The organism is Bacillus sp. JUb11 (assembly GCF_024807925.1).
Lineage (GTDB): Bacteria > Bacillota > Bacilli > Bacillales > Bacillaceae > Bacillus > Bacillus altitudinis.
Window position 1 is genome coordinate 230,687 of the sequence record NZ_JANUEZ010000005.1, and the last position, 57,671, is coordinate 288,357.

At 41.1% G+C, this 57,671-nt stretch carries 52 protein-coding genes (1 of these 52 cut by a window edge); 49 read left to right on the plus strand and 3 right to left on the minus strand.

What is annotated here, in order from left to right; genetic code table 11:
• The 19 genes from M2369_RS11395 to M2369_RS11485 all read left to right on the plus strand — a co-directional run.
• On the plus strand, positions 1 to 532 hold the 3' end of the coding sequence (locus M2369_RS11395; RefSeq protein WP_041507297.1) for a proline--tRNA ligase. Its footprint begins 1,166 nt before the window's first position; only the last 532 of its 1,698 coding nucleotides appear in the window; its start codon lies off the left edge, out of view; its stop codon occupies positions 530 to 532.
• A gap of 75 nt (positions 533 to 607) precedes the next feature.
• Positions 608 to 4,921, plus strand: coding sequence for a PolC-type DNA polymerase III (locus M2369_RS11400; RefSeq protein ID WP_159145681.1), 4,314 nt, complete (start codon positions 608 to 610; stop codon positions 4,919 to 4,921).
• Between the two features lie 421 nt (positions 4,922 to 5,342).
• Entirely contained in the window at positions 5,343 to 7,193 is a 1,851-nt protein-coding gene (locus M2369_RS11405) for a glycoside hydrolase family 9 protein (RefSeq protein ID WP_061419105.1), read from the plus strand.
• Between the two features lie 17 nt (positions 7,194 to 7,210).
• Positions 7,211 to 9,319 carry a glycoside hydrolase family 48 protein gene (locus M2369_RS11410; protein ID WP_163116165.1) on the plus strand — a complete coding sequence of 703 codons (2,109 nt, stop codon included), beginning with the start codon at positions 7,211 to 7,213 and terminating at the stop codon, positions 9,317 to 9,319.
• A 79-nt stretch (positions 9,320 to 9,398) separates the two neighbouring features.
• Entirely contained in the window at positions 9,399 to 10,625 is a 1,227-nt protein-coding gene (locus tag M2369_RS11415; RefSeq protein ID WP_041507294.1) for an endo-1,4-beta-xylanase, read from the plus strand.
• A gap of 20 nt (positions 10,626 to 10,645) precedes the next feature.
• On the plus strand, positions 10,646 to 11,776 hold the full coding sequence (locus tag M2369_RS11420) for a glycoside hydrolase 5 family protein (protein ID WP_138278524.1): 1,131 nt from the start codon (positions 10,646 to 10,648) through the stop codon (positions 11,774 to 11,776).
• 241 nt (positions 11,777 to 12,017) lie between these two features.
• Positions 12,018 to 12,491, plus strand: a complete 474-nt coding sequence (gene rimP / locus M2369_RS11425) for a ribosome maturation factor RimP (RefSeq protein ID WP_008344744.1) — start codon at positions 12,018 to 12,020, stop codon at positions 12,489 to 12,491.
• 32 nt (positions 12,492 to 12,523) lie between these two features.
• Complete coding sequence (gene nusA / locus M2369_RS11430) at positions 12,524 to 13,639, plus strand: transcription termination factor NusA (RefSeq protein ID WP_007499530.1); 1,116 nt, start codon at positions 12,524 to 12,526, stop codon at positions 13,637 to 13,639.
• A 15-nt stretch (positions 13,640 to 13,654) separates the two neighbouring features.
• Complete coding sequence (gene rnpM / locus M2369_RS11435) at positions 13,655 to 13,939, plus strand: RNase P modulator RnpM (RefSeq protein WP_008344742.1); 285 nt, start codon at positions 13,655 to 13,657, stop codon at positions 13,937 to 13,939.
• Complete coding sequence (locus tag M2369_RS11440) at positions 13,932 to 14,234, plus strand: YlxQ family RNA-binding protein (RefSeq protein WP_007499528.1); 303 nt, start codon at positions 13,932 to 13,934, stop codon at positions 14,232 to 14,234. The genes rnpM and M2369_RS11440 overlap by 8 nt, the downstream gene beginning before the upstream one ends.
• Before the next feature lie 19 nt (positions 14,235 to 14,253).
• Positions 14,254 to 16,374: a translation initiation factor IF-2 gene (gene infB, locus M2369_RS11445; RefSeq protein WP_007499526.1), complete on the plus strand. Its 2,121-nt coding sequence runs from the start codon at positions 14,254 to 14,256 to the stop codon at positions 16,372 to 16,374.
• Positions 16,371 to 16,649 (plus strand): DUF503 domain-containing protein, encoded by a 279-nt coding sequence (locus M2369_RS11450; protein WP_017359071.1) that lies wholly within the window; start codon positions 16,371 to 16,373, stop codon positions 16,647 to 16,649. The genes infB and M2369_RS11450 overlap by 4 nt, the downstream gene beginning before the upstream one ends.
• Positions 16,650 to 16,666: 17 nt before the next feature.
• Entirely contained in the window at positions 16,667 to 17,017 is a 351-nt protein-coding gene (gene rbfA / locus M2369_RS11455) for a 30S ribosome-binding factor RbfA (RefSeq protein WP_007499525.1), read from the plus strand.
• A 68-nt stretch (positions 17,018 to 17,085) separates the two neighbouring features.
• Complete coding sequence (truB, locus tag M2369_RS11460; RefSeq protein ID WP_024720372.1) at positions 17,086 to 18,015, plus strand: tRNA pseudouridine(55) synthase TruB; 930 nt, start codon at positions 17,086 to 17,088, stop codon at positions 18,013 to 18,015.
• Between the two features lie 18 nt (positions 18,016 to 18,033).
• Positions 18,034 to 18,984 carry a bifunctional riboflavin kinase/FAD synthetase gene (gene ribF / locus M2369_RS11465; protein WP_039166641.1) on the plus strand — a complete coding sequence of 317 codons (951 nt, stop codon included), beginning with the start codon at positions 18,034 to 18,036 and terminating at the stop codon, positions 18,982 to 18,984.
• 155 nt (positions 18,985 to 19,139) lie between these two features.
• Positions 19,140 to 19,409, plus strand: coding sequence for a 30S ribosomal protein S15 (rpsO, locus tag M2369_RS11470; protein WP_008354438.1), 270 nt, complete (start codon positions 19,140 to 19,142; stop codon positions 19,407 to 19,409).
• Positions 19,410 to 19,592: 183 nt separating this feature from the next.
• A complete protein-coding gene (gene pnp / locus M2369_RS11475) occupies positions 19,593 to 21,710 on the plus strand; it encodes a polyribonucleotide nucleotidyltransferase (RefSeq protein WP_007499522.1) in 2,118 nt (705 codons plus the stop codon).
• Between the two features lie 125 nt (positions 21,711 to 21,835).
• Positions 21,836 to 22,789 carry a polysaccharide deacetylase family protein gene (locus M2369_RS11480; RefSeq protein ID WP_096881404.1) on the plus strand — a complete coding sequence of 318 codons (954 nt, stop codon included), beginning with the start codon at positions 21,836 to 21,838 and terminating at the stop codon, positions 22,787 to 22,789.
• Positions 22,790 to 22,822: 33 nt separating this feature from the next.
• On the plus strand, positions 22,823 to 24,055 hold the full coding sequence (locus tag M2369_RS11485; RefSeq protein ID WP_041090488.1) for a M16 family metallopeptidase: 1,233 nt from the start codon (positions 22,823 to 22,825) through the stop codon (positions 24,053 to 24,055).
• 52 nt (positions 24,056 to 24,107) lie between these two features.
• On the opposite strand, the gene M2369_RS11490 is transcribed toward M2369_RS11485, so the two are convergent.
• Positions 24,108 to 24,371: an acyl carrier protein gene (locus tag M2369_RS11490; RefSeq protein ID WP_052463354.1), complete on the minus strand. Its 264-nt coding sequence runs from the start codon at positions 24,369 to 24,371 to the stop codon at positions 24,108 to 24,110.
• A gap of 170 nt (positions 24,372 to 24,541) precedes the next feature.
• Here M2369_RS11490 and M2369_RS11495 point away from each other — a divergent pair, with 170 nt between their 5' ends.
• From M2369_RS11495 to M2369_RS11505, 3 genes are all read left to right on the plus strand, one after another.
• Entirely contained in the window at positions 24,542 to 25,462 is a 921-nt protein-coding gene (locus M2369_RS11495) for an aminoglycoside phosphotransferase family protein (RefSeq protein ID WP_249116254.1), read from the plus strand.
• A 173-nt stretch (positions 25,463 to 25,635) separates the two neighbouring features.
• Positions 25,636 to 27,405, plus strand: a complete 1,770-nt coding sequence (locus tag M2369_RS11500; protein WP_259254246.1) for an ABC transporter ATP-binding protein — start codon at positions 25,636 to 25,638, stop codon at positions 27,403 to 27,405.
• Positions 27,402 to 29,117 (plus strand): ABC transporter ATP-binding protein, encoded by a 1,716-nt coding sequence (locus tag M2369_RS11505; RefSeq protein WP_058337337.1) that lies wholly within the window; start codon positions 27,402 to 27,404, stop codon positions 29,115 to 29,117. Before M2369_RS11500 ends, M2369_RS11505 begins: the two co-directional genes overlap by 4 nt.
• Here the strand turns inward: M2369_RS11505 and M2369_RS11510 are convergent.
• Positions 29,104 to 29,364 (minus strand): acyl carrier protein, encoded by a 261-nt coding sequence (locus M2369_RS11510; protein WP_041507289.1) that lies wholly within the window; start codon positions 29,362 to 29,364, stop codon positions 29,104 to 29,106. The genes M2369_RS11505 and M2369_RS11510 overlap by 14 nt on opposite strands.
• Before the next feature lie 101 nt (positions 29,365 to 29,465).
• Here M2369_RS11510 and M2369_RS11515 point away from each other — a divergent pair, with 101 nt between their 5' ends.
• Genes M2369_RS11515 through M2369_RS11530 form a run of 4 tightly spaced genes read left to right on the plus strand, consistent with a single transcriptional unit; the run spans position 29,466 to position 33,421 of the window.
• Entirely contained in the window at positions 29,466 to 30,479 is a 1,014-nt protein-coding gene (locus tag M2369_RS11515) for a hypothetical protein (protein ID WP_082627052.1), read from the plus strand.
• Positions 30,480 to 30,498: 19 nt separating this feature from the next.
• Positions 30,499 to 31,077: a CYTH domain-containing protein gene (locus tag M2369_RS11520; RefSeq protein WP_058337334.1), complete on the plus strand. Its 579-nt coding sequence runs from the start codon at positions 30,499 to 30,501 to the stop codon at positions 31,075 to 31,077.
• A gap of 5 nt (positions 31,078 to 31,082) precedes the next feature.
• Positions 31,083 to 32,228 carry a nucleotidyltransferase domain-containing protein gene (locus M2369_RS11525; RefSeq protein WP_259254251.1) on the plus strand — a complete coding sequence of 382 codons (1,146 nt, stop codon included), beginning with the start codon at positions 31,083 to 31,085 and terminating at the stop codon, positions 32,226 to 32,228.
• 23 nt (positions 32,229 to 32,251) lie between these two features.
• Positions 32,252 to 33,421 carry a phosphoenolpyruvate carboxykinase (ATP) gene (locus M2369_RS11530; RefSeq protein WP_259254252.1) on the plus strand — a complete coding sequence of 390 codons (1,170 nt, stop codon included), beginning with the start codon at positions 32,252 to 32,254 and terminating at the stop codon, positions 33,419 to 33,421.
• On the opposite strand, the gene M2369_RS11535 is transcribed toward M2369_RS11530, so the two are convergent.
• Positions 33,418 to 34,500 carry a serine hydrolase domain-containing protein gene (locus M2369_RS11535; RefSeq protein WP_161565246.1) on the minus strand — a complete coding sequence of 361 codons (1,083 nt, stop codon included), beginning with the start codon at positions 34,498 to 34,500 and terminating at the stop codon, positions 33,418 to 33,420. The two genes, M2369_RS11530 and M2369_RS11535, sit on opposite strands and share 4 nt — an antisense overlap.
• 109 nt (positions 34,501 to 34,609) lie before the next feature.
• Between M2369_RS11535 and M2369_RS11540 the strand changes: the two genes are divergently transcribed.
• The 23 genes from M2369_RS11540 (at position 34,610) to dapA (ending at position 57,545) form a co-directional block, all read left to right on the plus strand.
• Positions 34,610 to 35,839, plus strand: coding sequence for a methionine adenosyltransferase (locus M2369_RS11540; RefSeq protein ID WP_058337555.1), 1,230 nt, complete (start codon positions 34,610 to 34,612; stop codon positions 35,837 to 35,839).
• Positions 35,840 to 35,844: 5 nt separating this feature from the next.
• Complete coding sequence (locus M2369_RS11545) at positions 35,845 to 36,879, plus strand: hypothetical protein (RefSeq protein WP_058337330.1); 1,035 nt, start codon at positions 35,845 to 35,847, stop codon at positions 36,877 to 36,879.
• A gap of 14 nt (positions 36,880 to 36,893) precedes the next feature.
• Positions 36,894 to 37,445, plus strand: coding sequence for a P-loop NTPase family protein (locus tag M2369_RS11550; RefSeq protein ID WP_052463351.1), 552 nt, complete (start codon positions 36,894 to 36,896; stop codon positions 37,443 to 37,445).
• 4 nt (positions 37,446 to 37,449) lie between these two features.
• Positions 37,450 to 38,439 carry a phosphotransferase enzyme family protein gene (locus M2369_RS11555; RefSeq protein WP_058337329.1) on the plus strand — a complete coding sequence of 330 codons (990 nt, stop codon included), beginning with the start codon at positions 37,450 to 37,452 and terminating at the stop codon, positions 38,437 to 38,439.
• Positions 38,436 to 39,164, plus strand: a complete 729-nt coding sequence (locus M2369_RS11560; RefSeq protein WP_041507281.1) for an SDR family NAD(P)-dependent oxidoreductase — start codon at positions 38,436 to 38,438, stop codon at positions 39,162 to 39,164. The genes M2369_RS11555 and M2369_RS11560 overlap by 4 nt, the downstream gene beginning before the upstream one ends.
• Positions 39,165 to 39,178: 14 nt before the next feature.
• Positions 39,179 to 39,952: an SDR family NAD(P)-dependent oxidoreductase gene (locus M2369_RS11565; protein ID WP_058337328.1), complete on the plus strand. Its 774-nt coding sequence runs from the start codon at positions 39,179 to 39,181 to the stop codon at positions 39,950 to 39,952.
• Between the two features lie 16 nt (positions 39,953 to 39,968).
• Positions 39,969 to 40,775, plus strand: a complete 807-nt coding sequence (locus M2369_RS11570; protein ID WP_096881418.1) for a histidinol-phosphatase — start codon at positions 39,969 to 39,971, stop codon at positions 40,773 to 40,775.
• Positions 40,776 to 40,799: 24 nt separating this feature from the next.
• Positions 40,800 to 41,882: an inositol-3-phosphate synthase gene (locus M2369_RS11575; RefSeq protein ID WP_232723570.1), complete on the plus strand. Its 1,083-nt coding sequence runs from the start codon at positions 40,800 to 40,802 to the stop codon at positions 41,880 to 41,882.
• 3 nt (positions 41,883 to 41,885) lie between these two features.
• Entirely contained in the window at positions 41,886 to 42,737 is an 852-nt protein-coding gene (locus M2369_RS11580) for an HAD hydrolase family protein (protein WP_100325003.1), read from the plus strand.
• Positions 42,738 to 43,874, plus strand: a complete 1,137-nt coding sequence (locus M2369_RS11585) for an aminoacyl--tRNA ligase-related protein (protein ID WP_259254258.1) — start codon at positions 42,738 to 42,740, stop codon at positions 43,872 to 43,874. It begins immediately after the preceding gene.
• Complete coding sequence (locus M2369_RS11590; protein ID WP_259254261.1) at positions 43,861 to 44,991, plus strand: nucleotidyltransferase family protein; 1,131 nt, start codon at positions 43,861 to 43,863, stop codon at positions 44,989 to 44,991. The genes M2369_RS11585 and M2369_RS11590 overlap by 14 nt, the downstream gene beginning before the upstream one ends.
• A 4-nt stretch (positions 44,992 to 44,995) precedes the next feature.
• On the plus strand, positions 44,996 to 46,252 hold the full coding sequence (locus tag M2369_RS11595; protein ID WP_144678807.1) for an ATP-grasp domain-containing protein: 1,257 nt from the start codon (positions 44,996 to 44,998) through the stop codon (positions 46,250 to 46,252).
• Positions 46,239 to 47,549 (plus strand): type III PLP-dependent enzyme domain-containing protein, encoded by a 1,311-nt coding sequence (locus M2369_RS11600; RefSeq protein WP_259254262.1) that lies wholly within the window; start codon positions 46,239 to 46,241, stop codon positions 47,547 to 47,549. Before M2369_RS11595 ends, M2369_RS11600 begins: the two co-directional genes overlap by 14 nt.
• Complete coding sequence (locus M2369_RS11605; RefSeq protein ID WP_161565248.1) at positions 47,515 to 48,708, plus strand: acyl-CoA dehydrogenase family protein; 1,194 nt, start codon at positions 47,515 to 47,517, stop codon at positions 48,706 to 48,708. The genes M2369_RS11600 and M2369_RS11605 overlap by 35 nt, the downstream gene beginning before the upstream one ends.
• A gap of 25 nt (positions 48,709 to 48,733) precedes the next feature.
• Positions 48,734 to 49,729: a hypothetical protein gene (locus tag M2369_RS11610; protein ID WP_058337322.1), complete on the plus strand. Its 996-nt coding sequence runs from the start codon at positions 48,734 to 48,736 to the stop codon at positions 49,727 to 49,729.
• Positions 49,698 to 50,252 carry a hypothetical protein gene (locus M2369_RS11615; RefSeq protein WP_058337321.1) on the plus strand — a complete coding sequence of 185 codons (555 nt, stop codon included), beginning with the start codon at positions 49,698 to 49,700 and terminating at the stop codon, positions 50,250 to 50,252. Before M2369_RS11610 ends, M2369_RS11615 begins: the two co-directional genes overlap by 32 nt.
• A gap of 12 nt (positions 50,253 to 50,264) precedes the next feature.
• The gene (asnB, locus tag M2369_RS11620; protein ID WP_144678806.1) at positions 50,265 to 52,232 is read left to right on the plus strand and encodes an asparagine synthase (glutamine-hydrolyzing); all 1,968 of its coding nucleotides are present in this window, start codon (positions 50,265 to 50,267) and stop codon (positions 52,230 to 52,232) included.
• A gap of 61 nt (positions 52,233 to 52,293) precedes the next feature.
• Positions 52,294 to 52,566, plus strand: a complete 273-nt coding sequence (locus M2369_RS11625; protein WP_008344726.1) for a YlmC/YmxH family sporulation protein — start codon at positions 52,294 to 52,296, stop codon at positions 52,564 to 52,566.
• A 123-nt stretch (positions 52,567 to 52,689) separates the two neighbouring features.
• Complete coding sequence (dpaA, locus tag M2369_RS11630) at positions 52,690 to 53,592, plus strand: dipicolinic acid synthetase subunit A (RefSeq protein ID WP_017359065.1); 903 nt, start codon at positions 52,690 to 52,692, stop codon at positions 53,590 to 53,592.
• Positions 53,589 to 54,182 carry a dipicolinate synthase subunit B gene (gene dpaB / locus M2369_RS11635; protein ID WP_017367267.1) on the plus strand — a complete coding sequence of 198 codons (594 nt, stop codon included), beginning with the start codon at positions 53,589 to 53,591 and terminating at the stop codon, positions 54,180 to 54,182. Before dpaA ends, dpaB begins: the two co-directional genes overlap by 4 nt.
• A gap of 139 nt (positions 54,183 to 54,321) precedes the next feature.
• The gene (asd, locus tag M2369_RS11640; RefSeq protein ID WP_017359063.1) at positions 54,322 to 55,341 is read left to right on the plus strand and encodes an aspartate-semialdehyde dehydrogenase; all 1,020 of its coding nucleotides are present in this window, start codon (positions 54,322 to 54,324) and stop codon (positions 55,339 to 55,341) included.
• A 92-nt stretch (positions 55,342 to 55,433) separates the two neighbouring features.
• Positions 55,434 to 56,648 (plus strand): aspartate kinase, encoded by a 1,215-nt coding sequence (gene dapG / locus M2369_RS11645; RefSeq protein WP_019744173.1) that lies wholly within the window; start codon positions 55,434 to 55,436, stop codon positions 56,646 to 56,648.
• Positions 56,649 to 56,678: 30 nt separating this feature from the next.
• Positions 56,679 to 57,545: a 4-hydroxy-tetrahydrodipicolinate synthase gene (gene dapA / locus M2369_RS11650; RefSeq protein ID WP_008344717.1), complete on the plus strand. Its 867-nt coding sequence runs from the start codon at positions 56,679 to 56,681 to the stop codon at positions 57,543 to 57,545.
• Positions 57,546 to 57,671: the final 126 nt, after the last annotated feature.

A 57,671-nucleotide genomic window follows, 5' to 3' on the forward strand; every position in this document is an offset into this window, starting at 1 on the left:
AGAAGGAGACGTTTCTCCAGATGGTGAAGGCATAATCCAGTTCGCAAAAGGAATTGAAGTAGGACAAGTCTTTAAGCTAGGTACACGTTATTCAGAGGCAATGGATGCAACATACCTCGATGAAAATGGACGTGCGCAGCCAATGATCATGGGCTGCTATGGCATCGGAATTTCTAGAACCCTTTCTGCGATTGTTGAACAACATCATGATGACAAGGGGATTATTTGGCCAAAAACAGTTGCGCCATATGATCTTCATCTACTTGCCTTAAATATGAAAAACGATGCACAAAAGGAACTGGCTGAAACGCTGTATGAGCGTTTACAGGAAGAGGGCTATGAAGTCCTTTTCGATGACCGCCAAGAGCGTGCAGGCGTCAAATTTGCCGACAGTGACTTAATTGGATTGCCATTTCGCATTAGCTGCGGGAAACGTTCAGAAGAAGGAATTGTCGAAGTGAAATTCAGAAAATCAGGTGAATCACACGAAGTATCTGTTGATGAACTGATTTCATTTATACGCCAAGCATAAAAAACGAACAAAAAAATGAAGGTACCTCCTGCAAAAAAGAGGTACCTTTCTGATTTGCAAAAGGAGGGTCCTGTCTTGGATGAACAATTACCGATTACCCGGCGGCAATTTCATATATTACTCAATCAGATTCAAATGACAGATGATGACCTCAGCCGTTACTTTGAAGAAGGCGAGATCGTCAAATTGACGGTGCATAAGGCGGCAAAAACGTGGCATTTCCATTTTAAATTTAAGGCGCTTTTGCCTTACAAAGTATATGCAATGTTTTTAAGCAGGCTGACAAATGCATTTTCTCATATCGCACAAGTCACTTGTACGATTGAAGTCAATGATCCGCACATATCTGAAGAGCTCGTTCAATCGTATTGGTCACATTGTGTGGAAGAGCTTCAAGGAATTTCTCCCCCAATCATCAGCTTGCTTCAACAGCAAAAACCAGCGCTGTCTGGACATAAGATCATCATCAAAACAAAAAGCGAAACTGAGGCTCTGGCCATCAAAAAGAAATATAGCCCAATGCTTCAGGCTGCATTTAAACAAGTCGGTTTTCCAGAACTTCAATTTGATACAGAAATTTTTGTATCAGATCAAGAGATTCAGAAGTTCAGAGAACAAAAACTTGCTGAAGATCAAGAAAGAGCCATGCAAGCCCTTGTTGAGATGGAGAAGAAGGAAAGTGAGGATCAAGAAGAAGCCCCTTCTGGCCCTCTGATGATTGGCTATCAAATCAAAGACAATGAAGAAATACGTACGCTTGATAGTATTATGGACGAAGAAAGACGAATCACCGTCCAAGGATACGTGTTTGATGCAGAAACGCGCGAACTAAAAAGCGGCAGAACCCTTTGTATCTTTAAAATTACCGATTATACGAATAGTATTTTGATCAAAATGTTTGCGAGAGAAAAAGAAGATGCTCAGCTCATGAAATCCTTGAAAAAAGGGATGTGGGTCAAAGCAAGAGGAAGTATTCAAAACGATACGTTTGTGAGAGATCTTGTCATGATCGCAAATGACGTCAATGAAATGAAACCTCAGCTGAAAGAAGATACTGCACCTGAGGGAGAAAAGCGTGTTGAGCTCCATTTGCATTCGCCAATGAGCCAGATGGATGCTGTCACTGGCATCGGTAGACTTGTTGAACAAGCAAAAAAATGGGGGCATGAGGCCATTGCCCTGACAGATCACGCCGTTGTACAATCCTTTCCAGATGCGTATGCAGCAAGTAAAAAGCATGGCATCAAAATGATGTACGGGGTGGAAATCAATTTAGTCGACGACGGGGTACCGATTGCGTATAATCCAGATCACCGCTTATTAGAAGATGCGACGTTTGTCGTATTTGATGTTGAGACAACAGGACTCTCTGCTGTGTATGATACGATCATTGAGCTTGCAGCTGTGAAAATCAAAGGCGGGGAAATCATTGACCGCTTTGAGGCATTTGCAAACCCTCATCATCCGTTATCAGCAACAACCATTGAACTAACCGGTATCACGGATGACATGGTGAGAGATGCACCAGATGTGGTCGATGTTGTTCGAGATTTCAAAGAGTGGATTGGACAAGATATCCTTGTTGCTCACAATGCGAGCTTTGATATGGGCTTTTTAAATGCAGCATATAAGCGACTGTTAAAAACAGATAAAGCGTCAAACCCTGTCATTGATACACTAGAACTCGGCCGATTCCTTTATCCAGAATTTAAAAATCACCGGCTGAACACGCTGTGTAAAAAGTTCGATATTGAACTCACGCAGCATCACCGGGCGATTTATGATGCAGAAGCAACTGGTTACCTCATGCTGAAGATGCTAAAAGATGCGGCTGAAAAAGAGATTGCCTATCACGATCAATTGAACGAAAACATGGGGCAGTCCAATGCGTACCAGCGCTCACGTCCTTACCATGCAACCGTGATTGCACAAAATGAGACGGGTCTAAAGAATTTATTTAAGCTTGTTTCACTTTCTCATATTCATTATTTCTACCGCGTGCCGCGTATCCCTCGCTCACAGCTTGAGAAATATCGAGAAGGTTTAATTGTTGGGTCTGCTTGTGATAAGGGTGAAGTGTTTGAAGGGATGATGCAGAAATCACCTGATGAGGTAGAAGACATTGCCGCATTTTACGACTATTTAGAAATTCATCCGCCAGAAGTGTATCAGCATTTACTCCAGCTGGAGCTTGTTCGGGATGAACGTGCACTTAAAGAGATCATCACAAATATTGTGAAACTTGGTGAAAAACTGAATAAACCAGTCGTGGCGACTGGAAATGTGCACTACCTGCATCCAGAAGACAAAATTTATCGGAAAATCTTAATTTCATCACAAGGCGGGGCGAATCCGCTTAACCGTCATGAACTGCCAAAAGTTCATTTTAGAACAACTGATGAAATGCTAGAAGCCTTCTCTTTCCTTGGAGACGAGAAGGCGAAAGAGATTGTCGTGACGAATACGCAAAAAGTATCTGAGATGGTCGAAAGTATTAAACCAATCAAAGACGATCTTTATACACCAAAAATCGAAGGTGCAGATGAAGAAATTCGGGAAATGAGCTATAACATGGCTCGTAGCATCTACGGTGACGATTTACCGAAAATTGTAGAAGACCGGATTGAGAAAGAATTAAAGAGTATTATTGGTCACGGTTTCGCTGTTATTTATTTAATTTCTCATAAGCTTGTTAAGAAATCACTTGATGATGGATATCTAGTTGGTTCAAGGGGATCAGTTGGTTCATCTCTCGTTGCGACATTAACAGAGATTACAGAAGTAAACCCGCTTGCACCGCACTATGTATGTCCAAGTTGCAAGCACTCTGAGTTCTTTAATGACGGATCGGTTGGCTCAGGATTTGACCTTCCTGATAAAGACTGTCCTGAATGCGGGACGCCGTATAAAAAAGACGGACACGATATTCCGTTTGAAACGTTCTTAGGTTTTAAAGGAGATAAAGTGCCTGATATCGACTTGAACTTCTCAGGAGAATATCAGCCGATTGCCCATAACTATACAAAAGAGCTGTTTGGTGAAGAGTATGTATACCGTGCAGGTACAATCGGTACCGTTGCAGAAAAAACGGCATATGGTTATGTGAAAGGCTACGCAGGAGATCATAACCTTCATATGAGAGGTGCTGAAATTGACCGGCTCGTACAGGGCTGTACGGGCGTCAAACGGACAACAGGCCAACATCCAGGCGGTATTATCGTAGTGCCGGATTATATGGACATTTACGATTTCTCACCAATACAATATCCAGCAGATGCGACAGGTTCTGATTGGAAAACGACGCATTTTGATTTCCATTCAATCCATGATAACTTACTGAAACTAGATATTCTTGGACACGATGATCCAACGGTCATTCGGATGCTTCAGGACTTGAGCGGAATTGATCCAAAAACGATTCCGACAGATGATCCTGAGGTCATGAAAATCTTCCAAGGAACGGAACCTCTCGGTGTCACAGAAGAACAAATTGGATGTAAAACGGGAACACTTGGGATCCCAGAGTTTGGCACAAGGTTTGTTCGTCAGATGCTTGAGGATACAAAACCGACCACCTTCTCGGAGCTTGTTCAGATCTCTGGTCTATCTCACGGTACAGATGTATGGCTCGGCAACGCCCAAGAGCTGATTCATAATAAAACGTGTGAACTAAGCGAAGTGATTGGCTGTCGTGATGATATTATGGTCTATCTGATTTATCAAGGTTTAGAGCCGTCACTTGCCTTTAAAATCATGGAATCTGTTCGTAAAGGGAAGGGACTTCCTCCTGAATGGGAAGAAGAAATGAAGAATAATAACGTACCGAACTGGTACATTGATTCTTGTAAAAAGATTAAATACATGTTCCCTAAAGCCCACGCGGCTGCTTATGTATTAATGGCTGTTCGGATTGCTTATTTCAAGGTGCACCATGCACTTCTGTACTATGCGGCTTATTTTACCGTTCGTGCTGATGATTTTGATATCGAAACGATGACAAAAGGATCGAATGCGATTCGAGCAGTCATGGACGATATTAACTCAAAAGGTCTTGATGCATCACCGAAAGAGAAGAACCTATTAACTGTACTAGAGCTTGCACTTGAAATGTGTGAAAGAGGCTATCACTTTAAAAAAGTAGACCTATACCGATCAAGTGCCACTGAGTTTATTATTGATGGAGACGGGTTAATCCCGCCATTCAACTCCATCCCTGGACTCGGAACAAACGTTGCGTTAAATATTGTACGCGCACGCCAAGATGGTGAATTCCTTTCAAAAGAAGATTTACAAAAACGAGGAAAAGTGTCTAAGACCATCCTTGAGTATTTGGATCGTCAAGGCTGCTTAGAAGCACTTCCTGATCAAAACCAGCTTTCTTTGTTCTAATGTGAAAAATGAAGAGCGCCCTTAAAGGGCGTTCTTTTTTGTATATACAATAATATTATTATGTTAACTAAATATTTTAACTGGAATTATTTTCTTGTTGGTTCATATATCTTGATTTAACGTCGTGTTTTGAGAGAAGAGATTGTATGTCATTCTTTCTACCCAAATAGAGCAAAAAAGAGAATTTAGCCGTCTGAAATGTTCTCATACGACATATGATCATTTTGGGTACAGTCACATGAAGAATCAAGGAGAAAACCCTCGGTGAGCGTCAAGCTGATGGCTGTTTACTATGCACATTTTTGAAACACGCTTGATTCTTTTCAACACTGTACAAAACACGAACGGAATAACAAGGAGGTGGTCATTTCTTGTTCAATGTTTCACGTTTAAGAAAAAAGAAGGGGTGAGAAGTAGGTACATGTCAGATTACAACTATGTAGAGGTGCTTCAAAAATCCATTTTGTTTTACGAAGCCCAGCGTTCCGGAAAGCTTCCGGAAAGCAATCGTCTTAACTGGCGAGGGGATTCTGGACTAGAGGATGGGAAAGATGTTGGTCATGATTTAACAGGCGGCTGGTACGATGCTGGTGATCATGTGAAGTTCGGACTTCCGATGGCTTACTCGGCAGCCGTGCTTGCATGGACAGTCTATGAGTACCGAGAAGCTTACGAAGAGGCAGAGCTGCTTGATGATATGTTAGATCAAATCAAGTGGGCAACCGATTATTTTTTGAAAGCCCATACAGGTCCAAATGAATTTTGGGCACAAGTAGGCGATGGGAACGCGGATCATGGCTGGTGGGGTCCAGCAGAAGTGATGCCGATGAACCGGCCGGCATTTAAAATTGATGAACATTGTCCAGGAACAGAAGTAGCCGCCCAAACCGCAGCCGCTTTAGCAGCAGGTTCAATTATTTTTAAAGAAACTGATGCGCCTTATGCAGCAAAGCTTCTCACCCATGCAAAGCAGCTTTATGCATTTGCTGACCAATATCGCGGTGAGTATACAGATTGTGTCACCAATGCGCAGCCATTTTATAACTCTTGGAGCGGCTATATTGATGAGCTCATTTGGGGTGGAATATGGCTGTACTTGGCGACAAATGACCAGACCTATTTAAACAAAGCACTAAAAGCAGTAGAAGAATGGCCGAAGGATTGGGACTATACGTTTACGATGTCGTGGGACAATACCTTTTTTGCTTCGCAAATTTTACTTGCGAGAATCACAAAGGAGAAAAGGTTCATCGAATCGACGGAGCGTAATCTCGATTACTGGTCGACGGGTTTTGTTCAAAATGGAAAAGTAGAAAGAATCACTTATACGCCTGGCGGACTAGCGTGGTTAGATCAATGGGGTTCACTTCGTTATACAGCAAATGCTGCATTTTTAGCGTTTGTGTACGCAGATTGGGTCTCTGATCAAGAAAAAAAGAATCGATACCAAACGTTTGCGATTAGGCAAACACACTATATGTTAGGGGATAATCCGCAAAATAGAAGCTATGTCGTTGGGTTTGGCAAAAATCCGCCGATGCATCCACACCATCGAACTGCGCATGGCTCATGGTCTAATCAGCTGACAACTCCTTCTTCTCATCGGCACACGCTTTATGGAGCACTTGTTGGGGGGCCTAATGCACAGGATCAGTATACCGATGACATCTCTGACTATGTATCAAACGAGGTAGCAACAGACTATAATGCCGCCTTTACTGGAAATGTAGCCAAAATGGTGCAGCTGTTTGGTCAGGGGCAGTCAAAACTGCCGAATTTTCCGCCTAAAGAAAAAGTGGAAGATGAGTTTTTTGTAGAGGCAGCTGTCATGAGTAACGATACAACATCTACTCAGATCAAAGCCATTCTATACAATCGATCAGGCTGGCCGGCAAGAAGTAGTCAATCACTTTCTTTTAGATATTATGTCAATCTAAGCGAGATATTTGCGAAGGGATTCACTGATAAAGATATTCAAGTGACAGCTGTCTACAATGAAGGCGCTTCCTTATCTCCATTAACGGTGTATGACGCATCATCCCATATCTATTTTACAGAAATCGATTTTACTGGCGTAGCTATTTTTCCAGGAGGCGAATCGCTTCATAAGAAGGAAATACAGTTCCGGTTATCTGCGCCAAATGGTGCGAATATATGGGATGCCTCAAATGATTATTCCTTTCAAGGATTAACATCCAATATGCAAAAAACAGCGAGAATTCCTGTTTTTGATCAAGGTGTTTTAGTATTTGGTACGCTTCCGAATAAATAAATATAAAGGGTGAGGACATGACAAATAAAGAACGGTTTTTAACACTTTATCATCAAATGAAAAACGATGCGAATGGATATTTTTCAAAAGAAGGCATTCCGTATCATTCCGTTGAGACACTCATTTGTGAGGCACCTGATTACGGGCATATGACAACTTCAGAAGCTTACAGCTATTGGTTATGGCTTGAAGCATTGTATGGTCACTACACAGGCGATTGGAGCAAACTAGAAGCAGCTTGGGATAATATGGAGAAGTTTATCATTCCAGTAAACGAAGATGGACATGACGAACAGCCGCATATGAGCTCTTACAATCCATCTAGCCCAGCCACATACGCTTCAGAAAAACCATATCCAGATCAATATCCGAGTCAGTTGACGGGTGCTCGCCCTGCTGGTCAAGATCCAATTGATCATGAACTGAGGTCAACTTACGGAACGAATGAAACGTATTTAATGCACTGGCTTCTTGATGTAGACAACTGGTATGAATATGGGAATTTGCTCAACCCATCACATACAGCTGCATATGTAAACACATTTCAGCGGGGTCCGCAAGAATCCGTATGGGAGGCCATCCCTCATCCATCACAAGATGATAAAACGGCCGGAAAGCCCAATGAAGGTTTCATGAGCTTGTTCACAAAAGAAAATCAAGCGCCCGCCGCCCAGTGGCGCTATACAAATGCGACGGATGCTGATGCGCGTGCAATACAGGCGATGTATTGGGCAAAGGAACTTGGCTATAATGGGTCAGTCTATCTTGATAAAGCGAAAAAGATGGGTGATTTCCTTCGTTACGGAATGTACGATAAATATTTTCAAACAATTGGAAGCGGCAAGCAAGGTAATCCGTATCCTGGAAATGGAAAAAGTGCATGTCATCACTTAATGGCATGGTATACCTCTTGGGGTGGGGGACTTGGAGAATATGCGAATTGGTCATGGCGTATCGGTGCGAGCCATTGTCATCAAGGGTATCAAAACCCAGTTGCTGCCTACGCTTTATCCTCAGATAAGGGAGGCTTAAAGCCATCGTCACCAACTGGTGCAAGTGATTGGGAAAAGACGTTAAAGAGACAGCTTGAATTTTACGTCTGGCTTCAATCAAAAGAGGGAGCGATTGCAGGAGGTGCTACCAACAGCTGGAATGGAGACTATAGCGCTTATCCAGCAGGAAGAAGCACATTTTATGATATGGCTTATGAAGATGCGCCTGTTTACCATGATCCTCCGTCCAATAACTGGTTTGGAATGCAAGCATGGCCGATTGAGCGTGTAGCAGAGCTTTATTATATCTTTGCAAAAGATGGCGACAAAACATCTGAAAATTTCCAAATGGCCAAATCTGTCATCACAAAATGGGTCAACTATTCACTAGATTATATTTTTATTGGCACGCGTCCTGTGTCGGATCAAGATGGGTATTTTTTAGATGGTCAGGGTCAAAGGATTCTAGGGGGGACAAATGTTGCTGTTGCTACGACGAGTGCACCTGGAGAGTTTTGGATTCCTGGGAATATAGAATGGAGCGGTCAGCCTGACACTTGGAGCGGGTTCCAATCTGCAACAGGTAATCCAAATTTAACGGCAGTTACAAAAGATCCTACTCAAGATACTGGTGTACTGGGCAGTCTAATCAAAGCACTCACATTCTTTGCTGCTGCAACACAGAAAGAGACAGGAAACTACACAGCACTTGGCATAAGAGCAAAAGAGACAGCGGCACAACTCCTTGAGGTTGCTTGGAATTACAATGATGGTGTAGGGATTGTGACAGAGGAAGACAGAGAAGACTACCACCGTTTCTTTAAAAAAGAAGTGTACTTCCCAAATGGCTGGAACGGAACATTTGGTCAAGGAAATCAGATCCCTGGTTCCAGCACCATTCCTTCTGACCCGCAGCGAGGAGGTAACGGAGTGTATACGAGCTTTGCAGATCTTCGTCCGAAAATCAAGCAAGACCCAGCTTGGTCAGCCCTGGAGAGTAAATATCAATCATCTTTTAATGAAGCAACAGGCAAATGGGAAAACGGAGCGCCAAGTTTCACCTATCACCGTTTCTGGTCGCAAGTTGATATGGCTACGGCTTATGCAGAATACCATCGTCTCATAAACGAATAGAACGTAGGACAGCTGCCGGCTTTTTTAGTCGGCGGTCTCCTCATGAGATAAATGAAGTGAAAGCAAAGGTGATGTCATCATGGTTAATAAGAAAGAATTTATGAATCATTCATCGAATGGCGGATCACAGGAACAAGAAAATCAAAGCTGGAGAAAAGAAGCAAATAATCGAATCTTACAACATAGACAAAGAGAGCTTGTCATAAACGTCATCAATAAGGAACAAAAGCCAGTTGCCGGAATAGAGGTAGAAATAAAACAAATCAGACATGAATTTGCATTTGGTTCAGCAATGAATGACCAAGTACTATTCAATCAAACGTATGCTGATTTTTTTGTTCAACATTTTAATTGGGCTGTGTTTGAAAATGAGGCAAAATGGTATGCAAATGAGCCTGAAAGAGGGAAAATAACCTACGAAAAAGCAGATGCCATGCTGAATTTTGCCAATAGACACCAAATTCCAGTGAGGGGGCACGCCTTATTTTGGGAGGTAGAGGATGCCAATCCAAACTGGCTGAAATCATTACCGAATCATGAAGTATATGAAGCCATGAAAAGGCGGCTTGAGCATGCGGGCAATCATTTCAAAGGGAAATTCCGTCATTGGGATGTAAACAACGAAATGATGCATGGTTCATTTTTTAAAGACCGGTTTGGGAAACAGATTTGGAAATGGATGTATGAAGAAACGAAAAAAATTGATCCTCAAGCCTTGCTGTTTGTCAATGATTATAATGTAATCTCATACGGCGAACATCACGCATATAAAGCACATATCAATGAACTTCGTCAGTTGGGGGCACCAGTTGAGGCTATTGGAGTTCAAGGTCACTTTGAAGATCGAGTGGATCCAGTCGTTGTAAAACAAAGACTAGATGTGCTTGCTGAGCTTGGTCTACCGATATGGGTGACAGAGTATGACTCTGTTCACCCGGATGCCAATAGACGAGCGGATAACTTAGAAGCTTTATATCGGGTTGCCTTTAGTCATCCAGCCGTAAAAGGTGTGCTGATGTGGGGATTTTGGGCGGGTGCTCATTGGAGAGGTGAGCACGCAGCCATCGTGAATCATGATTGGTCGTTAAATGAAGCAGGCAGGCGTTATGAAAAGCTTCTACAGGAGTGGACGACACAAAGAGTGGAAAAAACAGATGCGAATGGCCAAGTGACATGTCCAGCGTTTCACGGGACGTATGAGGTTCGAATTGGTGAAGAAAGTAAAATGTTGCAACAGCAGACGATTGAACTTGATTCAACTAAACAAACACCGCTTCAACTAGATATCATCGTACCAGTAGAATAAGAGATTGTGAGGAGAATGGAATGAAAAAATGGGTTCAACGGGTGGCTTGTTTTATGCTGCTGATCACTTTATGGGCGGGTTGGTTCACTCTGACTGTAAAGGCCTCCTCCTATGTGCAAACATCTGGTACACATTTTGTATTGAACAACCACCCATTTTACTTTGCTGGCACAAATAATTATTATTTCCATTACAAATCAAAAAAGATGGTAGATGCTGTTTTTGACGATATGAAGGCAATGGATTTAAAAGTTATTCGTATTTGGGGATTTCACGATGGTACCCCTCAAGAAAACTCAGTCTTACAATCTCGTCCAGGTGTTTATGAAGAATCCGGTTTTCAAAAACTAGACTATGCGATTTATAAAGCAGGGCAGGAAGGAATCAAGCTGGTCATACCGCTCGTGAACAATTGGGATGACTTTGGCGGGATGAATCAATATGTGAAGTGGTTTCAGGCAGGATCACATGATCACTTTTATACAGATTCTCGGATTAAAACAGCTTACAAAAACTATGTGCGCTATGTATTAGAGAGAACCAATACGTACTCAGGTGTTCAATATAAAGATGATCCTGCTATTATGACATGGGAGCTCGCCAATGAGCCGCGCGCTCAGTCAGACCCTTCGGGAGATATACTAGTAAACTGGGCAGATGAAATGAGTGCATGGATCAAATCAATTGACTCGAATCACCTTGTTGCAGTAGGAGACGAAGGGTTCTTTCGCATGACAGGTCATGACGATTGGTTTTACAGTGGGGGAGAAGGTGTTGATTGGGATCGTTTGACTACTCTCCCTCATATTGATTATGGAACCTATCATTTATACCCGGATCACTGGAATCAGTCTGCTGCATGGGGAGTGAAATGGATAAAAGATCATATCACCCGAGGAAACGCAATTGGCAAACCTGTTGTATTAGAAGAGTTTGGCTATCAAAATCAAGCAGCCCGTCCTGATGTATATGATAGCTGGCTGAAGACAATTGAACAGCTCGGAGGCGCAGGTAGCCAATTTTGGATTTTAACAAGCATTCAAGACGATGATTCCCTCTACCCGGATTATGACGGTTTTCGAGTTTTAAAGGAGAGCCGGGAGGCAGGAATCATTCGTGAACACGCCAAAAGAATGAATGGAAAGAACTGATGAAGAATGCCTGTTTATAAGGAACTTCATTTGCATAAAAAAATTGGATATGGTATAGTTTTTATGGAAATGCTAACGATTACCGAGACAAGAGTGGGGAAACCCGCTCTTTTGTATTGAACAGGCAATTTTTGTCTCGACATTATTCATCCGTTTTCTGCTCCCCCTGCTCACAATAAAGCAGGGTTTTTATGCAGAATGATTGATAAGAGCGTTTATCGAAAGCACAAGGAGGAAGAGAATGAGCAAAAAAGTAGTGGATATCGTAAGCGACATGGTGCAGCCAATTTTAGATGGCTTACAGCTTGAACTCGTTGATGTTGAATTTGTCAAAGAGGGTCAAAACTGGTTCCTTCGCGTATTTATTGACTCTGACAAAGGCGTCGATATCGAGGAGTGTGCCAAAGTGAGCGAAGCCTTGAGCGAAAAGCTTGATGAGGCAGATCCAATTAGCCAAAACTACTTTCTTGAAGTGTCCTCTCCTGGAGCGGAGCGCCCATTAAAGAAAAAAGCTGATTTTGAAAAAGCACTTGGAAAAAATGTTTTTATGAAAACATACGAACCAATTGATGGTGAAAAGGCATTTGAAGGTGAGCTTACAAGCTTTGATGGTGAGATTGCAACAGTGACAGTGAAGATCAAGACAAGAAAGAAAGAGATCAATATTCCATACGAAAAAATTGCTAACGCAAGATTAGCAGTTTCGTTCAATTAACCTTTTCATTGATATAAGGGGGAACCATAAAAATGAGTAGTGAGTTGTTAGATGCCCTGACTGTTCTTGAGAAAGAGAAGGGCATTAGTAAAGAAATAATTATTGAAGCGATAGAAGCTGCACTCATTTCTGCATACAAGCGTAATTTTAATCAAGCACAAAATGTGCGTGTTGATTTGAACCGTGAAACGGGAACGATTCGCGTATTCGCAAGAAAAGATGTTGTAGATGAAGTGTATGATTCTCGTCTTGAAATCTCTGTAGATGATGCAGCAAATATCAACCCGAATTACATGGTTGGTGACGTGGTTGAAATTGAAGTCACACCAAAAGATTTCGGACGCATTGCAGCTCAGACAGCGAAACAAGTCGTGACGCAGCGAGTGAGAGAAGCAGAGCGAGGTGTGATTTACACTGAGTTTATCGATCGTGAGGAAGACATCATGACGGGAATCGTTCAGCGAATTGACAGTAAATTCATTTACGTGTCACTTGGCAAAATCGAAGCCCTTCTTCCGGTCAACGAACAAATGCCAAATGAGGACTACAAACCACATGACCGCATTAAAGTGTTCATTACGAAAGTAGAAAAAACAACAAAAGGACCACAAATTTATGTATCAAGAACACACCCAGGTCTTTTAAAGCGTTTATTTGAAATCGAAGTGCCAGAAATTTATGATGGTACTGTAGAGCTTAAATCTGTCGCTAGAGAAGCAGGGGACCGTTCTAAAATATCTGTTCGTACAGATGATCCTGATGTTGATCCAGTTGGCTCTTGTGTTGGACCTAAAGGTCAGCGTGTACAAGCAATTGTCAATGAGCTGAAAGGCGAAAAAATTGACATTGTTCATTGGTCTAATGACCCGGTTGAATTTGTTGCCAATGCGTTAAGTCCATCAAAAGTTCTTGATGTCATTGTAAATGAAGAAGATAAGGCGACAACTGTCATTGTCCCTGATTATCAGCTGTCATTAGCCATTGGCAAAAGAGGTCAAAATGCGCGTCTTGCAGCGAAACTAACGAGCTGGAAGATTGACATTAAAAGCGAAACAGATGCAAGAGAACTCGGTATTTTCCCAAGAACTGAAGACTCTGAATCTCTTTTCTTAGAGGCTGAACCAGTAGCTGAGGAATCTGACGAATAAGAGGTGATATAAAAGGTGAAAAGCCGAAAAAAAATCCCGCTTAGAAAATGCGTCGTGACGGGAGAAATGAAACCAAAGAAAGAACTGATTCGCGTTGTTCGTTCAAAAGAAGGTGAAGTGTCTGTTGACGCAACCGGAAAAATGAACGGGCGCGGCGCTTACCTTTCTCTCGATAAAGAAACCATTCTTGCGGCGAAGAACAAACGTAGTTTACAGCAGCAATTTCAGACACAGATTGACGAACACATTTTTGAAGAATTACTAGAACTAGCTGAAAAGGTGAAAAAACCTAATGACTGAATCTGAATGGTATCCTTTGCTTGGTCTAGCAAATCGAGCTCGTAAAGTCGTGTCAGGAGAAGATCTGGTGATCAAAGAAATTAGACATGCGCGTGCTAAGCTGGTTCTTCTTGCAGCAGATGCCTCATCCAACACAGAGAAAAAGGTATCTGACAAATGCAAATTTTACAATGTTCCGGTTAGAAAAGTTGAAGACCGTTCCGTTCTCGGACGTTCTATTGGGAAGGAAGCTCGCGTAGTTGTCGCTGTCACTGACCAAGGCTTCGCTAAGAAGCTCATAAGCTTGCTCGATTAATTTATTTGGGGGTGAACGAATGGCTAAAGTGAGAGTATATGAATACGCAAAAGCCATAGATGTTTCAAGTAAAGATATTATAGCAGCGCTTAAGGATATGAACGTGGAAGTGAACAACCACATGGCGACGCTTGAAGACGATACTGTGAAAAAGCTAGACGCTATCTATAAAAAAGCCAAAGCAAAAGAGACAGCTAACGAGAAACCCGCAGAACAAAAAAAACAATCATCTAACAAAAACAATGATAGAAAGAAGAATGACGTGCAGAATAATCAATTTAATAAAAACAAAAAAAACAACAACCAAAACAAAAACAAAAATAAACGTGGCGGCAACAACAAGGCGCAGCATCAGCAAGCAAGACCTGTGAAGCCGAAAAAAGAGCTTCCTGAAAAAATTGAATTTACAAATTCAATGACAGTCGGCCAGCTTGCTGACGAGCTTGGCAAAGAAACTGCTGAAATCATCAAAAAACTGATGATGCTTGGTGTGATGGCTACGATCAACCAAGAGCTCGACAAAGATACAGTTGAATTAATTGCTTCTGAATATGGTGTTCCAGTAGAAGAAGTGATCATTTTAGAAGAAACTGAACTTGAAAAGTATGAAGTTGAAGATAAAGAAGAAGATATGCAAGTACGCCCTCCAGTAGTAACGATCATGGGACACGTTGACCACGGAAAAACAACGCTTCTTGACAGCATTCGTAAAACGAAAGTTGTTGAAGGCGAAGCGGGTGGAATTACGCAGCATATTGGTGCATACCAAATTGAAGAAAACGGCAAGAAAATCACGTTCCTTGATACACCAGGACACGCAGCTTTCACTACGATGCGAGCACGTGGTGCTGAAGTAACAGATACGACGATCTTGGTCGTTGCAGCAGATGACGGTGTCATGCCGCAAACGATTGAAGCAATCAACCACGCAAAAGCGGCAGAGGTGCCAATCATTGTGGCTGTCAATAAAATTGACAAACCAACAGCGAACCCTGACCGCGTGATGCAGGAATTAACTGAGCATGGTCTTGTACCTGAGGCTTGGGGCGGCGAAACCATTTTCGTTCCTTTATCTGCAAAAACAGGTGAAGGCATTGACGAATTGATCGAAATGATCCTTCTTGTCAGCGAAGTTGCAGAACTAAAAGCCAACCCAAATCGTGCGGCAAAAGGGACTGTCATCGAGGCTGAGCTTGATAAAGGAAGAGGTTCTGTTGCAACCCTTCTCGTTCAAACTGGTACACTTCAAGTAGGTGACCCAATCGTTGTCGGAAATACATTTGGCCGTGTACGTGCAATGGTCAATGACATCGGACGCCGCGTGAAAACTGCAGGACCATCTACACCTGTTGAAATCACTGGTTTAAATGATGTACCGCATGCAGGGGATCAGTTCCTCGTATTCAAAGATGAAAAAACAGCTCGTCAAGTTGGTGAGGCGCGTGCATCTAAACAACTTGATGAACAGCGTTCAGACAAAGCGAAATTATCTCTCGATGACCTATTTGAGCAAATCAAACAAGGTGATGTGAAAGATATCAACTTAATCGTAAAAGCAGACGTACAAGGTTCTGCTGAAGCACTGACGGCAGCTCTTCAAAAAATTGAAGTAGAAGGCGTCAAAGTGAAAATCATCCATACGGGTGTTGGAGCGATTACAGAATCTGATATCATTTTAGCAAGTGCTTCTAATGCGATTGTGATCGGATTTAACGTACGTCCTGATGGCAATGCGAAGAGCACAGCTGAAACAGAAAACGTAGATATCCGCTTACACCGCATCATCTACAAAGTCATCGATGAAATTGAAGCTGCGATGAAAGGGATGCTTGACCCTGAATATGAAGAAAAAGTCATCGGTCAAGTTGAAGTTCGTCAAACGTTCAAAGTATCTAAAATCGGTACAATTGCTGGTGGCTATGTCACTGAAGGTACCATTACTAGAGACAGTGGTATCCGCTTAATTCGTGATGGCGTCGTCATCTTTGAAGGTGAAGTCGACGTATTAAAACGATTCAAAGACGATGTGAAAGAAGTTTCACAAGGCTATGAATGTGGTATTACCATTAAGAAATACAATGATATCCGTGAAGGTGATGTCATGGAATCATTCGTTATGCAAGAAATCGAAAGAAAATGATCGGTTATACCGAGTGTGAGTGTATGATCTATGATGCATCCTCACTGAAGGAAAAACGTGCGGTTCTGCAGCGTATCATGACAAGAACGCGCCATAAATTCAATGTGACCATTGCTGAAATGGACTATCAGGATACATGGCAGCGTACTTCGATCGGAATCGCCGTTATTTCCTCCTCCCGGGTTCAAGTGGAAAAGGAACTTCAGCGTGTGTTAAGCTTTATTGATTCTTTTCCGGAAATTGAACGAACGATCACGAAAACTGAGTGGTTTTAACTAGAGGTGATAAGATCATGAGTATGAGAGCAACCCGTGTGGGTGAGCAAATGAAAAAAGAATTAGGCGACATCCTTGGCAGAAAGCTAAAAGATCCAAGAATCGGCTTTTTGACTGTAACGGATGTTGAAGTATCCGGTGATTTGCAAATTGCCAAAGTCTACATTTCTGTTCTTGGCGACGAGAAGAAAAGAGAGGAAACCTTAAAAGGCCTTGCAAAGGCGAAAGGGTATATCCGCTCTGAAATTGGCAATCGAATCAGACTTCGCAAAACACCAGAGCTTCACTTTGAATTCGATGAGTCTGTAGATTACGGTAACCGAATTGAAAGCCTGATTGCTGAACTAAACACAAAAGATCACGAATAAGACGTTGAAATAAGGATAGGCGATGATCGTCTGTCCTTTTTCATCGTTTATGAAAGGAGAGAACGCAGGTGCAAAACGGTGTTCTTTTATTACATAAAGAAAGAGGCATGACCTCTCACGACTGTGTGTTTAAAGTGAGAAAGATTTTACACACAAAAAAAGTGGGACATACAGGGACACTCGATCCAGAGGTTTCAGGTGTTCTGCCTATTTGTATTGGACGAGCGACAAAAATTGTGGAGTACTTAACAGATAAATCGAAAACGTATGATGCGGAAATCACCATTGGATTTTCTACAACGACAGAAGACCAAACAGGTGAAGTAGTAGAAGAAAAAAAGGTGCCGGTACCGATGTCAGAAGATGACATTGATGCTGCGTTGAAACAATTTGAAGGAACCATTGAACAGATCCCCCCCATGTTTTCTGCTGTGAAAATTGGCGGAAAAAAGCTCTATGAATATGCAAGGCAAGGCATTGAAATTGAACGTCCAAGCCGTGAAATTACCATTCATCGTATCGAGCGGACAACACCTGTCACATTTGAAAATGGAAAGGTATCCTTTAGATTCACCGTCCTGTGTTCAAAAGGCACATATGTGAGAACGTTAGCCGTCGATATCGGAAAAAAACTTGGGTTTCCAGCCCACATGTCTCACCTCATTCGCATAGGATCTGGTGACTTTACGTTAGATGAATGTATCACTCTTGATGAGTTGCGGGAGATCAGCGAGGAAGGAACGGTTGAGGAACATCTTGTGCCGATCGAGCGTGCGCTCAATCATTTGCCGAAATGGGAGATAAATGATACATTAGCAAGTAAAGTGGAAAACGGTGCAGTCCTACCTATGCCTGATGAATTTGCTCATTTTGCAGAGGAAGATCGTGTCGCTGTCTTTGCTCCTTCAGGCCGTTGTATGGCGATTTATATGAAGCACCCGACCAAACAGAACCTGATGAAGCCGGCGAAGATTTTATCACAGGACAAGCAATCTTAAAGAAAAGGTGACCATCTCGTGAAGACTATACATATTTCACACCCACATACATTGAATCAAAAGGATCAAGTCCCGTCTGTGATGGCTTTAGGGTATTTTGACGGTGTTCACCTCGGACACCAAAAAGTGATTGATGTAGCGAAAAACATTGCGGAAAAAGAGGGTTTAGCTCTAGCTGTCATGACTTTTCATCCGCATCCATCACATGTTCTGCAAAAAGCACGTGAACCAAAAGACTTAATTACACCGCTTGAGGATAAGATTGATTTTATCGAACAATTAGGTGCTGACTACTTATACATTGTGCAATTCAGCGAGAACTTTGCAGCACTGTCTCCTCAAGAGTTTGTCGATCAATATTTGGACGAACTGAATGTGAAGCATGCAGTCGCTGGTTTCGATTTTACCTTCGGCCGGTTTGGTGCAGGCACAATGGAAACGTTTGACGAATACGGGAAAGGGCGGATTGCTGCGACCATTGTACCTAAGCTTTCCAACCAAGACCGGAAAGTCAGCTCGACCCTTATACGTTCCGCATTGAAAAATGGAGACGTTGAATATGTGAGTGAGCTTTTAGGCAAACCGTATCAGCTGCGCGGCATTGTCATTCATGGAGATAAACGAGGACGCACGATTGGCTTTCCAACCGCCAATGTTGGTTTATCTGCTGAATACATCATCCCGCCAACAGGCGTATATGCAGTGAGAGCGGAAGTGAAAGGCAAGGTGTATGACGGTGTTTGTAACGTTGGCTACAAACCAACATTTTATGAAAAACGTCCTGATCAGCCTGCGATTGAAGTGAACCTTTTTGATTTTAACGAAGAAATTTATGGTGAACCGATTAAATTACAGTGGTACAAACGGATTCGCAGTGAACAAAAATTTAACGGTATCCAAGAATTAACGGCTCAAATTAGTCAAGATAAAGAAGAAGCGATTCAGTTTTTTCAAGATCATCTTCATTAAACAAAAAAATCGCAGAAAAACCGCTCTATCATTTGCAAAATCGGCATATTTTTAGTATGATAATTCCTGTAGCTTTAAAACCACTTACTTGGCAGGCCGACTTCACCGACGGTTGCGAGGTAGATGGGGCTAACATGATTTGGAGGTGAAACAGGATGGCTATTACTCAAGAGCGTAAAACTCAATTAATTAATGAGTTCAAAACACACGAATCTGATACTGGATCTCCAGAAGTTCAGATCGCTGTCCTAACAGAATCAATTAACAACTTGAACGAGCATTTACGTACTCATAAGAAAGATCACCACTCACGTCGCGGTCTTTTGAAAATGGTAGGTAGACGTCGTAATCTTCTTACGTATCTACGTAATAAAGACGTAACTCGTTACCGTGAGTTAATTAACAAACTAGGCTTACGTCGATAATCGTAAAAAGCGGGAGGATTCCCGCTTTTTTATCGTATAATCACTAATATTTTATGGTTAAAATGTTGAAAGAATGGCAAAAACCCTTCTACATACAGCTTTCACATTGATATGTGAAAATCATTTTGTTCATAATAAGAAATAACCTAAAAACTTTACGACAAGAGAGGAGTTTATCTCAGAATGGGACAAGAGAAACAAGTCTTCACCATAGACTGGGCTGGACGTCAACTGACAGTTGAAACTGGCCAGCTTGCAAAGCAAGCAAACGGAGCGGTTCTCGTACGCTACGGAGATACGGCTGTGCTTAGCTCAGCAACAGCTTCTAAAGAACCAAAACCACTTGATTTTTTCCCGCTCACTGTAAACTACGAAGAAAGATTATATGCAGTTGGTAAAATTCCTGGTGGTTTCATTAAAAGAGAAGGCCGCCCAAGTGAAAAAGCAATCCTTGCGAGCCGCTTAATTGACAGACCGATCCGCCCACTATTTGCAGACGGATTTAGAAATGAAGTACAAGTCATTAGTATTGTCATGAGTGTGGATCAAGATTGTTCATCTGAAATGGCTGCAATGTTTGGCTCATCTTTAGCTTTATGTGTGTCTGACATTCCATTTGAGGGACCAATCGCTGGCGTGACAGTAGGACGAGTAGATGGAAAACTCATCATCAACCCGAATGTTGAGCAGCTTGAACAAAGCGATATCAACCTTGTTGTAGCTGGAACAAAAGATGCAATCAACATGGTAGAAGCTGGTGCTGATGAAGTACCAGAAGAAACGATGCTTGAAGCCATCATGTACGGCCATCAAGAGATCAAACGCTTAATCGAATTCCAAGAAGAAATTGTGAAAGCTGTCGGTAAAGAAAAAATCGATATTCCTTTATATGAAGTCGATCAAGCATTAGCAGAGGAAGTAAAACAACTTGCTGAAGCGGATCTACTGAAAGCGATTCAAGTACATGAGAAGCATGCTCGTGAAGATGCCATCAGTGCTGTGAAAAAAGCTGTCGTTCAAAAATTTGAAGAAGAAGAGCGTGACGAAGCAACGATTAAACAAGCGAAGGATGTCTTAAATAAGCTTGTGAAAAACGAAGTTCGCCGCCTTATTACTGAAGAGAAGGTACGTCCAGATGGACGCGGCGTCGATCAAATCCGTCCACTTTCTTCAGAAGTAGGACTTCTTCCAAGAACGCACGGTTCAGGATTGTTTACAAGAGGCCAAACACAGGCACTCAGTATTTGTACATTAGGTGCACTTGGTGATGTACAGATTCTTGATGGTCTTGGTGTTGAAGAGTCTAAGCGATTCATGCACCATTATAACTTCCCGCAATTCAGTGTTGGTGAGACCGGCCCAATGCGTGGTCCAGGCCGTCGTGAGATTGGACATGGTGCGCTAGGCGAACGTGCATTAGAGCCAGTCATTCCATCTGAAAAAGATTTCCCTTATACGGTTCGCCTTGTGTCTGAGGTGTTAGAATCAAACGGTTCTACTTCACAAGCAAGTATTTGTGCGAGCACACTTGCGATGATGGATGCAGGTGTTCCAATTAAAGCACCAGTTGCAGGGATTGCAATGGGACTTGTTAAATCTGGTGAATACTACACAGTGCTGACAGACATTCAAGGAATGGAAGATGCACTTGGAGATATGGACTTTAAAGTAGCAGGTACATCTAAAGGTGTAACAGCGCTTCAAATGGACATTAAAATCGATGGTCTATCAAAAGACATTTTAGAAGAAGCACTTCAACAAGCGAAAAAAGGAAGAATGGAAATTTTAGATAGCATGCTGTCAACGATTCCAGCTTCTAGAGGAGAATTGTCACGTTATGCACCAAAAATCTTAACGATGACAATCAATCCAGATAAAATTCGCGATGTCATTGGACCAAGCGGTAAACAAATCAATAAAATCATTGAAGATACCGGTGTGAAAATTGATATTGAACAAGACGGTACAATCTTTATCTCTTCTACTGAAGAAGACATGAATCAAAAAGCGAAGAAAATCATTGAAGATCTTGTCAGAGAAGTTGAAGTTGGCCAACTTTACTTAGGTAAAGTAAAACGAATTGAAAAATTCGGTGCCTTCCTTGAAATCTTCAGCGGCAAAGATGGACTTGTTCATATTTCTGAGCTTGCACTTGAACGTGTTGGCAAAGTAGAAGATGTCGTGAAGATTGGTGACGAGCTACTCGTCAAAGTCACTGAGATCGATAAACAAGGCCGTGTGAACCTTTCTCGTAAAGCTGTTTTACGTGAAGAAAAGGAAAAAGAAGAAAAGCAGTCTTAATGAGAACAAATAAAATGTGTTAGAAGCCAGGTATCCGTGCCAGGCTTCTTTCTTTTCTTGTGCGTAACAATAGTTCTAGCTTGTTTCTCCCTATCATAATTTGTGGTAAAGGGGAGGGACAACCATTGAAAAAAACGATACCATTCTTTGTGTTTGTATTTTTACTGCTTGTGTCATATCAAACGATGAAGCAGCCGGCTGCTGTTACATATATGAATTCAATGAAAGAGCACGCCGAGGTAGCATCTGTTTCAAAAGATATTCTGTATCAAGAGATAGAATCGAAGTCTTCTGACTATGAAGAGAAGCCGCAAAATGCTAAGATTGATAAAGTGTGGAAAAAGATGCCTGGTTTAAATGGACAGACAGTCGATATCGATGCTTCTTACGAAAAAATGAAAAAACAGGGCTCTTTCGATGAAAAGCTGCTTGTTTTTAAAGAAACAAAACCATCTGTCCATTTACATGAACTTGGTGCTGAACCTATCTATAAGGGACATCCGGACAAAAAGATGAATGCATTCCTGATCAATGTAGCTTGGGGCGACGAGCATTTAACAAAGATGTTGAATACACTAGAAGAGCATCAAGTGAAGGCAACCTTTTTCTTAGAAGGCAAATGGGTGAAAAACAGTCCAGACCTTGCTAAAAAAATCGTGGCAGATGGTCATGAAATTGGAAATCATTCATACAATCACCCGGATATGCGCACACTGACAAGAGAACGAGCATTAGAGCAGATGATTAAAACAAATCGCCAAATTGAAGAATCCCTTGGGAAAAAACCGATATGGTTTGCGCCTCCAAGCGGCAGCTTTAAAGAAGAAACAGTAAAGCTTGCGAAACAAGAAGGAATGGAAACCATTATGTGGACAGTAGACACGATCGACTGGCAAAAACCATCACCAGCTATATTACAAAAACGAGTGCTTGGGAAAATTCACAATGGGGCGATGATATTAATGCATCCAACAGACGCAACAGCGAGAAGTCTTGACGCACTTATCACTCAAATCAAAGAAAGAGGATATGAATTAGGAACGGTTTCTGACCTCCTAAGTGAAAAAAGACACCCGTGATGCGATCTGTTTGTTGAATAGGAGGAGCAAAACTTGGTCAAAACGTATACATGCCAAAACGGAGTAAGAATTGTACTTGAAAACAATCCCACTGTAAGGTCTGTCGCAATTGGCGTCTGGATTGGAACAGGTTCTAGACATGAGACACCAGAAGTAAATGGGATCTCACACTTTTTAGAGCATATGTTCTTTAAAGGAACAAAGACGAGATCTGCACGTGATATCGCAGAATCCTTTGACCGCATTGGTGGTCAAGTGAATGCCTTTACGTCAAAAGAATATACTTGCTATTATGCAAAGGTACTTGATTCACATGCTGGGTATGCCCTCGATGTGTTGAGTGACATGTTTTTCAACTCTGCTTTTGACGAAGAAGAGCTGAAGAAAGAAAAAAATGTGGTCTATGAAGAAATTAAAATGTATGAAGATACTCCTGATGACATCGTTCATGATTTGTTAAGCAAAGCCATTTACGGTGATCATTCATTAGGTTATCCGATTTTAGGGACAGAGGAAACACTCTCTACTTTTAACGGTGATTCCCTTAGAAAATATATGGACGAATTCTATACGCCGGATCGCGTCGTCATCTCTGTTGCAGGGAACGTCGATGACACCTTCATTCGTGAGGTCGAAACATTATTTGGCTCGTATGAAGGAAAGGGGAAAAAGCAGCCTGTCGAAGCCCCGCAATTCCACTATGACAAACTGACACGCAAAAAGGAAACAGAACAGGCGCACCTTTGCATGGGCTTTAACGGACTTCCTGCTGGAGATCAGGGCATCTATGACTTAATCGTCTTAAATAATGTTCTAGGCGGTAGCATGAGCAGCCGGTTGTTCCAAGACGTAAGAGAAGATAAAGGACTTGCGTATTCTGTATTCAGCTATCATAGTTCATTTGCAGATAATGGAATGCTGACGATCTATGGTGGAACTGGAGCGAAGCAGCTGAATCTGCTATCTGAAACCATCTTACAAACATTAGACGTCTTAAAACGTGAGGGAATTACGCAGAAAGAACTTGAAAACTCTAAGGAGCAAATGAAAGGCAACCTCATGCTCAGTCTTGAAAGCACAAACAGCAAGATGAGCCGAAATGGTAAAAATGAATTACTCCTTGGCAAACATCGTACGCTTGATGAAATTATTGATGAAATCAATCGCGTCTCATTAGACGGCGTGAACAATTTATCGAAAAGAATCTTTACAGAAGATTATGCTCTCTCGCTTATTAGTCCAACGGGTGATGTACCTTCTGCTTAATCAAAAAAAGGCATGTCTTTTAAAAGAGATGCCTTTTTTTCATGTCTAAAGATTAATCAGCTAACTTGTTTTGCAGCTGATGAACAATTTTATTGATTGTCGAAAAGTGCTCGGTCAATAGTTCCTCATCTGCAAATTGAATATCAAAAACCTCTTCTAATTCCAAAATGAGTGAAACTGCTTTAATTGAATCGAGACCGTGATTTGTTAACTCTTCATCTGCACCAATAGAAATCTTGCTATCATCGTCCAAAGAACGCAGGACCAAATCCTTTACTTGACTTGATAGTGAAAGGGCATCCGTCGTTTCATTCATCTGCAACGCTCCTCTTTACAAATTTTCTATTCTTTACATAAATTAACTATATTAGAATGGAAAAACATTGTAAAGCAGTTTCGATATAAATAGGAATTGTTGATCATTCTCTTCAAATGAAAAATTTGGTAGAGTGAGAAGAAAAGAGACTGGGAAGGATGGATCAATTTATGAATAAAACAGACCTTGTGCAGCACATTCCCTTATTAAAAAAAGCGATCTCCATAGACCAGATTGATAAAGGCTATTCTCGAGATGAAAAATGGGTCGTGACGATGTCATCAGGTGAAAAGTATGTCCTTCGATTCACAGATCAAGACCAATATGACAAAATAAAGACGCAATTTGAGCTCCTTTCCCAATTAAGACGTCACGGTGTTCAGTGTGCTGATCCAGTGAAAATGGGTGTTCTAGATGAAACACAGCAAGTGTACTATATTTTATCGTTTGTAGAAGGTCAAGAAGCAAAAGAAATCATGAGTCAGTTAACAGAAGAACAGCAGTATGCGATCGGGGTAAGTGCAGGACGGGATTTACGAAACATGCATACATATCCAGCGCCATCACATATCGAACCTTGGGAAGAGCGTGTTGTGAAAAAGCATCATCGATATTTAACTGCTTATCGGGAAAGCGGTATCTCCATAGAAGGGGATGAAAAAGTTGCGCAGTTTATCGCACAGCACATAGATAAGGTGAAGGGAAGGCCTAACCAATTTCAGCACGATGACTTTCATTTAGGGAATATTATTATAAAGAATGATAAATATGCAGGCGTTATTGATTTTAATAATTTTGATTGGGGAGACCCCATTCATGATTTTTATAAAGTAGCTCTTTTCAGTAGAGAAACAAGTGAAGCTTTTGCGGCTGGTCAAATAAATGGGTATTTTGATGGTGAAATACCAGCTGATTTTTGGCAGCTTTACTCTGTATATGTCGCAATGAGCATCTTTTCATCGATTATGTGGGTCATTAAATTTGATCCAGGTCAAATGGATGAGATGATTGAAAGACTAGAAAATGTATTAAAAGATCATGATTATTTTCGTCAAATAGAACCTCATTGGTATACGCGTATCACTAGATAACAGTGAAATATAGGACGATTAGGCAGTGATGGAAGTCACTGCCTTTTTTGTTATAATGATACAAATTACACATTGTCATGAGTAGAAACATTTTATATAATCCAAACAAGGATCGAAAAAGTTGTAAAAAAATTCCGTTTTTTGTTGAAAAAGAGCAAAAGGCTGGTGATGGATTGAAACAAATCGACAAAGATTCAAAGCAGTTATGGCGTGTATATTTATGGACACTCTCATTTTTAAAGCCTTATATAGGTAAAGTGATTCTAGTCATTATGAGTGGATTCGTTATTACCTTGAGCGAACTCATTATACCTAAATTTATTCAATACTTTATTGAAACTATTTTGCCAGCAAAAGACTTTTCTAAAATGAATGGATTATTGTTAGGCCTGACTGGCTTGATAGCACTTGGTATTATACTGACAGCTGCACGAAATTTATGGCAAAGAAAATTAATCGAACAAGCCTCAAGAGATTCACAATTTGCTGCCTTCCAGCAAATCCGTCAACTCGGTTTCTCATACTACGAACAACATTCTGTTAGTGAAACACTCTCCTTTGTTAACACACAAACACGAGCTGTACAAGAAATTTACAGACGCTACTTCCCACAATTTATCAATCAGACACTATTTATCGCCATCTCACTATACTTTATGATACAAATTTCTATCTTACTCACTCTCATCATCATTCCAAGTTTTATTCTCTACTATATCTTTGGACCTTGGCTTGAAAAAAAGGCAACGATCTACGGAAGACAAAGTGCAGAAGGTTTTCGCACGTTGCAAACAAAATTATACGAAAGTCTTGCTTCAATGGAAGAGCTTAGAATTTTAGGTTATATGAATTGGGACATGGAGCGGATTCAAAAGCTGCATGAACAGGTCCGCCAAGATCATGAAAAAAATGTTTTTTTCGCTTACTTACGAGGAAGCAACCGCAGGCTCACTTATTATATTGGTGCTCTAGCTACATTTGCTCTCGGCATCTACCTTGTAAATAATGGCCAGCTGACGACAGGCGGTTTTGTGGCATATATACTATATTATTTTTCAGCAATGCATATGCTTACTTCTATTGTCACACTTCTAACAGAACAACGAATCTTAACCTTTCAAATTGAACCTTTATATCATTTTATGAAAAAAACACCCGATATTAGAGAGCCTCGTCAGCCTATGCTGCTTGATCAAGTCGAAGGCGATATCGTGTTTCATGACGTTGATTTTCATTATCCCAATCATCCTCCTTTATTAAAGGGGATGAATCTACATATTCGGCGTGGTGAAAAAGTGGCGCTTGTCGGTACGAGCGGTGGAGGGAAAACATCGCTTCTTAAATTAATTGGACGCTTTTATGACCCCTCATCTGGGATGATTACACTTGATGGAGTTGATTTGCGCTGTTTATCTACTAGTCAAATAAGAGGTGCGATGGGGTTTGTTTTTCAAGAAACGTTTTTATTTAATATGAGTGTAAAGGACAATATTCGTTTTGGAGATACAAGTCTTTCAGATCAACAGATCATTGAAGCCGCTAAAAAAGCAGATTGCGACTCATTTATAAGAGAACTAGAAAACGGATACGACACCATACTTGGGGAAAGAGGATTAAAACTATCTGGTGGTCAAAAGCAAAAGATCGCCATTGCCCGGCTATTTGCTAAGAATCCAAGTGTTGTATTACTCGATGAAGCAACAGCATCTCTTGACAGTGTCAGCGAGCAAAAAGTCCAGCAGGCATTACATCAAACATTTAAGGAATCTACTGTCATTGCAGTCGCTCATCGTTTATCTACTGTAAGACATTTTGACAGAATTATTTTGATAGAAGACGGTCGTATGTTAGAAACTGGACATTTTAATGAATTGATGAGAAAAAAGGGACATTTTTATCAATTGGCGTCTGACCGCTCAGAAAAGGAGGCAGGTGTAACATGAGGAAAAATTGGCTGTTTCTTTTGATCACAAAGCAAAAATGGATGCTCATCCTCGCTCTTTTACTCGTTTTGATTGAAGCAGCAGCTAATTTAGCCATGATTGGGCTGCAAAAGTGGCTCATTGACGATGTCCTTTTGAATAGCGGAAATCAACATTTCCCCCATATCTTGATGCTGTTTGCCATCATTTTTCTTGTCTATGTTGTCATGTTTGTCGCCAGCCCATATGTGATGCACAAAAACTACCTTACCATCCACCATTCATTACAGAGAAAGATGTTAGATCAGCTTCAGCAAGTATCGATGAGATCATATAAAATTCATCCAGTCAGTTATTATCTACACAAGCTTAACCAAGATGTAAAGACAGTCGCTGTCACAGCTGCTTTACATATACCGAAGATTGTACAAACCATTTTTATGGCCGTTGTTTTATCGATCATTTTACTATCTGTGAGTCCTGTATTATTTTTCTTGCTTCTTTTTGCAAGTACATGTTATTTCATTGTCGGTAAAAAAATGGCGAAAACGGCAACAAACATCGCAAAAGAAGTGCAAGAGAGAAAGTCAGATCTATTCGTGCATGTCGAAGAAGGAATTTCTTCTACAAGAGAAGTGGTTGCATTTGATCGACGTAAATGGGAAATCGGTTTGTATGAAAAGCTATTTAACAACATGATGGATCGTGTCATAAAAGAAGGTAAGTTTCAAAATAAGCTTCTATTTTTAACAGAACCATTGAAATGGTTTGGAATACTATCTGTGCTTGTGTTTGGCACATATCAAGTAGCAGCAGGAAACATGTCAATCGGCTTGTTTGTCGTCATTTACCAATATGCTTCTCAATTAATGAAAAGTTATCAGGAGTTATTCCAGTATGTATTTGAATTTTTCCAGCAGCGTGCATCTGTTCATCGAATTGCAGAAGTACTGCAAATAGAAAACGAAGAAAAAGGAACGAAGCGAATACATTCTGTGGAAGATGTGGTGTTTGAAGATGTTTGTTTTTCTTATGAACAAACATCTAAAGGGGCTTTAAACGACTTGAATCTTCATATTCAAAAAGGAAAAAAAGTGGCCATTGTTGGAGCGAGCGGCAGCGGGAAATCGACTATCTCAAAGCTGGCACTGGGACTTTATCAACCGGATAGCGGAAACATTTTAGTAAATGGCGTTGAACGATCAGAGATAGAGCCATCTCATTTCTTAAAACGGGTAGCCGTTGTCCCGCAAGAACCCTATTTCTTCCCAGACACCATACGCCTCAATCTCATCATGGGGTTAACTGATATTACTGAAGAACAACTTGAACAGGTTTGTGAGATTGCACAAATTCTTCCCTTCATTAAAGGACTTGAAAAAGGATTTGATACAGTCATTGGAGAGAGGGGAATCTCCTTGTCAGGGGGACAGCGCCAGCGTTTAGCTATCGCTAGAGCGCTTTTAAAACAGGCTGATTTTCTGATATTAGATGAGGCGACATCGGCCCTTGACCGGCAGACAGAAAGGCAGGTTCAAAAAGGGATAGACGATGCAAAAGGAGGAAGCACATTGCTTGTGATTGCACACAGATTATCGACCATACAAAATGCAGATATGATCTATGTACTTGAAGACGGTGCCGTTCAAAGCTGCGGTACTCATGAGGAGCTGATGGAAGCCTCCTCGCATTACCGCTCTTTATTTATGGCGCAGGTCATCACAGCGTCTTAGTCAGTTTGGTTTTGACCAAAGTAAAGAGTCGATCTAAGGTGCGGAAGTGGTCAGGGTGTAATTCTTCGTCTTCAAACGCAATGTGAAAGGTGTCCTCTAATGAAATAACAAAAGAGACAATTTGGACAGAATTTAATCCTAAAGCTTTTAAACTATCATCAAGGCCTGGCTGCTCAGTGAGCGACAACTTATTCATCACAAGTTGGACAATTTTTTCTTCAACTTCTGTTCGTGTCAGTTCATTCATGTCGTGGCTCCTTTCTAAAAGATTAATATATGTTATATTTTGGTGGATTAAGGAGAAAATTGCAATTGTTTTTATCAATCTATCATAAGGGGTGGCATTCATTGTCATATGTAAGCTATCAAAAAAATAATGTTCGTGTGGTATTAGGGGCAGATGAATCAGTTCAGAATTTAGTCATCAGTAAAGTACATCCCTATGTTGAGTGCAGCAAAATAACAGACAGACTTGAAGGAGACGTTTGGACGATTTTAACCAGCAAATATGCACAAGACATTCAAACAGAAGTGCCACTTGAAGAAGTCTTTTATCAAACCAAGATGGAACCTCGCTGCCGCTACCTGTATCACGGAGAGAAGAAAGTCGTTGTAATAGATGAACCAAAAGATGTCAGATGGACAGCACAACACGCACTGCGTTTAATAAGAGTATTGCTTCGCCTTTTGTGTTATCAGGATGGACTTGTCTATTTGCATGGCGGCATGATGGAGATGAATCAAAAAGGGATTGCACTAGTAGGCGGATCAAGAGCGGGCAAAACATCCACCATTTTATCCTTGTTATCCTTAACCGATGCAACGTACATCACAAACGATGATATAGGGATTTCATATACGAACAACGAGTACAAAGGAACTGGTTGGCCGAGATCTATGAGTATTCGGAAAGATTCTTTTGAAGCCATTGAAAAGCTTGGTACACCATATAGACTTCAAACATCGAGTCACCCATTTAATGAAGATGATAAGAACTATCATTTTGTCTATCCGGAGGAATTAGAAAAATGGTTTTCACGTGAAGTCAAAACAATGGGAAAAATTGATGTCATGGTGTTTCCTGAGTTTTTACCTCATGGGCAAACGGGCGCCACACTTTCGAAAATCAGTCCACATGAAGCAGCGGAACGTCTAAAGGAGCACGCAGTCATCAATCCTGGAAGACATAATGAGTTCCTCTTACCATATTTCACTTTACCGACACCCGAAGCGCTAGAACCATTTCTTGAACATCTAGCGGAAAAGATCCCTTGTTATTCATTAAAACAGGCATTTACTTCTTTAGAGAAAGGAATCTTTCTCATTCAAGAGCTTCTTGAACAATCCGATATGGTCGTGTAAGACGTTTTGGAGGTGAGTCATGGTTGAGCAGGAGTATAAATATTTGTTGTCACAAACAGATTTTCAACACATCTACAACATGTTAAGTCAAAATCATAAACCCGCGTATCTACTTAACTTCAATTACTATTACGACACCTCAGATTTTTTATTAAAACGATATGGCTATACCGTACGGATCCGTCAAACCAGCGGCAAACGAACACTTGAGATCAAATGTCCCAGTCAAACGTCTGGTTATAAAAGAGTAAGAGAAGAAAAGTCATTTCCTATTGAGGATCTACCGCAAAAACTAGATGTACAGAACATCGTAACGTCTTTACCTTTTACAATGACTGAACAGCCAGAGTTGTTAGGACTATTGGTTACTGAACGAACTACCTTTTATATCGAGACAGGCATCAAAGTGGATTTGGATCAAAGCAGCTATCTTGGCATCACAGATCATGAATTAGAAATTGAATATGACAGTGAAAAAGCATATGAGGCAGATCAATGGTTTCATAGACTAACGGATGATTTGGACATACCAGTCAATCGAAAAGGGAAACGCTCTCGATTTATCACTAGATTTAAATCACTATACGGGAAGGAGTAATCCACATGCGGGCTGTTTTGGATCAATCCACTCTCTCAAATGAAGAGAGGCTGCTATTACTTGGCTCACGTATTCAATTAAATGAAAAAGAAGAAGAGTTGATGAGAGATGTATTAAAAGATGGCATCGATGTACCTCAATTGATTGGACTTGCATCAAGACATAAGGTACTGCAATTGATGACGCCTCATTTGATTCGCCTTGATGATGAAAAAAAAATCACGACAACTTATAAATTTTTACTTCATTATCATTATATCGGGAATCGTCAAAAAAATATGGAGAGATTCAAGGAATTAAAGCGTCTTTTACAAACATTTCGAAAAGCAAAGCTGAAAGCAGTCCCTCTCAAAGGAGCCATTTTAACGCCTCTTGTTTACAAAGATTATGGACTCCGAATGATGTCAGACATTGATTTCTTAATTCATCCAGATGATCGAAAAAGAGCTTCTTCATTGCTCAAGGAGGAAGGGTTTATCATCGGGAAATATGACTGGGCAACCGATCAAGAAATACCGATTTCCCGAGAAGAAGAAATGATGTGGAGAATGAATGCCGGAAATCTTTATTCGCATATTAAACGGAGCGGAGAAGACTTTTTGAAGGTTCACCGTGTTGATTTTTCATACGATGTTGAGCTGAAAAAAAACTACGACGCGACAAATGCCTTGCTAGATGCTGCTAATGAAAAGTCATTTTTGCAAACGGATACTTATATGCTTGAACCTTTAGATTTTCTCATTCATCTTGCTTTCCATTTATACAAGGAAGCAACAAATGTACAGTATGTCTATTTACATGCAGATCTCAATTTGATTAAGTTTTGCGATGTAAGGGAGTACGTCAAGTTTGCTGAAGAGCAAAACCAACTTGATTGGCATGCTTTGCAAGCAAGAGCGAAGGAATTAGGGGCCGAGAAAGCACTTTTTTACACGTTTACGTTTGTAGATTTATTGTATCAAACGAACTATATCGATCAATTGCAGCAGTTAGACATGAGTGACCAATCGTTCTTAGAAGCCTATGGAGAAAATGATTTTGGTTCTTCGAAAATGTGGAAGAAATCTTTTGTTGAGCGTTTTTTCAGCTTGGATAATCGTGATGAGCTTGAAGAGGAGCCTGTCGTACAGCTGTTCCCTGAAAGGCAGTAGCAAAATGAAGAGGAGGATTCTATATGGAGATAAAAGCGCTTTTTGAAAAGCCAAAGAACGATTTTCCTTATGAAAAATCATTTGTGTTTGCAGGTATTCATTTTCACATTTTATCAACCGAATCGCTGGCAATTGAAGATATCGAACATTATATCCCGAAAGAATCAGACAGCCATGTGGGGGATATGCCTTCACAGATTGATATACGGTTCATCATTGATCCTGAGCTTGAACAGTCCGTTCGCAATGCGTGCTTTCAAAAGGGTGAAACGATTACAGCAAAAAGGAAGTTTACTTACAAACGATTGAAATTAGACGATCAAGTATTGTTTGCCTCGCATGAAGGTGACGAGCCGCACAGTGTGGCGGTCTTTAAAGGGCGTTATGCTGTGATTGGAAAAAACAATAATGAATCTGCGATACGCTGTCCACTGCGAATCGTTCGAGAAATTGCCCTTAGAACATTAGAAAACCAAGGTGGATGCTTTACGCATGCAGCGGCTGTCTCTTTTGAAGATGGCCAAAAAGGAGCGCTCATTATTGGCGATAAAGGTGCCGGGAAGTCAACCACTATGTGGCAGTTTTTGCATCATGGAGGAGCAGATTTCATCACAAACGATCGTTCCATTTCAGTGCTTGAAGATCAGGAACTTACTGTGTATGGATGGCCGATGTGCTTAGCACTTGGAGTAGGAACCGTCCAAGCCACAACAAATATACAGGAACTGAAAAACAAAAAATTCAGCCGGTCTCAAGATCAAAGAATATGGGATGAAACCATATCAACAGAGGAAGAGGCAAAAGAAAAATGGGCGAGCGGCTGTAAGTTTGAAATTACACCAAAAGAAGCTGCTGACATGACAGGAACAACGATTCGGAGCTCTACGAAAGTAAATATGGTGATTTTCCCTTCACTCAAAATAGGATCAGGTGAGATCAGGCTTGTACCAGTAAAAAAAGATGATCAGAGAGCAAAAGATATCATGGTCGCCAATATAAGAGAACCAGAAGATCCTGACTATTTAAAAGGCTGGCTCGGCCTTCGGCATGTGTCAGATACCTTTCTGGAACAAAAGGCATCTGAGCTGATCCATCATTTATTCAATATGCCATGTTTTTATTTAGAGGGTGATCCGCGGTATCTGCAGGACGCGATTCCAGATTTATTAAACAAAAAAGTGAGTTCCATTTAAAGAGACGATTGTCTAAACATTCGTTTGAGCCGGTCTTCACGCTTTTTCATCAGTTCGTGATCTGCTGGCAGCATGATTTGAAAGAGCATGTCGGCAATCGGCCGAGCGAGCCTTTCGTCAGAGTTTAAGAGAATGCAAACACCTAATTTACGCTTTGGAATGAAGCCAATATAGGAGGTGAAGCCTTTAATTTCTCCGCTATGTTCAGCTAAGGTGAATCCGTTAAAAGGTCTCAAAAACCATGAAAGACCAACACCTCTAGTGAAATCTTCTTCAACCATAACGGGGCTTTGCATTTCTTTTAGCGAATGCTGATGAAGCAGACGGTTTCCGTCGTATTGAGCTTGAATGAATCGAATCAAATCATCTGCTGTAGAGAATAGTCCGCTTGAACCGTCCTCCCAAGATGGTGTTTCAGCACTTGGATAGGATATGCCGGAAAGACCAGAGGAAGAAAGGGTATACCCTTTGGCTGTCGATGCAGTTTCAATAAATCCAGTTTGCTGCAAATCTAGCGGTTCTAGTATGTGGGTATGCACTAATTCTCTAAATGGCTGTTGACTCACTTTTTCTAGTACTTTACTTAAGATTGAATAGCCAAGACTGGAATAATTGATGATAGACCAAGGCGGTGTAAAAATAGTCAGTATTTCCATGCACTGAGCTAATGTCATATCTCGCAGATGAGTTGCTTTATCGAGTGTTTTGGGCAGGCCTGAGATATGAGAGGCAATCATTCGAAAAGTGAGTGGAATTGGTTCAGATATGTGACTTTTTATGAAAGATAGTAAAGGTTCGTAAGTATGAATAGGCTCATCGAGTTGAATCAATCCTTCCTCTCGTATTTTCATCATGACCATTGCAGTAAAAGGCTTAGTCACAGAACCAATTCGAAAGGTTGTGTCTTTTGTAACAGGGGTGCCGCTTTCAATATCAGCTAGGCCCTCATGCCACGACCAAATGTGCTTATCTTCATGAGAAATACAAATAGAGCAGCCAGGGATTTGATGTTGATTCAATAACTTCTTAATATCAGTGGTTGTATCTTGCAAGCGTTGTAGGATCGATTCATTGATCAAAATAGACACCTCTTTCATACAGAATATATATATATTACCAAATGTTTCATGTTGTTTTAAGGTAAAGGATCAATATTTTTATATTTTAAAAGAGAGCGGGCGATTGATAATGAAAACAATTCAAAAAACCATTCTTGATATTTTAAAAGGTGATGGCCAGGATATCGAACAAATTCCATATGAGCTTGTAGAACGTAAAGGAGTAGGGCATCCAGATACGATGTGTGATGCCATCGCAGAAAGAGCTTCTCAATATTATTCTCAATATTGCATGGAGCATTTCGGCAGAGTAGCACACCACTGGTTTGACAAAGTGATGCTTCTTGGTGGAGATGCTGATGTAACGTACGGAAAAGGAACAATGGTCAAACCTTATCAAGTTGTGTTTGCTGGAAAAGGGGCATACGCATATGGTGATGAGCCGATTCCTCTTAAAAAGATTCTTTTCGATGCAGCCAAAGATGTGTTATCAGAGGTGACGACCGGATTTGATGCTGACGAACATCTCGTCATTGACTGCCGGATTGTTGATCATCAAGGGGCAGGGCGTAAAAATTCAAGATATCGTCCGATGGTTGAAACAGATATGATCGAGATCGGGGATCCAAAGCTTGTTTCAAATGACTGTAATTTACTGCATGCTCATGCCCCGTTAAGCCGTCTTGAGAAGCTCGTTCTCTATACAGAGCGTTATGTGAATGGACCAGAATTTAAAAAGGTGAACCCAGATACCGGCTGGGATGTGAAAATATTTGGAAGCAGACGTCATGAAGATTTCAAACTCATAGTAAACATGCCTTTTCTAGCAAAAGATATTCATAGTCTTGAGGAATATTTTTCCCGTAAAAAAGAATGTCAGGATCAAATCGCTCGCTATATTCATGAAACGTTAGGACTTACCCCTGATCTTATGCTGAACGCAACAGATCGCAATGGTCGCCCGTACTTAACAGCACTTGGTTCTGTAGCAGATACAGGCGATGTAGGTGTTGTTGGAAGAGGAAATCGATTAAATGGACTGATCACCCCAATGCGGTCTATGAGTATTGAAGCGCCGGCTGGTAAAAACCCGCTTGATCATACAGGGAAATTGTATGGAGTGCTCGCACAACGATTGGCAGATCAAATTTTTGAGACCATTCAAAAGCCAACAGAAGTGCATATCTTTACTTCAAAAGAAGCACCGCTCCACAACCCTGATGAAATTGCCGTCCGTATTGAACAGTGGGATGGAAATGAAGTGGATAGAAAGAGAATTGAAGACATTGTCATGAATGCGGTTCATTCGATGGGCGATGTGACAAAAGATTTAATTTTTAAAGGCGTGACAATGTGGTAATAAGGATGAAAGAAAAAGTCATTGATGCCGTTCATGCATGTATTCATACAAAAGAACCCATGGCAGTGACCATTCATCCATATGAAATTGAAAAACACCAACAATTGAATCAACATCATCTTCTATTGATGCTAAAGCCTGAATTAACGAGTATCCATAAAGGTGTACAGCTTGATCGAATACTAGATGAACTTTTCCTACGCTTAGATAATCATGATGTAGAAATAGGAGCAGTGCGTGTTATATCATCCTTATATTTGAAAGAAAAGAAAATAATAGAAAAACAATATGGGATGCTGAACAAAATCTCTAAAAACGGTCTGAGTGAATTGTCAGATACGGCAAAAAAGATGCTGTTCTTTAAATATCCAGAGTTTAAACAGAAGGAACATTTCATATATGGAGGCCATGAATTTTTACAAAAGTACGAAGAGCTTACGCCATATGGTTTAGAGCTTCTTACACGGAACATGAAGGTGGACAAGCTAGGGGCGGGCACATACGCCATAAAGGCCGAGGTGGATGGAGAACAGATGCTTCTGCTCAATTCATTCCACCCTTGTCAAATTGAGTGGTTCACTGCACCTGCAAAGTCTATTATCGTCATGGAATGTTTTTCAAAGAAGCCCATGAGGATGTTAAGAGAAGATTTTATCGGTGCAACGGACCCTAAAGAGGCAAAAGCAGGTTCTTTTAAACACATGCTGCTGTCGGAGCGAAAGCGGTTTGGTTTAACGAACGTGTGTACTCGATTTAATGGCATTCACCTGTCACCAGGACCTGTAGAAGCAATGGCGGGAATGATTCACTATTTTCATACACCTGAAACAAGGCTGACTCCCGCACATACACTTTTTGGCCAGTTGTTAAAGAAAAATGGCTTTTCGGAGGAATCACTAGATCTGTTATGTGAAGATGTGTCCATTCATTCAAGCGAAGTACCAGTATTTGAATTAACTGAAAACCTCAATTGGGATGAATCATTAGATCTGTTAACAAAAGTGAGAAACGACATTCAAAAGCATGAACGTGTTCTGTAACAGGGGGGAACCACTTGAATAATGAAGGAGCTAGCCAGCGAATATGGATTGTTGGTCCACCTGGATCTGGAAAAACGACCCTTGCCCATCACTTGAAACAGGAATTCATGTTACCTCACTATGAGCTCGATGCCCTATTTTGGCAAGCGAACTGGAAAAAAACAGATCGGAAGTTGTTTATCGATAACGTCCATGAAGTTGTTAAACAAAAGAAATGGGTGATTGATGGTCAATATTCATCTGTTCACCATATCTTGACTGAATATGCTGATACGATCATATGGCTTGATGTGAAGAGAAGGAAGACATTCCCCCGTCTCATGAAAAGGACGTTCAAGCGGCTCATGACAAGGGAAAAACTTTGGAATGGAAATAAGGAGCGAATAGGTAATGCGCTCCAATTTTTCTCATATGCCTTTCATGTGTATCCAGAGGTGCTCCATCAAAACGAGAAGCTTTTTCATAAATTAAAAAAAGAATCACGTGTGAAATGCCTGCGCATAGACAAGCAGGAAGCAGCAGATCTGGTACTTAGGAAAATCAAAAACCTTGAGAAAAAGGGGTGAGGACATGATGAAATCTGATGATGCTGATAATGTCCTGAAATATTGGTTTTCGGAACAGCCAATCCGCTTAACACCTTTAAACGGAAGAAGCCCTAATGAAGGCTGGCTTGTAGAGGATGCTAAAAACCGCTTTGTCTTAAAAAAATGTGCGAGAAATCATGATGCAAAGTGGCTTCAATATTTAGAAGATTTAACAGATGCTTTGCTTGATCATGGTTTCCCGATTCAACCAATGATAGAGGCAGAGAACGGTCGTAAAACCATTTTATTCAAAGAACATTTTTGGCAGTTGCGGCCCTATTTTGAAGGAAGGCCATATGAAATGGGAAATCGTTCAGATGAACAAGAAGCCATTCGGGTATTAAGACAACTTCATTCATTAAAGAACTTACCGAAAGGGCCTGTGAACCCAAACTGTGAATTGAAAAACTGGATAACTTCACCGGACGAAACACTGGATAAGACGGCAAGTGTATTAAAGAAAGTCGTTTCTTCTAAAAAGGCTGCTTCTTTGCTTAAAGTGTATGAACAGGAGCTGATGAATGTACTCACGCTGCTAAATCCTAGTCTGTATGAGGCATTACCACATGCTGTCACACATGGTGATTTTCATTCTGGCAACCTGCTCATCCGTCATAAGAAGCTCGCCATGGTTCTTGATTTTGATACAGCAGGTTATAGACCACGAATTTATGATGCAGCCATATCTGCTTTTTTGTTAACGAGAATCAAGCGGGGAACATTTCAACTAGACATTGTGAAAACGATTCAATTTTTAAAGGCATATGCCAATGACTTATCTGAAAACGAGTGGCGTTCTATATCTGGTTTTATCAGACTTTTATATATTCCGACAGGTCGGTATTTAACACTTCTGCATATTTACACACCTCACTTATTGAACTGGTATATTGATTGGTCCTTGGAAGCACTAGAATCCGCATCAAGCCAGCTGAAAGAAGAATGGTATCTCCAAAAGGAGATGAGGATTTGAAGGTTGCTGTTGTCACTGGTGGAAATAGAGGCATTGGAAAAGAAGTGTGCAGACAGCTTGCGCAAGATGGCATGCTTGTCATTTTAACAGCACGGCAGATTGAAAATGCTGAATTAGCTGCTTCTGATATAAATGAGCAGGTTGTGCCATACCAGCTGGATGTGACAAACGAAGAGTCGGTTGAACGTCTGTCGGCTTTTATAAAGGATTCGTACGGAAGAGTGGATGTGCTGATTAATAATGCGGGAGTCTTTCTTGACAACATAATGGATGACGCCTTTCCATCTTTTTTAGATCTTCCTGTATCGACACTTCAAGAAACGATGAATGTCAATGTGTATGGCGCAGCCAGAATGACCAAGGCGGTTTTCCCTTACATGAAAGAGGCTGGATATGGACGAATCGTCAATGTATCTAGCGGCATGGGCAGGCTCTCCGCCATCTCCGCTTCAAACGATGTTAGGCGTGACGGAAAAAGCGGTCCTTACTACAGGATGTCAAAAGCGGCTTTGCACGTTCTGACAAAAGTCACGGCTTTAGAGGGGGCGCCATTTTCTATTCTTGCGAATGCGGTTTGTCCTGGCTGGGTACAAACGGACATGGGGACATCAGAGGCGGTTAAAACTGTTCAGGAAGGTGCATCAGGAATCGTATGGGCGGCACAGCTCCCCCGAGATGGACCAACAGGAGAGCTACTAAGAGACGGTAAAAGACTTCAGTGGTAAGAGGAGGCAGCTACATGCGAGGGATGAAAGAAAAGACAGTGATTGTGACAGGCGGGGCGCAGGGGATTGGATATGCGGTCGCAGAACGAGCAGCACAAGAAGGTGCGCAAGTCGTCATTGCTGATCACCATGTAGATTACGGATTAGCAGCAGAAAAAAGGCTCAAAGAAATTGGATATGATGTGTTGTTTATAGAAGCTGATATTGCTGATGAGGCAGCCATTGTCTCAATGGTAGAAAGAACAGTCGATCATTTTGGGAAAATTGACATGCTTGTGAATTGTGCAGCCGTTTTTATCATGCGTGGCCTTGAAGCTACTGTTGAAGAATGGCGGCGCATCATGGACTTAAATATTATGGGGCAAGCCCTATGTGTCAAACACACGTCACCTTACATGGAGAAAATAGGAAAAGGATCCATTGTAAATATTGCCTCCATTTCAGGTCATATTGCCCAGCCGAAATATTTAACATACAACGCAACAAAAGCAGCCGTTGTGAATATGACGCGATGCATGGCAATGGATTTGGCGGATGCAGGTATTCGTGTGAATGCAGTGAATCCCGGTACGGTGTGGAACAAAAATAACGAACGATTTCACTTGGAAGAACTTGGGTTGACAAGAGAGCAAGCAAATCAGCACCCTGATATTGGAGGGATGCACATGTTAAAACGAACAGCTGATCCAGAAGAGATCGCATCTGCTGTCATCTTTCTTCTCTCTGATGAAGCGAGTTTTATCACAGGAGAAAATCTAATGGTTGACGGCGGCTATACTGCCATGTAGAGGAGTAAACATTTTGATGAAATTTGATCTGCACACACATCATCAGCGCTGTGGTCATGCGGAGGGAAACATCAGAGAATATATCGATGAGGCTGTCAAACTAGGTCTAGAATGTATCGGAATATCGGATCATTCCCCGTTTTTTGGTGAAGAGGCTGATCATTTTAAACCATGGGTAGCGATGGCAAAGAGTGAATTTCAATCGTATGTAGAGGAAGTCCTGCAATTGAAAAAGGAATATGAGGGGAAAATTCACGTGCTGTTAGGTGTTGAATCTGACTATTTTCCAGAACACGAAGCCCTCTACCGAGACGTGTATCGACATTATCCATTTGATTATATCATTGGCTCGGTTCATGTCAGTAATGGATACGATCTATTCAACCGGAAACGCTGGGAACGAATCACAGAGAAACAAGCCATCATTGAAAAAGAGACGTATTACCAGTTGATTAAGATGTCTGCTGAGAGTCAAATGTTCGACGTTTTAGGGCATATTGACGCCTTAAAAGGTTTTTATCCAGAAATTGCTCATCTCAAAACAGAAGCTGTCGATGATGCGCTAAAAGTCATTGCGGAGAGTGGTTCTGTGATTGAAGTGAATACCTCTGGCAAAACAAAAGACTGCGGAGGCTGGTATCCATCAATGGATCTATTAGAGCGAGCCAAATTTTATGGTGTGGATGTCACGTTTGGCTCAGATGCTCATCAGCCCGCCCGCGTGGCAGATGATTGGCTGAAAGTGAAACAAACGCTAAAGGAATTAGGTTACCAGGAATGGTGTATTTTTCAATCTCGTCAAAAGCGAAAATTGGCTCTATAAATTCATAAAAAAGGGGTTATGAAAATGACAAAAGTTCGTGTAGCAATTGCAGGAGTAGGATCATGTGCGTCAAGTATCGTTCAATTTGTTGAGTTGGCTAAGGAAAAGAAGGATACGCTCTCTGGTGTTATGCATGACGTCATTGGAGGCTATCAGTTATCTGATGTCGAATTTGTTGCAGCTTTTGAAGTAGATCAAAATAAAGTCGGAAAAGACTTATCAGAGGCCATTTTTACTAAACCAACAGCTGCAGTGAAACATATCGATGTTCCGTTTTTCCAAGTAACCGTCGAAGCAGGTCCTTTATGTGATGGACTTGAAGGAGATTTGTCCAACTGCATTCAACCACATGAACATTCACTGAATATGAAAACACATGATGTGACGCAAAGGTTAAAAGATGTTCAGGCAGATGTACTCGTCTGCTTCTTACCAACAGGTTCGTTTGAAGCAGTTCGTGTGTACGCAGAGGCGTGTGCACACGCTCAAACAGCCTTTATTAATGCGACACCTGAACCGGTGGCAAATGATCCTGAGTTTGTCAAAATGTTTGAAGAGTCGGAGACCCCGCTCCTTGGAGACGATTTAAGAAGTCACTTAGGTGCAACCACACTGCATACAGCCTTAATTGAACTTTTAAAATCCCGCGGGATTGATATCACCAATACGTACCAACTAAATGTTGGAGGCAATACGGACTTTTTAAACCTAGCCAACCCTATGAGATCAACGAGTAAGCAAAAATCGAAGAGAAAAGCATTGTTCGCTTCAGGTATTGATGCCAGTGAAGTGGCAGCAGGTCCAAATGGTTATGTCAGCTATTTAGGGGATCATAAGGTCTGCTTCTTGCGATTAGAAGGGAATTCGATTTTAGATTCTGACATTTCACTTGAAATTCGTTTACAAGTAGAAGATAGTCCGAATTCAGCTGGTGTCATTGCGAATGCGATGCGTGTTGCAAAAGCAGCTAAAGATATGAATCATAGCGGTGTCATACATGACGTCTGCCCATTCTTATTTAAGAGTCCACCAATTGGACAAGTCGATTCAGAATCATTACGTTTGTTCAATGAATATGTGGCAAATGCTGAGCTGAAAAAGGTGTAACCAGTGGAAGCGGAACTCAATCTTCGCAAGATAAAATTTGCCGCTTTTGACTTGGATGGAACATTAATTGATGACAGAGGCGAGCTTATTGGTGATGTCCATGGCGCAGTGAACATGCTGCGCCAAAGAGGCATTATACCCATTATTGTGACAGGAAGAACCTATGATTCTTTCTTCTCTCTGGATTTAGATCGATCTCTACTCGCCTTATTTCATCATGATGTTTTGCTGAATGATGGGAATGTCATTTGTCATCATGAAAAGAAAACATTTGAGGTGAAGCAGTATGTAGATGCAGCTTTATGCCAACAGATCATCACATCACTTGATGGAAAAGCTGAATTTGTCATGGAATCTCATGGAAAGCACGTGGCATCAAGTAAAAGCGCTAAGTTGAAATACTGCATGCTATATAGCTTTCCACGAGAAAAAATAGAGGTTGGTCACAAGAAAGAATTCAACTTTGAGCGTGTCACAAAACTATTTATTTTACCAAAAGAAAAAGTGGATCTTGCTCGACAATTAAAAGATTGTCATTGCGACGTAGCAGATGCCCAGTTTTTAAATGCTCAAGTCATATCTCCAAAAGGGATTTGTAAGGCAGACATGCTTGAGCACCATTTATTCGATTGTTTTGGAGAAAGAGATTTAGATCGTGTGATTGCCTTTGGAAATGGTCATAATGACAGGCTGATGCTGAAGAAGGCCAAGTGGGGGCTAGCCGTTCAAGATAGTCATCCGTCGGCGATTGAGTTAAGTGATGTTCATTTACAGGAGCCTATTTCTGATTATCTATTTAAAGTTTTACAATCATTTGAAACGCCGCACGTTATCAATGAAAAGGGAGGTATTTAGTTGAGGACCCTTCAACTGCCTTTACCAGAAGCATTAGAAGATACAATGATATCGGATTTTATGGAAAGAGTTTCATTTCTATCTGCTCATATTGTGCACGTGGCTCTTAACGAAGAGGAATCTATGATTGAAGTAACCGTAGATAAAATGGGAGACAAAGAGGCAATATCAACTGCGTTTTCGAATCTATCGTCAAATATCGCACAGCTGCGGAGATTTCGTGAAAAAGAAATAAAATCAAATATTCATTTATCTAGTGAGCCTGTTCATTCGAAACTAAGCGAGGAAGATCAGAAAAGAACCTTCTATGATGAAGTTGAATTGGAACTTTCAAACTACTTTGATCAATTATTTTTAAATATAGGGATTTCACTTGGAGCGAAAGTAAGGCGATACCCTTCGACGATCAGTAAAGATTTAATGGAAAAATGTAAGTATCATACGAATTTTCCACAAAATATTTATTCTGTTTTTGAGATCCCTCATGATTATCAAATCATTGATGATATTCGAGAAAAGCATCATGGTTTTCAGCATGAACACTTCCAGCAGGCAGGCCGTTTTTTACAGCCGTGTATTTGTTATCACTGCTATGAGGAATGGGAAGGGAAGACGTATACAGACAATCAAATGATGACAGCAGCGGGGCAATGTTTTAGACATGAAATCTCTTGGAAAGTGGACCCTCTCAGGAAAATAGAATTTAGTATGCGCGAAATTGTCTTTATTGGTCATCAAGAATTTATCAATGAAACGAGAAAAGCACTCCTTGAGAACACATGGGAATGCTTTCATCAACTTGGTCTAAGTGGAAAGGTCACGACCGCAAATGACCCTTTTTTCTTTTATGATGATATGGATAAAGCGAATTATCAATTAATGGCTAATAGCAAATATGAATTAGTCGCTGTGACAGAAAAGAAAGACGTTTCAATCGCTTCTTTTAACGACTGCGGAGAGATGCTTTGTGAAAGGTTCCATATTAGCGGAGAAGATGGTCTGCCGCTTTATTCAGGTTGTGCGGCATTTGGGATCGATCGTTGGGTTCAAGTGTTTTTACAAACATACGGTCGAAATCGAAAGGATTGGCCGAAAGACATGCTTCATTTAAAGGAGGAGCGCTATGCTGCAAAGTAATCTGACTCAAGAAGAACATACAGCTCTCACTTTATCGACTCCTTTTTTAAAAGCCAGTCAAATTGAAGAGATGCAGGAGCTTTTGTATAAGCAGCAAGACTGGAATGTCATTCTCGGGATGCTGCATGTTCACCGGACAGCAGGAATTGCGTGGAAGAATATTAAACGTTATGCCATTCATTTAAGAAAAGAGTTTAAAGCGACTTATTTTTTAAAGTCATTAGAGATTATGTATAAGGGTCAACTAGAAACGGCTCGAGACAATATCAAGTTAAATGATCAGTTATTTCAAGCACTTGATCAAAAAGGAATTGAATATGCCATTGTAAAAGGAAGTGTGATTGGCCAGTGGGCATACGGTGATGTTGGGCTTCGCTTATTTGGGGACAACGATCTCTTTATCTCACAAGATCAGCTGCAAGAAACTGGACACGTATTAAACGAATTAGGCTATATTCAAGGTTCTTGGAACTATGAAACGGAGACAGTCACACCTGCGAAACGCAAAGACATCCTTTACCTCATCATGAACTCACATCAAACCTACACCTATATGAAACCTATACCAGATTGCCGCTTTATTGATTGTCATAAAATTGATGTTCAGTTTTCAGTTGACCTCATGACAGGGAACCGAACGGATTCAATCGTCAAAGAAATGCTGTCTAGACGAATTCAAACGTCTGTTGACGAGCACCTTGTATGGTCTTTAAAAGAAGAGGATATGCTTCTTTTCCTATGTATTCATTTTTATAAAGAAGCGATTTATTTAAATGAAGTGGAATCAATGAAAGACTTACTGCTTTATAAACTGCTAGATATATATGGCATGTTTATGAAGGAAGACCTACTCGATGTGGATTTGTTTGTCCGCCAGACGAAAGCGTATGGCTTTGAAAAGATGGTCTATTTTGCTTTTCATTATGTGAATGAGGTCTTTCCTCAAACGATTCCTGAACTTGTCATGGATGCACTTCAGCCTGAATCGCTTACTTATTTATCCGAAGTGCTGGATGCAAATGATGTCGTTCATACTTGGAATCAACCAATTCGTAAACGATTCTTTCATATTAATCGATCTTTAGATATTAACAAGCATTCTGTGCATAAGGAGTAGTGTCATGAAAGATCCGGCATCGCTATTTGATTTTAAGGGAAGAAATGACGTGATTTGGTATGGGAATATGAATCAAGAACAAAGCTGGGATCAAACAAGAGCTTTACCAGTCATGACAGACCATGTTCAAAATGAACTGGTTCTTCAGCAAGAACAACAACTGCTTTTGATTGCATCTAAAGAGCATCATGTCATCTTGCATCATCAGCCTGATAAAGCTTTTTTAGCCTATTTGGAAAATCAAGGTGTCCAGCTTCCGCATATGACTCAACTAGACCAAGCATTTAAATTAAATGGACTGATTGTACCGTATCTTTTAGATGAATCACTTGAAAAAGAAGCATTGATTGAAAAAAGAACGATATACGGCTCAAATGCTACACTCGTAAAGCGGTTCAATCATAAGATTTCTACTAGAAGATGGGCAGAAGAACATCTGTTTAACGTCACGTGCGGCGCTATCTGTCATCATACTGACGAATTAAAACAGACGTATGAAGAATTAAAGGCGAAGAATTTCTCAAAAATGGTTCTGAAAATACCTTATGGATCATCTGGGAAGGGGCTGCGTATTTTAAAAAATGACCGAGAATTTATGCAGCTGCTGACCTTTATTGAAAGAAGGAATATCGAAACGGATTTACTCTTAGAGGGATGGCATCCGATTAAACGGTCCTTAAATGCCCAATTGCTCATTCAAGAGAAGGGGTCACACTTACTCTCCATTACAGAGCAGAAAATTAATGAGGACGGCATTTACTTAGGGACGGATTTTGCGCCTGTGTATGAATTGGACAAAAAACGTGAATACGAAGCAAGCATGCATCGAATCATAGAGCTTCTTTATGATGAAGGGTATCGTGGTGTGGTTGGTGTCGATTCAATTATTGATGAAAATGAACAGCTCATACCGATCATTGAAATAAATGCCCGGTTCACACAGGTCACTTATTTACTCCCACTGATTTGTCGTTTTTTTTCAACCTACGAATATATCGAAAGCCGCTTTAAACGATTCTCATGCCGCACTGACCTGCCATTTGAAGATGTCCTAACGGAGGTAACAGAAGCACTCAATCCGGGAGAAGATGGCGGGTTCTTTATTTATACTTTTGGTAAGACGAGATCTGATGATACGTGGCACTATCGATTGTTTATCTTGTTTTACCATATGAAGAAGGACAAGCAGATTCATATGCTGACCATGTTTGATGAGATGGAATTTTCATCAGAAAGGAGGAGGAGTAGTGCTGGAAAATGACTTTACGCTCTTAGAGAAAGCGAATCGTTATGGGACGCCGATGTATGTATACGATGGAGATGCATTGAAAGAGCACTATGAGCACATTACATCATGGCTCCATCAAACAGCTGAGGTGTTCTTTTCATTTAAGTCCAATGGAAATGTCTCGATTGCATCATTGTTACGGTCTTTTGGAGCTGGTATAGAAGTGGCTTCTGAAGGAGAGCTTTTCATGGCGATAAAAGCAGGTTATTCACCGCAGCAAATCATTTTTTCTGGACCGGGTAAGCAGAAGGAAGAGATTGATACCGCTGTTCAGCATGAGATCTATTGTATTATCGCCGAATCTAAGGAAGAACTGACCTACATCGCTGAGTCTGCAAAACGTCAAGACAAGCAGGCATCAGTAGGCATTCGGATCAATCCAGAATCAATTGAATCACGAGCCAAAATAAAAATGGGCGGAGTTCCAAGTCCGTTTGGAATAGATGAATCTAAACTGAATGATGTATTTGATCTGTTTCAGAAGTATGATCATTCGCTGCTATTTAAAGGTATCCATATGTATCTGGGGACTCAAGTTCTTGATGAAACATCGCTTTTATCATCGTTTGAATACACACTTAACACAGCTGTTCGAATCAAGAATGAATATGGACGAACATGCCAGATGGTTGATTTAGGTGGCGGTTTTGGCATTCCGTATTTTCAGCATGAAACCCCGCTTCATGCTGAAAGGCTATTTCAACACGTAGCGGATTTGATTAGATCATATGAAACTGAGCTTGAATTTCCGAGGTTTATTATAGAAATGGGGAGATTTCTTTTAGCAGAATGTGGTGTTTATTTAACAACCATACAATATGTAAAAGAATCAAAAGGGCAGCCGTTTTTAATAGCAGATGGCGGGATGCATCATCATCAAGCGATGACGTTTAGAGGCAGATTGCTCCGCAATAATTACCCTATGCGGCTTATTAAACATTCCAGCAACACCGCAGACGTAGTGAAACAATCAATTGTTGGTCCGCTTTGTACACCAGAAGACTTAATTGGCAGGCAGGTGGAGCTTCCGCAAGGGGAAGTAGGGGATCTTCTTTGTATTGAGAAATCTGGTGCATATGGACTGAGCTACAGCCCTACCTTATTTTTAGGTCATTCTTCTCCGCTTGAGCTACTGTTGTTTGAGGGGAACGATTATGTTGTGCGAGATAGAGGGACCCCGGAAGATCTCTTATGGAAACAAAATAGATCACTCTTTAGACAAAGGAGGGGTGGAAATGAAACTGACAGAGCTGCGACAAGAAACGATTGATCGTCTCATTCTCCAATTTTCAGAAAGAGCAGGGCAGCTGGATGCCGAATCTCGGTTCCCACATCAGAATCTAGACGAGCTGATTGATTGTGGATTACATGTCGCCAATATGCCAAAACAAGACGGAGGTCTTGGATATGGATTTGAAGAAACGATCACCTTGTTGTCACACATATCTAAAGGGTGTGCGTCAACAGGCCTCATTATGGCGATGCATTACTATTCGCTCGGCGCATTTTCTGAAGTGCTGACAAGTGAGCAGCAGGCTTCGGTATTTGACGATATTCGGCATTCAGGAGAGTTCATCGCTTCTGTCAGCGACCCGAATGTGATTTTTATTTATCAGCGAAAGCAAATGGAGGGAATTCCAACCATCACCGCCGAAAAAACAGATGGCGGATATCTTGTGAGTGGAACTAAGTTTACTGTGACAGGTGCACCGCGCATTAAATATTTGCCAATCTATTGTGAGTATGCCCCGTCGTCATGTACATCTCAATATGGAATGACGGCGCTTTTAATGACATTACCGAGTGAAGGTGCTGCGGTGGAGGAATCGTGGAATTATTCGGGAATGAGAGCATCGATGAGTCATCACATTCATTTTGATCAAGTGTTTATACCCGATCATCAGCTCATCGGGCGGGAAGGCTACGCAATAGAAGATACTGAACATTTAATCTATTGGTTTCGTTTAGCTGTTACCGCTGTTTATTACGGGATTGCAAAGGCAGCATATGAACATGCCCTCGGTATGGCATATAAAAGGAATGATCGAATTTCTAAGAAAAAATCAGCCTTTTTACCAGGTCAACAATTTCGTATTGCAGATATGAAAATGAAATTAGATGTTGCACATTCTCAGCTCATGGCCTGTGCCCAGCAAGCAGATCGAGAAAAGAAACAAACTCATTACTCGAGTGAGTTGTATACAAAGACGCTGATTACTAAACACTTTGTGACACAGGCGGCAGAAGAAATCGTGGAACTGGCTTCTCAGGTCGAGGGTTTTTCTTCATTACAGCAAGGATCTTTGCTTGAGCGCTTAAGCCGAGATGTGAAAGCGGCAAAATTTCATCCACCTTCAGAAGATGTATTAAAAGAAGTGATTGCGAAAAAAGAGCTGGGCATTATCCCGTTAAAAAATCGCTGGGTATGATGGCGTAAAAAAGGAGGAGACATATGTGGCTACTGCAGCACCTATTTACCGAAACAATTATTTAAACTGTTCTCAATTAACGATTGCAGCCATGCTTCTTAGACAAGGAATTCAAATCGACAGGATTTGGAGGCAAGCTGGTCTTGTTTATAGATCTCAAGACCAAGGATTTGTTTTGATCGGTTCCTTTAAACATTTTCGTGAAGATATTCTGCATCATAATGGCATTCATTTAGAAGAAATTTTTTACACCGAAGAGGAATTAGACCTCTATATGAATCGGGTATTTAAACAGCATCCTGAGAGAGGCACTGTGTCTGTTTCTTTAGATATATTTGAATTACCGTACTGTCCATTTTTTGAAAGAGAACATGGATATCATACATTGGAAGTACTTGAGGTGAATGATGATCATGTAGTGATCAGTGACCATGCTTATTCCTATCATGGCACATTGAGTAAAGATCATTTGATGAAAGCCGCACGCTCTGTCTACGAACATACGCCTCGAACCGAAAATCGTTATAAATGGATCAAACAGGTTGATCTTGAGAAAGAACCGGATGTAATGAAAGTTTTAAAAGAGCATGTCGCCATATTAGAAGGTGCACCGCCACATTTTGAATTGCCTGGAGCTATCACAGGACTTGACGCAATTTCAGTCATTCAAAGAGATTATATAGATAGTATCAAAGGTGATGAAAATGGTAATTTATTAGACAATGTTTATTTTGAAGGACTAAAGGATGTCGCCAACTCCAGAAAACATATGGTGACATTTTTATCATCATATGAAAATGAGCATTTACAACCCCTTATTCAAGCATTTGAAGATGCTTATCAAAGCTGGACAGTGCTTGCTAATTTTACAGCTAGAGTCGGCCTCAGCAAAAATCCTCGCAGTATGATTGAAAGAACGTCGAATCGGTTTCAAAAAACATTAGAAGTGGAGACAAGCCTTCTCACGCAACTAAAAGAGGTGATTCAAAATGAAAACCTATCAACCCCTCACTCTTCATGATTATGTCAATAACAGAGGCATCACATATCAAAATGAATATGAAAAAGGCCAATTAACCATTGGCGGGGCTTCTTTGCCGGCTGAGTTGGTCATGAACGTGAAAGACTCTTTGGTCGAAGGCATTCCTTTTCAGTTCATTTATCAAGATCAAGGAGACAATATTGAATTAGAAGGTCAGTCTATTCAACTTCAGGCAGTTGAAGCAGAAGCGCTCCATGTCGTTGGCTGTTCATCTAATGGTAATCTCTACGAAAAGATGACATTATTACGAGAGGGGACCGTTGTCTTGGAATCTCGTCTTTCATTAACCGATGTGATTGAACGTGAACCTGCATTTGATGATCGATTGGCTTATGCATTTGATTATATTCATACGGTAGCCGGCATCAATCATCATTTGACATCAAACCTATGGATTGATTCGCTTTCCTTCTCGCAAAAAATCGTTTTTGATGAAATCCGCTTTCAAGATAATCCATTTATGCATATTTTCGCAATGACGATCCAGCAGTCAGATCAGTGATGGAAGGGAGCCATGTCTATGTGCGGCATTGCAGGTTATTGTCATTTTAACAAAGCACCACTTGATCCACACATCTTACTGAAGATGAAAAACGTACTTAGTGTGCGTGGACCTGATGATAGTGGTGTATATCAAGACGACTCAGTTGGTTTGGTTCATACGCGGCTTTCCATTATCGATATTCAATCTGGGCCGCAGCCAATAACAAATGAAGATGAGTCTATTTGTGTGATTTTAAATGGCGAGATATATAATTTCCAAGAACTAAGAGAGGACTTATGGAATAAAGGTCATACGTTTCGTACGCTGACAGATACAGAAGTACTTGTTCATGGCTATGAAGAATATGGTATTTCTTTTATTGAGCAATTAAATGGAATGTTTGCAGCTGCGATATGGGATCAAAAGAAGAAAGAATTCTTTTTATTTAGAGACCGGTCTGGGATTAAGCCGCTTTATGTTTCAGAATGTAGAGGAGGGCTTATTTTCGGATCGGAAATGAAGGCTCTTCTTCAGCATCCAGATATACAAATTGCCATTCAGCCTGAAGCTGTCCTTAGTTATTTATCCTTCCGTTATGCGATCGGCGAGCAAACTTTCTTTCAAGGAATTCAAACATTACCCCCAGGGGTCATCTTGAAAATAGATGAAACAGGAATGACAAAAGAGGCCTATTGGCAATATCCTTTCCCATCTGATGGAATTGACAGGGGAGAACGTTATTATCAAAAGGGATTGTTTGAATTACTTCAAGATAGTGTCCAAAAACAAATGATGTCTGATGTACCTGTAGGAGCTTTTTTGAGTGGAGGAGTGGATTCGACTTCCATTGTTGCTTTGATGTCCAAATATGCGAACGAGAATATTCACTGTTTTTCGACCAGCTTTGAAGAGGAAGGCTTTTCTGAAGAAAGCTATGCCAAACTCGCGGCAGATCAATACAATGTCAAGCTTCACTCACATCGAATGAGTGAAGAAGAATACTTTCAATTATTGCCAGAAGTTGTGAAACGAAGAGATCATCCTCTTTCCATTCCTCATGAGGTCGCTTTTTATCATATGTCACGTGAAGCAAAAAAGCATGTAACGGTTGTTTTGTGTGGTGAAGGAGCGGACGAATTGTTTGCAGGGTATGGTCGTGTATTTAGGAGTCCTTCAGATTGGCGTAAAATTTTATGGCTTCAAAAAAACCGAAAGCTGTCATCCATCCTTTCAAAGGTATTATTTGAACCGTCCTTTCAGCAACAGGTGCATCAATTTATCCATCTTGATGGGGAAATGGAACATTATAAAAAAAGATATGCTTGGTTTACGGATAGCGAAAAAGAGCAGCTCTTAGGTCAGCACGCTCATTCTATTGATTCTGCTGATTTGCACATGAATCAATTGATCGCCCATTGCTTTAAAGAGATGGAAGGGGCGTCGTATGAAAACAAACTGCTCTATTTATTTCAACAAATTCATTTACCCAACTTGTTAGACCGGCTTGATATGATGACGATGTCACATGGACTAGAAGCACGTGTACCGTTTCTTGATCATCGCATCATCCAATTTGTCAACGATATGCCTTTCAAGTACAAACTTCCTTATAAAGGGCTACCTAGCAAAGTGCAAGCATTTTTCCAATCGAGCCTTAAAACAAGTGAGGTCCAAGATATTCCGAAATATATGTTGAAAAAGACAATGGAGCAAACGGTGGATAAGCGTATATTATATAGAAGAAAAATGGGTTTTCCGGTTCCGGTGTATCATTGGATGAACAAAAGAATGGGAGAAATCGAAGAGAAACTTCTTGATCAACAAAGCTTTGCAACACAATTATTTCAAAAAGAGCCGCTAGAACAATTTTTGCGACATCATTCGAATCAGAAGAACAAAAATGGAGCGGACCAAAAAGTGTGGATGCTTTACAACTTGGAATTATGGCATGATCACTATATCAAAGGGGCGCGTCTTCCGCTCCAAACTAGTCATTAAGAGGCCCGGTCTATTCACCATCCCTGCTGCATATATGATATGGAAGGGGAGTGATGCGATTTTGAGGCTGAGTGAGCTGTCAGGAAAAGAGATCGTCGATATTAAAAGAGCGGAGCGGCTTGGCGTGCTTGGACAAACCGACCTTGAAATAAATGAACAGGACGGTCAAATTACAGCACTCATCATACCTTCCGTCAAATGGTTTGGCTTTCGAAAACAAGGAAATGACATCCGCGTTCCGTGGAATCACATTCAAAAAATAGGATCAGATATGATCATTCTCGATGTGCCTGAAGAACTTCAGCCGCACGGAGAAAAAGAGCACCCATCATAAAAGGGTGCTCTTTTTCTTTTCTCTCTCCGATTTGTTCACAGGCTGAATCCTCTCCTCATATGCTGAAAGGGAGATTCGGAAAATATTACAGACTTTTTTAAATAAAGAAGGTGAACGGTCAGTATGTTGAGCGGTTTAACGGTTGCGGTGATCGGGGGAGATGCTAGGCAGCTTGAAATCATTCGCAAGCTGTCACAGCAGCATGCCAAAGTGTTTTTGGTCGGATTTGATCAGCTGGATCATGGATTTATTGGTGCTGAAAAGCTGAAAATGTCAGAGCTTCCATTTGAACAAGTGGATAGTATGATCCTTCCGGTATCAGGTGCTACAGACGAAGGGGTCGTTGCCACCGTTTTTTCAAATGAGAAGGTCGTGCTAGAAGCTAAATATTTAGAAAGAACCCCTGCACATTGTACCTTGTACTCAGGTATTTCTAATATGTACTTAGACAATATGGCAAAGCAGGTGAACCGGAAGCTTGTGAAGCTGTTTGAGCGAGATGATATTGCCATATATAACTCTATTCCAACAGTTGAAGGGATTATCATGATGGCCATTCAGCAAACGGACTATACGATTCATGGGTCACATGTCGCTGTTCTCGGACTTGGTCGAACAGGGCTCACCATTGCCCGCACATTTCGGGCGCTAGGTGCGGAAGTGAAAGTTGGTGCTGCGGATACAGCCCATTTAGCGCGAGCCTTTGAGATGGGACTTGATCCATTTTCAATGGACCGTTTAAAAGATGAAGTAACGGATGTCGACATCATCATCAATACGATTCCAAGCTTAGTATTAGATTCATCTGTCATCGTCAGCATGACACCAAAGACACTCATTTTGGATATCGCCTCCCGCCCAGGTGGAACAGACTTTGACTTTGCACAAAAGCATGGAGTGAAGGCGCTTCTTGCACCAGGACTTCCAGGGATTGTGGCACCAAAGACAGCCGGGCAGATCATTGCAAAAGTGCTATCTGGTCTCTTATGTGAACTTGCGGAGGAAAAAAGGGGGATGGAATCATGACTACACTAAAAGGGAAAAGAATCGGTTTTGGTTTAACAGGTTCTCACTGCACGTACGAAGCTGTTTTTCCGCAAATCGAATCACTCGTGAAAGAAGGGGCAGAAGTGCGTCCTGTCGTGTCATATACGGTGCAAAATACGAATACGAGATTCGGAGAAGGAGCGGACTGGATTGAGCGGATTGAGAAGCTGACAGGATTTCAAGCGATTGACTCAATCGTCAAAGCAGAGCCGCTTGGACCAAAACTTCCACTTGATTGTATGGTCATTGCGCCTTTAACAGGCAATTCAATGGCGAAATTTGCAAATGCACTAACAGACAGTCCAGTCTTAATGGCTGCTAAGGCGACCATTCGTAATCATCGCCCTGTCGTTTTAGGCATTTCCACCAATGATGCATTAGGTTTAAATGGTACAAATCTCATGAGACTCATGTCGACAAAGAACATTTTCTTTATTCCATTCGGCCAAGATGATCCATTCAAAAAACCGACTTCCATGGTAGCGCATATGGATCTACTGACGAAAACAGTAGAAGAGGCGCTCGAGCATAGACAAATTCAGCCCATTTTAATTGGATCAAACGAATAATAGATTCACTAGAAAATCATGAAAGATTCAAAAAAGGTACTTCAAGCCTTGCTTTTCTATGGTAAAATAAAATGTAAAAAGTCATAGGATGGCCATCCGAAAGAAAAGAATCATGGATGGGTCGGAAGGAGTTTTACTGATGGGAAGAGGATTGCATGTAGCTGTAGTTGGAGCGACTGGAGCTGTCGGTCAACAAATGTTAAAAACACTAGCTGACAGAGATTTTGAAATGGATACACTTACTCTACTATCCTCAAAACGTTCTGCTGGAACAAAAGTGACATTCAGAGGTCAAGAGTATACCGTTCAAGAAGCAACACCTGAAAGCTTTGAAGGGGTCAATATTGCACTATTCAGTGCGGGAGGAAATGTTTCCAAAGCGCTAGCTCCTGAAGCGGTCAAACGAGGTGCAATTGTTGTCGATAATACAAGTGCTTTTCGTATGGACGAAAATACCCCTCTTGTCGTACCAGAGGTAAACGAAAAAGATTTGCATGACCATCAAGGGATCATTGCAAACCCTAACTGTTCAACGATTCAAATGGTAGCGGCGCTAGAACCGCTTCGTCAAGCGTATGGCATGAAAAAAGTCATTGTGTCTACTTACCAAGCAGTATCAGGTGCAGGACATGAAGCCATTGACGAACTGTACAGCCAGTCGCAAGCCATTTTAAATAAAGAAGATGTGAAACCAGAAGTCATGCCTTATCAAATTGCCTTTAATGCGATTCCGCAAATTGATAAATTCCAAGACAATGGCTATACATTTGAAGAAATGAAAATGATCAATGAAACGAAAAAAATCATGCACTTGCCAGAGCTGGAAGTAGCGGCAACATGTGTGAGACTACCAATTGAAACGGGTCATTCAGAATCGGTTTACGTTGAACTTGAATCAAATGACGCAACGGTTGATGACGTCAAGTCCATCCTAAAAGATGCACCAGGCATCACATTACAAGATGATCCGTCTCAGCAAATTTATCCAATGCCTGCAGATGCTGTTGGTAAAAACGACGTATTTGTCGGCCGCATTCGGAAGGATTTGGATCGTCCAAATGGCTTCCATATGTGGATTGTATCTGATAACCTGCTAAAAGGCGCTGCATGGAACTCCGTTCAAATTGCAGAAAGCTTACGAGCATTAAAATTAGTTTAACATTCAATGGATGATGAGGACGAATAGAAGAGAGTTAGGCATCTTTCGCCTGCTCTCTTCTGTTACGTCAGAATGAACTTGGAGTGAAAACAGTGAAAATAATTGTCCAAAAATTTGGCGGTACATCTGTCAAAGATGATCAAGGGAGAAAAAGGGCACTTGCACATATCCTATCTGCAAAAGAGAAAGGCTATAAATCGGTCGTTGTCGTGTCTGCGATGGGACGAAAAGGCGATCCTTATGCGACAGATACGCTGCTTGGTCTGCTTTACGGCAATGCGCAGCATATGACAAACCGAGAAAAAGATTTACTCGTGTCTTGCGGAGAAAATATTTCAGCTGTTGTTTTTTCAAGTATGCTGAATGAAAACGGGCTAAAGGCTGTAGCGATGACTGGATCACAGGCAGGCTTTGTGACAGATAAAGAACATACAAATGCGAAAATTATTGACATGAAGTGTGAACGTCTTGAGGCGGCACTTTCAGAGCATGATGTGGTTGTCGTTGCTGGATTCCAAGGCGCTGCAAAAAATGGAGACGTGACAACAATCGGACGAGGCGGCAGTGATACGTCAGCTGCTGCGTTAGGCGCTGCATTGCAGGCAGATTTCATCGATATTTTTACAGATGTAGAAGGGGTCATGACAGCAGATCCCCGTATCGTAGAAAATGCCAAACCACTGAGAGTCGTGACATACACAGAAATTTGTAACCTCGCATACCAAGGGGCAAAAGTCATTCACCCTAGAGCTGTTGAAATTGCCATGCAAGCAAAAGTACCAATGAGGGTCCGTTCAACATACTCTGATGATGAGGGCACACTCGTGACATCACACTACTCAGATAAAATGAGTCATGATGTGTACGACCGCCTGATTACGGGTATTGCACATGTCAATGATGTCACACAAATCAAAGTCCCAGCTAAAGAGGGACAGTACAGCGTACAAACAGAAGTCTTTAAAGCAATGGCAAATGCCCAAATCAGTGTCGATTTCTTCAACATTACACCGAGCGAAATCGTCTATACGGTGACAGGTGCAATGACTGAAAAAGCAACGGCGATCCTAAAAGATCTGGGCTATACGCCGATTGTCACGACAAACTGTGCAAAGGTATCAGCTGTTGGAGCAGGCATTATGGGTGTACCAGGTGTCACATCTAAAATTGTATCTGCACTATCTGAGCAAAATATTCCGATCTTACAGTCCGCTGACAGTCATACGACGATTTGGGTGTTAGTGAACGAAGAAAACATGAGAGCGGCTGTTAATGCCCTTCATGAAGTGTTTGAACTTTCAAGATAAATGTGATTGAATCATGATGAGGTGAAAAAAATGAATTTCGGAAATATCGCAACAGCTATGATTACACCTTTTGATAAAAAGGGCAACATTGATTTCCAAAAGCTATCAATTCTCATTGATTACTTGTTAAAAAACGGCAGTGACTCTTTAGTCGTTGCAGGGACAACAGGCGAATCGCCAACTTTATCGACTGAAGAAAAAGTCGCTCTTTTTCAGCAATCGGTGAAATTAGCAAATGGTCGTTGTAAAATCATTGCAGGAACAGGCAGTAATAACACAAATGCGTCTATTAAACTAACGAAAAAAGCAGAAGAAGCGGGCGTTGATGCAGTGATGCTTGTCGTACCTTACTACAACAAGCCATCACAGGAAGGCATGTATGCACACTTTAAAGCAATTGCCGAGTCTACATCTCTTCCTGTCATGCTTTACAATGTACCAGGAAGAACGGTTGCTTCATTAGCACCAGAAACAACGATTAAGCTTGCGCAAATACCGAACATTGTCGCAATCAAAGAAGCAAGCGGTGATCTAGATGCCATGACAAAAATCATTGCAGAGACACCAGAAGATTTTGACGTTTATTCTGGTGACGACAGCTTAACGCTTCCTGCGGTTGCGGTTGGTGCAAAAGGAGTCGTCTCAGTGGCTTCTCATATCGTAGGCCTTGATATGCAGCAAATGCTAAAAAGCTACGCCTCAGGACAAACAGCGAATGCGGCATTGATTCATCAAAAGCTGGTGCCGATCATGAACCAGCTGTTCTCAGCGCCAAATCCAACGCCTGTCAAAACAGCTCTTCAGCTGAAAGGATTAGATGTCGGATCTGTTCGACTCCCGCTTTTACCTTTATCAGAAGAAGAGAGACTGAATTTAAGTAGCGTATTAAACAGCTGATCAAAACAAAAAAATTCGTAAGCGGTCATTCTCAGATGTCCCTGAGTATGACCGTTTTTTATACATAAACACTTTCTTAAAATGTGACTTCATCTTGTTTTCTAAAATTAGATTCAGTTATAATAG

Bases quoted from the DNA above. Each gene is read 5' to 3' on its own strand.
- M2369_RS11405 (WP_061419105.1), top strand. From the start codon at position 5,343: ATGTCAGATTACAACTATGTAGAGGTGCTTCAAAAATCCATTTTGTTT.
- M2369_RS11410 (WP_163116165.1), top strand. From the start codon at position 7,211: ATGACAAATAAAGAACGGTTTTTAACACTTTATCATCAAATGAAAAAC.
- M2369_RS11415 (WP_041507294.1), top strand. From the start codon at position 9,399: ATGGTTAATAAGAAAGAATTTATGAATCATTCATCGAATGGCGGATCA.
- M2369_RS11420 (WP_138278524.1), top strand. From the start codon at position 10,646: ATGAAAAAATGGGTTCAACGGGTGGCTTGTTTTATGCTGCTGATCACT.
- rimP (WP_008344744.1), top strand. From the start codon at position 12,018: ATGAGCAAAAAAGTAGTGGATATCGTAAGCGACATGGTGCAGCCAATT.
- nusA (WP_007499530.1), top strand. From the start codon at position 12,524: ATGAGTAGTGAGTTGTTAGATGCCCTGACTGTTCTTGAGAAAGAGAAG.
- M2369_RS11440 (WP_007499528.1), top strand. From the start codon at position 13,932: ATGACTGAATCTGAATGGTATCCTTTGCTTGGTCTAGCAAATCGAGCT.
- infB (WP_007499526.1), top strand. From the start codon at position 14,254: ATGGCTAAAGTGAGAGTATATGAATACGCAAAAGCCATAGATGTTTCA.
- M2369_RS11450 (WP_017359071.1), top strand. From the start codon at position 16,371: ATGATCGGTTATACCGAGTGTGAGTGTATGATCTATGATGCATCCTCA.
- rbfA (WP_007499525.1), top strand. From the start codon at position 16,667: ATGAGTATGAGAGCAACCCGTGTGGGTGAGCAAATGAAAAAAGAATTA.
- rpsO (WP_008354438.1), top strand. From the start codon at position 19,140: ATGGCTATTACTCAAGAGCGTAAAACTCAATTAATTAATGAGTTCAAA.
- pnp (WP_007499522.1), top strand. From the start codon at position 19,593: ATGGGACAAGAGAAACAAGTCTTCACCATAGACTGGGCTGGACGTCAA.
- M2369_RS11490 (WP_052463354.1), bottom strand. From the start codon at position 24,371: ATGAATGAAACGACGGATGCCCTTTCACTATCAAGTCAAGTAAAGGAT.
- M2369_RS11495 (WP_249116254.1), top strand. From the start codon at position 24,542: ATGAATAAAACAGACCTTGTGCAGCACATTCCCTTATTAAAAAAAGCG.
- M2369_RS11505 (WP_058337337.1), top strand. From the start codon at position 27,402: ATGAGGAAAAATTGGCTGTTTCTTTTGATCACAAAGCAAAAATGGATG.
- M2369_RS11510 (WP_041507289.1), bottom strand. From the start codon at position 29,364: ATGAATGAACTGACACGAACAGAAGTTGAAGAAAAAATTGTCCAACTT.
- M2369_RS11520 (WP_058337334.1), top strand. From the start codon at position 30,499: ATGGTTGAGCAGGAGTATAAATATTTGTTGTCACAAACAGATTTTCAA.
- M2369_RS11525 (WP_259254251.1), top strand. From the start codon at position 31,083: ATGCGGGCTGTTTTGGATCAATCCACTCTCTCAAATGAAGAGAGGCTG.
- M2369_RS11530 (WP_259254252.1), top strand. From the start codon at position 32,252: ATGGAGATAAAAGCGCTTTTTGAAAAGCCAAAGAACGATTTTCCTTAT.
- M2369_RS11540 (WP_058337555.1), top strand. From the start codon at position 34,610: ATGAAAACAATTCAAAAAACCATTCTTGATATTTTAAAAGGTGATGGC.
- M2369_RS11545 (WP_058337330.1), top strand. From the start codon at position 35,845: ATGAAAGAAAAAGTCATTGATGCCGTTCATGCATGTATTCATACAAAA.
- M2369_RS11555 (WP_058337329.1), top strand. From the start codon at position 37,450: ATGATGAAATCTGATGATGCTGATAATGTCCTGAAATATTGGTTTTCG.
- M2369_RS11565 (WP_058337328.1), top strand. From the start codon at position 39,179: ATGCGAGGGATGAAAGAAAAGACAGTGATTGTGACAGGCGGGGCGCAG.
- M2369_RS11570 (WP_096881418.1), top strand. From the start codon at position 39,969: ATGAAATTTGATCTGCACACACATCATCAGCGCTGTGGTCATGCGGAG.
- M2369_RS11575 (WP_232723570.1), top strand. From the start codon at position 40,800: ATGACAAAAGTTCGTGTAGCAATTGCAGGAGTAGGATCATGTGCGTCA.
- M2369_RS11590 (WP_259254261.1), top strand. From the start codon at position 43,861: ATGCTGCAAAGTAATCTGACTCAAGAAGAACATACAGCTCTCACTTTA.
- M2369_RS11595 (WP_144678807.1), top strand. From the start codon at position 44,996: ATGAAAGATCCGGCATCGCTATTTGATTTTAAGGGAAGAAATGACGTG.
- M2369_RS11605 (WP_161565248.1), top strand. From the start codon at position 47,515: ATGAAACTGACAGAGCTGCGACAAGAAACGATTGATCGTCTCATTCTC.
- M2369_RS11615 (WP_058337321.1), top strand. From the start codon at position 49,698: ATGAAAACCTATCAACCCCTCACTCTTCATGATTATGTCAATAACAGA.
- asnB (WP_144678806.1), top strand. From the start codon at position 50,265: ATGTCTATGTGCGGCATTGCAGGTTATTGTCATTTTAACAAAGCACCA.
- dpaA (WP_017359065.1), top strand. From the start codon at position 52,690: ATGTTGAGCGGTTTAACGGTTGCGGTGATCGGGGGAGATGCTAGGCAG.
- dpaB (WP_017367267.1), top strand. From the start codon at position 53,589: ATGACTACACTAAAAGGGAAAAGAATCGGTTTTGGTTTAACAGGTTCT.
- asd (WP_017359063.1), top strand. From the start codon at position 54,322: ATGGGAAGAGGATTGCATGTAGCTGTAGTTGGAGCGACTGGAGCTGTC.
- dapA (WP_008344717.1), top strand. From the start codon at position 56,679: ATGAATTTCGGAAATATCGCAACAGCTATGATTACACCTTTTGATAAA.